Source organism: Mycobacterium venezuelense (genome assembly GCF_054919535.1).
Genome location: NZ_JBONDW010000027.1, coordinates 1 through 56,570 on the forward strand (window position 1 = coordinate 1; position 56,570 = coordinate 56,570).

A 56,570-nucleotide genomic window follows, 5' to 3' on the forward strand; every position below is an offset into this window, starting at 1 on the left:
CGGGCGTGCGGGGACATTTGCGTCTGCTCGTGCTGACTTAAACGTCGTAGTAGAGCGAGAACTCGTACGGGTGAGGCCGGATCTGGATCGGCATGATCTCGTTCTCCCGCTTGTAGGAGATCCAGGTCTCGATCAGGTCCTCGGTGAACACGCCACCCTCGGTGAGGTACTCGTGGTCCTCTTCGAGCTTGTCGATGACCGCGGCCAGCGAGGTGGGCGCCTGCGGGATGCTGGCGGCCTCGTCCGGCGGCAGCTCGTAGAGGTCCTTGTCGACCGGGGTCAGCGGCTCGATCTTCTTCTTGATGCCGTCGAGGCCGGCCATGAGCATGGCCGCGAACGCCAGGTACGGGTTGCCCGAGCTGTCGGGGCAACGGAACTCGAGGCGCTTGGCCTTCGGGTTGTTGCCGGTGATCGGGATACGGACGCAGGCCGAGCGGTTGCGCTGGCTGTACACCAGGTTGATCGGGGCCTCGTAGCCCGGCACCAGGCGCTTGTAGGAGTTCACCGTGGGGTTGGTGAACGCCAGCAGCGACGGCGCATGGTGCAGGATGCCGCCGATGTAGTGGCGCGCGGTGTCCGACAGCCCGGCGTAACCCGACTCGTCGTGGAACAGCGGCTGGCCGTCCTTCCACAGCGACTGGTGGGCGTGCATGCCCGAACCGTTGTCACCGAACAGCGGCTTGGGCATGAAGGTGACGGTCTTGCCGGCCTGCCACGCGGTGTTCTTGATGATGTACTTGAACAGCAGCACATCGTCGGCCGCGTGCAGCAGCGTGTTGAACTTGTAGTTGATCTCGGCCTGGCCGGCGGTGCCGACCTCGTGGTGGCCGCGCTCAAGGGTGAACCCGGCGTTGATCAGGTTGGTGGCCATCTGGTCGCGCAGGTCGACGTAGTGGTCGTAGGGCGCGACGGGGAAGTAGCCGCCCTTGGGGCGGACCTTGTAGCCGCGGTTGGCGCTGCCGTCGGCCTCGAAGGGCTCGCCGGTGTTCCACCAGCCCGACTCGGAGTCGACCTCGTAGAAGGTGCCGTTGATCTTCGAGTCGAAGCTGACCGAGTCGAAGATGTAGAACTCGGCCTCGGCGCCGAAGAAGGCGGTGTCGGCGATGCCGGTGCTGGCCAGGTAGTTCTCCGCCTTGCGAGCCACGTTGCGGGGGTCGCGGGAGTACGCCTCACGCGTGAACGGGTCGTGCACGAAGAAGTTCAGGTTGAGGGTCTTGGCGGCCCGGAACGGGTCGATACGGGCGGTGTCGGCGTCGGGAAGCAGCATCATGTCGGATTCGTGGATCGACTGGAAGCCGCGGACCGAAGAGCCGTCGAACGCGAGCCCGTCCTCGAAGACGCTCTCGTCGAACGCCGTCGCCGGGATCGAGAAGTGCTGGACGACGCCAGGCAGATCGCAGAAGCGAATGTCGACGTACTCGACGTTTTCGTCCTTGATCAGCTTAAAGATGTCGTCGGACGTCTTTTCTGCCACTGAGTGTTCTCCTTTACTGGTAACCCGCGGGTTGACGCTAAGGACACGATGTTGCGCAGTCATCAACCGTATGTTGCGCCGAAGTTACGCAATTGCCGGAGGAGGTTGCCGATCCGGGGAAAGGCGGCCGACGATCACGCCCGCGGGCCCGCCTATCCTGACACCATGGCCCGCGATAACGGTTCTCGGTTGGGGTCTTGGCTGTCCGGTCCCGGGCCTTTTGACTCCGGTGACGGGAACCGGTCAGGCGGACCCGACAAGTATCCAGGCGAACGGCTCGGTCTGCCAGAGGACGGCCCGGGTTCATTGGCGCGGACGGGCAGGCGCCTTGCCGCGCTGTGTGTGGACTGGCTCGTGGCCTACGGACTGGCCGGCCTGCTGATGGCCCTTGACCTGGTGTCACTCGCGCTGTTGTCGACTGCGGTGCTGGTCATCTGGATGGTGATCGGCACGGTCGCGGTGCGGCTGTTCTCGTTCACGCCGGGTCAGCTGGCGCTGGGCCTTGTGGTGGTGCCCGCCGACGGCCGCGACCGCATCGGAATCGTCCGGGCGTTCATCCGCGTCGTGCTCATCGCGCTGGTGATCCCGCCATTGGTGTCCGACAGCGACCTGCGCGGCCTGCACGACCGGGCCAGCTACACCGCGGTGGTGCGGCGGTAGCGCCCATCGGTCGAATGTTGGCTTGTGTGCGACAAATCGCCGGAATTTCGAACACAAGCCAACGGTCGGCGTCAGCGTCGGCGCACGGTGCGCTGCACACCACGCATCTTCGCCTGGGCCGGCATCGGGCCCTTGGGCATCGCAGCCGGGCCGACCTTGGTGCCGAGCGCGGCCAGCCGGGACTCCAGCGAGTCCATCTGCTTGGCGGTGATGTTGGCGGGCAGCTTCGTCAGGTGACGTTCCAGCTTGGACAGCGGAACCTCGCCTTCGCCGTTGCCGACGACGATGTCGTAGATCGGGGTGTCTCCGACCAGCCGGGCCGTGCGCTTCTTCTCCTGCGCGAGCAGCGGCTTGACGCGCGCCGGTGATCCCTCGGCGACGAAGATCACGCCCGGCCGGCCGATCACGCGGTGCACGGCGTCGAAGTGCCCGGTGGCCGCGACGCCCGGCGTGACCCGCCACTTGCCACGGAGATTGTCGAGCGCCCACGCGGCCGCACCGGTCTGGCCCTCTGCCTTGCGGTACACCGACTTCTGGGCACGGCGGCCGAAGATGATGAACGCGACGAGCGCACCGAGAACCACGCCGAGCGGGATCAGCGTGTACATCGTGAACCCGCCGATGAGCACGCCAGCCACCACAGCGATCGCGACGATCAGCACGAACGCGCCGATCATGTACGGCAGCAGGCGCTTGTCCTCTTTGCGCTGCATCTGGAACGCCTGCCACAGCTGACTGCGGCGCTGCTTGGAGGCGGCTTTACGGGCAGCCTTCGCCTCGGCCTTTGCCGCTTTCGTTTCCGCGGCAGTGCGGGATTTCGCCATTACTTCAGGATACGGGGGGCTGATCAGCGAATCGAACCCGCGCGGCCTGCGCGTAGAGCTTGCCCGCCCGGTAGGAGGAGCGGACAAGCGGACCGGCCAGCACACCCGCGAAACCGAGGCCCTCGGCGTAGGCCGACAGCGCGACGAACTCGTCGGGATGCACCCAGCGCTCGACCGGGTGATGCCGCGGCGAGGGGCGCAGGTACTGCGTGATGGTGACGATGTCGCAGCCCGCGTCGTGCAGATCGCGCAGCGCGGTGTGCACCTCGTCGATGGTCTCGCCCATGCCGAGGATCAGGTTCGACTTGGTGACGAGCCCGAAGTTGCGGGCGGCGGTCAGCACCGCGAGGCTGCGGTCATAGCGGAAGCCCGGGCGGATGCGCTTGAAGATGCGCGGCACGGTTTCGAGGTTGTGCGCCAACACTTCCGGGCGCGACTCGAAGACCTCTTCCAACTGCTCGGCGTTGCCGGTGAAGTCGGGGATCAGCAGTTCCACACCGGTGTTGGGGTTGAGCCGCTTGATCTGGCGCACGGTTTCGGCGTAGAGCCAGGCCCCGCCATCCGGCAGATCGTCGCGGGCCACCCCCGTCACAGTCGAGTAGCGCAGCCCCATGGCCTGCACGCTCTCGGCGACCCGGCGCGGCTCGTCGCGGTCCAACTCGGCGGGCTTACCGGTGTCGATCTGGCAGAAGTCGCAGCGGCGCGTGCACTGCTCGCCACCGATCAGGAACGTGGCCTCGCGGTCTTCCCAGCATTCGAAGATGTTGGGGCAGCCGGCCTCCTCGCACACCGTGTGGAGACCCTCGCGCCGCACCAGACCCTTGAGCTCGGTGTACTCGGGACCCATCTTGGCGCGGGTCTTGATCCACGGCGGTTTGCGTTCGATGGGAGTCTGCGCGTTGCGCACCTCGAGGCGTAGCAGTTTCCGACCTTCTGGGACCACAGTCACGAATTCATCCTACGTTCAGAGCTACTTCCAAGCGGCCGTCGAGCGCATCACACACCTTGTCGGCGACGCGGTCGACGACGTCGTCGACCGCGATGTGACGGCCCAGTTCGGCGGTCAGCGACGTCACGCCTGCGTCGGTGATGCCGCACGGCACGATCGTCGAGTACGCGCCGAGATCGCAATCGCAGTTGAGCGCGAAGCCGTGCAGCGTCGTCGCACGCGAAACCCGGATGCCGATCGCGGCGACCTTGCGGGCGGGACGCAGTTCGTCACCGGGCACCCATACGCCAGAGCGGCCCTCGACCCGACCGGTCTGCAGGCCGAGGTCGGCGCATACCGCGATCAACGATTCTTCAAGGCGCCGAACGAAATTCACGACATCGAGCGGCTCGACGAGGCCGATGATCGGATAGCCCACGAGCTGCCCCGGGCCGTGCCAGGTGATCTTGCCGCCGCGGTCGGTGTCGACGACCGGGGTGCCGTCGAGCGGCCGCTCGTGCGGTTCCGTGCGCTTGCCCGCGGTGTAGACGGCGGGGTGCTGCAACAGCAGCAGGGTGTCGGGCCCGCCCGCGATCCTGGCGTCGGCGATCTCGCGTTGCATCTGCCACGCGGCCTCGTAATCGACTGTGCCGAGACGCCGAACGTCGACGGCCGCCTGCGCCGAGCGAATGGATGTCACCACGTCGACGTTACTCCCCGGCCTCGCACGAACCCGGTCACAAATCCTTCGGTGCCGTCACGTAGGCAAGCGCCTCGCGCACGGTGTTGTGATGGAACGCGAAACCCGAGCGCTCGAGCACCGCCGGGATCGCGCGCTGGCCGGCCAACAGGCCTTCGTCGGCGAACTCACCCAGCACCGCGCGAAGCGCGAAGCCCGGCACGATCATCGGGGTGGGCCGGTTGAGCGCCCGGCCGAGTGCGGCGGTGAACTCGGCGTTGGTCACCGGCGCCGGTCCGGTCAGGTTCACCGGACCGGACACGGAGTCGGTCCACATCGTGAACAGGACCGCCCGTATCTCGTCCTCGAGGCTGATCCACGGCAGGTACTGGCGGCCGTTGCCGAGCCGCGCGCCCAGCCCGAACGAGAACAGCGGTTTGAGCCGGCTCAGCATGCCGCCCGCCTGCGACAGCACCAAGCCCGTGCGCAACAACACCACCCGGCTTCCGGCGGCCGAGGCCTGGCCGGTGGCCGCCTCCCAGTCCTGACACAACCGCGCCAGAAAGCCCTGGCCCGCCGGAGCCGTCTCGTCGGTGATGCGGTCGCGCGTGTCGCCGTAGAAGCCGACCGCGCTCGCGTTGACCAGAACCGGCACCCCGGCGTCGGCCACCGCACCGGCCAACACCTCGGTCGGTCCGATCCGGCTGTCGCGCAAGCTCTGCTTGAACGCGCCCGACCAGCGTTTCTCGCCGACGTTGACGCCGCAGAGGTTCACCACGACATCGACGCCGCGCAGCGTACCGGCGTCGAACTCGCCCGTGTCCGGGTTCCAGAACAGCTCGTCGCCGTTCGACGGCGCCCGGCGCACGATCCGCAGTACCCGGTGGTCGCTTGCGCGCAGCGCCGAGGCCAGCGCCGAGCCGATCAGACCCGAGGATCCCGCAATCGCGACGACGGCCAAGGCTTTACAGCCCCAGGTCCGCCTCGAACGCGCCGTCTTCCAACCGTCGCTTGATGGTCGTCACGAACCGTCCGGCGTCGGCCCCGTCGATCAGTCGGTGATCGTAGGTGAGCGGCAGGTAACAGACCGACCGCACGCCGATGGACTCGTTGCCGAACTCGTCGACGATCACCCGCGGCCGCTTGACGATCGCGCCCGTACCCAGCATCGCCGCCTGCGGCGGCACCAGGATCGGCGTGTCGAACAGTGCGCCCTGGCTGCCGATGTTCGTGATGGTGAATGTCCCGCCCGCCAGCTCATCGGGCTTGAGGTTGCCCGAGCGGGCGCGCGCCGCGATGTCGGAGATGGCGCGGGCCAGCCCGCCGAGCGACAGGTCGCCCGCGTTGTGGATGACGGGGGAGAGCAGACCCTGCTCGGTGTCGACCGCGAAGCCGAGGTGTTCGGCGTCGTAGTAGGTGATCTCCTTGGTGTCCTCGTTGTAGCTGGCGTTGACGTTGGGGTGGATCTTGAGCGCGTCGATCACGGCGCGCGCGATGAACGGCAGGTACGTCAGGTTGACACCCTCGCGCTCGGCGAAATCGGCTTTCGCGCGGGCCCGCAACGCCACGATCTTGGTCATGTCGACCTCGTGGGTCTGCGTCAACTGTGCGGTGGCCTGCAGGGATTCGCGCGTCTTCTTCGCGGTGATCTGCCGGATCCGGTTGGCCTTCTGGGTGGTGCCACGCAGATGGGCGAGCGCAGGCGCCGGCGCGGCCGATTTCGCGGGTGCGGCGGCGGCCGGCGCGGCGGGAGCAGCGGCGGGGGCCGGGGGAGCCTTCTTGGCCTCCGCGGCGGCGAGGACATCCTGCTTGCGGATCCGCCCGCCGACCCCGGTGCCCTTCACCGTGGCGAGGTCGATGCCGTTCTCCGAGGCCAGCTTTCGCACCAGCGGGGTGACGTACGGGGCGCCGTCGGTCGCCGCTGCGGGGGCGGCCGGTTCGGCGGCGGGAGCCGGCTTGGGCTCGGGTTTGGGTTCCGGCTTCGGCTCGGCCTTCGGTTCCGGTTTCGGCTCCGGCTTGGGTTCGGGCTTGGGTTCCGGCTTCGGTTCAGGCTTGGGTTCCGGTTTCGGTTCCGGCGTGGACTCGGCTGCCGGTGCGGCCCCGGCCTCACCGATCTTGGCCAGCTCACCGCCGACCTCGACGGTGTCGTCCTCCTGCGCGGTGATCGACAGCAGCGTGCCCGCGACGGGGGACGGGATCTCGGTGTCGACCTTGTCGGTGGAGACCTCGACGAGCGGCTCGTCGACACCCACGCTGTCGCCGACGTTCTTCAGCCAGCGGGTCACGGTGCCCTCGGTGACCGATTCGCCCAGTTCAGGCATCAGCACCGGCGTTGCCGAACCGCCCGACGAACCCGACGAAGGCGCGGGGGCCTCTTGCTGCGGCGCCGGCTCCGGTTGTGCGGACTCGGCAGGCGCCGCCGACGGCTCGGTGGCGGCAGGCTCGGGCTCGGGCTCCGGCTCGGGCGCCGGCGTTTCGGAGGGTGCGGAAGCTTCGCCCGCCTCGCCGATCACCGCGAGTTCGCCGCCGATCTCGACGGTGTCGTCTTCCTGCGCGACGATCTTCGTCAACACACCCGCGGCCGGCGACGGGATCTCGGTATCGACCTTGTCGGTGGATACCTCGAGCAAGGGCTCGTCGAGTTCGACCGTGTCGCCCTCCTGTTTAAGCCAGCGGGTGACGGTCCCCTCAGTGACACTCTCACCTAGTGCGGGCATCTGGACGGAGATGGTCATGTGTTTTGACTCCCTCGGACGGTCACTCGTGACGACTCGAACTCTGGCTTACCACAGCAAGGTGCACTGGGTACGGCACCTAGCTGGTTTGTCCGGACCATCCTTTCACTGCTCGACGATTCGCACTCACTCAGGGTTGCTCGTGTCCCCAGTGGCCTCTGGCACTATCGAATCAGGGGTCCACAGTGAGGAGAACGTTCCGTTGGGGCTGTTCGACAGGTTTCGCCGGCGCGGTTCGGCGCGCGGAGCCGGTAGCGATCCGGCGGCCGATCTGCGCTACCTACAGCAGTGGGTTGCCGATCACATAGGCGTAGAGGCCTATGTGGAACCCAAAACAACCGTCACCGATGTCACGGTCGTGCTCGTCGCCGCAGACGGCGAGTGGACCAGGCGCCGCGCCGGTGGCTACGCCGGGGCCCGCCGGCTGAGTGAGCGGCTGCAGATTCCGGTCTACGACGTCCAGAAGGTGGGCTATCCGCAGCGCATGCGCGACTACGACGCGCGCCGCCGAATCGAACGTGAACGCGCTGCCCGGCAGGAACTCGAGGAGCGCTAGAGTCACTGCATCCGGTACCTACGGTATTGGGTACTGTTCGTAACAGGCATCTCGCGTAGGGGGCAGCATGCAGCGCTTCGTCGACAGCCAGGACGGCACCCGCATTGCGGTCTACGAGCAGGGGGACCCCGATCGCCCCACGCTGGTGATGGCACATGGCTGGCCCGATTCGCACGTGCTGTGGGACGGCGTGGTCGCCGAGATCGGCGACCGGTACCGCATCGTGCGCTATGACAATCGCGGCGCCGGGGCCTCCGAGGTGCCCAAGCGCATCTCCGCCTACACGATGGAGCGGTTCGCCGACGACCTGTCGGCCGTCATCGACGAGGTGAGCGTGGGCGGGCAACCGGTGCACGTGCTCGCCCACGACTGGGGCTCGGTCGGCGCGTGGGAGTACCTCAGCCGGCCCGGCTCCGCTCAGCGCGTCGCGTCGTTCACATCGGTGTCGGGCCCGAGCACCGACCACTACGGGTTGTTCGTGCGCGACCGCCTGGCCCGGCCGTACCGGCCGATCCGCTTCGCGCGAGCGGTGAACCTGGCATCGCGGTTCGGCTATTGGATCCCGTTCTCGGTGCCGGTCATCGCGCCCGCGTTGATGCGGCGCGGCGCGGCGCGGCGGCTGCAGTCCATCGACACCCCTGGGCCCAAGTTCCAGTCCGAGAACCTCGACGCCGACGCCGCCAACTCGCTGAAGATCTACCCAGCCAACGCCATTCGGTCGTTCCGGCGGGTCCGTCGCGACTACTACCTGTCGGTGCCGGTGCAGCTGATCTGCAACGAACACGACCCCGTCGTACGCGGCCACGGATTCGACGACGAGTCGAAGTGGGTGGCGCGACTGTGGCGGCGCGACCTCAAGGCCGGGCACTGGGCGCCGTTCTCGCACTGGCAGGCGATCGCGCAGGCGGTGATCGAACTCGTCGATCACATCGAGGGTGCGGCCCCGGCGCGCGCACTGCGCCGCGCCGAGGTCGGCAGGCCGCGCGAGCCGTTCGGCGACACGCTCGTGTCAATCACCGGCGCGGCCAGCGGAATCGGCCGCGCGACCGCACTGGCGTTCGCGGCCGAGGGCGCCGAGGTCGTCGTCAGCGACATCGACGAGGCCGGCGCCAAGGCAACCGCGGCCGAGATCGCCGAACGTGGCGGTGTCGCGCATCCCTACGCGCTCGACGTCGCGGACGCCGACGCGGTCGAGCGGTTCGTCGACGAGGTGTGCGCGGCCCACGGAGTGCCCGACGTCGTTGTCAACAACGCAGGCATCGGCCATGGCGGCAACTTCCTCGACACCCCGGCCGACCAGTTCGACCGCGTCCTCGACGTCAACCTGGGCGGCGTGGTCAACTGCTGCCGGTCGTTCGCGCGTCGCCTCGTCGAACGCGGCACCGGCGGGCACGTCGTCAACGTCGCGTCGATGGCCGCATACTCGCCGGCCGGGTCGATGAACGCCTACGCCACCAGCAAGGCCGCGGTGTTCATGTTCTCCGACTGCCTGCGTGCCGAATTGTCCTCGGCGGGAATCGGATTGACCACGATCTGCCCGGGCGTGATCGATACCAACATCGTCGACACCACGCACTTCGACGTGCCCCCGCACAAGCTGGCGGAGGTCGAAGAACGTCGCGCCCAGATCAAGAAGAGCTTCCAGGCACGGCGCTACGGGCCGGAGAAGGTCGCCAAGGCCATCGTCTCGGCGGTCGCCAAGAATCAAGCAGTGCGCCCCGTCACGCCGGAAGCCTATGCGGCGTACGGCATCTCACGGTTGATGCCGTCGGTGATGAGGCGCGCTGCCCGGTCCCAGGTGCTGTAGGGCGGCCTGACCGTTCCGCTAGCCGTTGTCTGCGATGTCTTCGAGCACCGCGAACATCGTGCGGGTCGGCACCCCGGTGCCACCCTTGGGCGTGTAGCCCCACGGCCCGCCGGTGTTGTAGGCAGGCGCGGCGATGTCGATGTGCGCCCACTCGACGCCGTCGGCGACGAACTCGCGAAGATAGGTGCCCGCCACCAGCATTCCGGCGTAGCGCGAACCGCTCACGTTGGCCAGGTCGGCGACCGTGGACTTGAGGTCTTCCTTGAGTTCCTCGGGCAGCGGCATGGCCCAGCCGTTCTCGCCGACCGCCTGTGACAGTTCCGCGACGCGGTCCCGGAATTCGTCGCTGCCCATGACGCCTGGGGTTCGTGCGCCGAGCGCCACGGTCTGCGCGCCGGTCAACGTCGACGTCTCGATGAGGTAGTCCGGGTTGTCCTCGCAGGCCCGCACGATCGCGTCGGCCAGAATCAACCGTCCCTCCGCGTCGGTGTTGAGCACCTCGACCGTGATGCCGCCGTACTGCGTCAGCACGTCACCCGGTCGCTGCGCGGTCGCCGACGGCATATTCTCGGCCATCGGAACGGTCGCGATCACGTCGATCGGCAGCTTCTGCTTGGCGGCCAGCACCACGGTCGCGACGACCGCCGCCGCACCACCCATGTCCGAGGTCATGTGGTGCATGTTGGCGGCCGGCTTGATCGAGATGCCGCCGGTGTCGAACGTGATGCCCTTGCCGACGAGCGCGACGGTCTTCGATTTCCTGCCGCCGCCGCGGTGGATCAGGCGCACGAGGCGTGGCGGCCGTGACGAGCCCTTGCCGACACCCACGATGCCGCCGTAGCCGGCCTTCGCGAGTGCCTTGTCGTCGAGCACCTCCACCTGAAGGCCCGCTGCCTCACCCAAAGCCTTTGCCCGGTTGGCGAATTCGGCTGGGAACAGATGGCTCGGCGGGGTGTTCACGAAATCCCGCGCGGTCGTGACGGCGGTCGCGATATCAACAGCACGGTCGGCGCTCTTCTTCGTGGCGGCTTTGGTATCGCCTGCAAGCACGGTGATCTTGGTCAGCCCGGCATCCTTCGGCGCGGTCTTCTCGCTGCGGAAATCGCTGAACCGGTACGCGCCGAGGATCAGACCCTCGACGGTGGCCTCGAGATCGATGTCGGAGAGCGTGGTGATCACCGACTCGGTGCCGCTGAGCGACCGGGCGGCCGCGCCCGCCGCGCGCCGCACCAGGTCTGCGGGCCACTCGTCGCGCGGCTTGCCCAGGCCGACGGTGAGCACGCTGGCCACCGGCAACGACGGCACGACCACCCGGGTGATCTGGTCGGTGCCGCCTTTCGCGCCGAGCGCCTTCAGCGCGACCTCGATCTCACCGACCGCCTCGGCGTCGAGGAACGGATTGGCGACGACGGTCGCGGCCGTGCCCTCGTCCTGCCCGTTGACCACGGGAACGATCAGCACCGCGTCGCTCTTGCGTTTGGGCAGCGACGAGCTGACGGTGACGCTGGGGGCCTGATAACCGGGATTCGCTGGGCTCACGAGGATCCACCCTAGCTAGGGTGGGCTCGTGAGTGACGACCTGCTGCACGGACCGCTGGAAGACCGCCACCGCGAGCTGGGCGCCAGCTTCGCCGAGTTCGGCGGCTGGTTGATGCCGGTGTCGTATGCGGGCACGGTCGCCGAACACACCGCAACCCGCAACACCGTCGGGCTGTTCGACGTCAGCCACCTCGGCAAGGCACTGGTGCGGGGGCCCGGTGCCGCGGCCTACGTCAATTCCGCACTCACCAACGACCTCAACCGGATCGGCCCCGGCAAGGCGCAGTACACGTTGTGCTGCACGGAGTCCGGTGGGGTGATCGACGACCTCATCGCCTACTACGTGTCCGACGACGAGATCTTCCTCGTGCCCAACGCCGCCAACACCGCCGCGGTCGTGGCCGAACTGCAGAAGCACGCGCCTGCCGAGTTGACGATCACCGACGAGCACCGCTCCTATGCCGTGCTGGCAGTGCAGGGTCCCGAGTCGGCCGCGGTACTCGCGGGCCTCGGGCTGCCCACCGACATGGATTACATGGGATACGCGGACGCCGAGTTCGATGGAGTGTTCGTGCGGGTGTGCCGCACGGGCTACACCGGCGAGCACGGCTACGAACTGCTGCCCGCCTGGGACCGCGCCGGCGTGGTGTTCGACGCGCTGGTGGCTGCCGTGCGGGCGGCCGGCGGAGAGCCGGCCGGCCTCGGCGCGCGTGACACGCTGCGCACCGAGATGGGCTACCCACTGCACGGCCATGAGCTGTCGCTCGACATCTCGCCGCTGCAGGCCCGGTGCGGGTGGGCGATCGGCTGGCGCAAGGACGCGTTCTGGGGCCGCGAGGCGTTGCTGGCCGAGAAGGAGGCCGGGCCGTCGCGCGTGCTGCGCGGACTGAAGGCCGTTGGGCGGGGCGTGCTGAGGGCCGACCTGGCGGTTCTCGACGGTGACACCCGGATCGGCGTCACCACGTCGGGAACGTTTTCTCCCACACTGAAACTCGGGATCGCGCTGGCGCTCATCGACACCGCGCACGACATCGCCGACGGCGCGCACGTGACGGTGGACGTGCGCGGGCGGGCCGTCGAATGCGAGATTGTCAAGCCTCCGTTCGTGGAGGCGAAAACTCGCTAGTCGCTGGCGATACAATCGCTGCATGACTAGCGGCCTTCTCGAGTTCACGGTTTCAGCCAACGCGAATCCGGCGACCGATGCGGTACGCGAATCGATTCTGGCCAACCCCGGCTTCGGCAAGTACCACACCGACCACATGGTGTCGATCGACTACACCGAGGGCCAGGGCTGGCACGACGCCCGGGTGATCCCGTACGGCCCGATCGAGCTCGATCCGTCGGCCATCGTGCTGCACTACGCACAGGAGGTCTTCGAGGGCCTGAAGGCCTACCGCTGGGCCGACGGCTCGATCGTGTCGTTCCGGCCCGAGGCCAACGCCGCGCGGCTGCAGACCTCGGCCCGCCGGCTGGCCATCCCCGAACTGCCAGAAGAGCTGTTCATCGAGTCGCTGCGCCAGCTCATCGCGATCGACGGGCAGTGGGTGCCCGCGGCGGGCGGCGAGGAGTCCCTGTACCTGCGGCCGTTCATCATCGCCACCGAGCCGGGTCTCGGCGTGCGGCCCGCCAGCGAATACCGCTACCTGGCCATCGGCTCGCCTGCCGGTGCCTACTTCAAGGGTGGTATCAAGCCCGTGAGCGTGTGGCTGTCACACGAATACGTGCGCGCCTCGCCGGGCGGTACGGGTGCGGCCAAGTTCGGCGGCAACTACGCGGCGTCGCTTCTGGCGCAGGCACAGGCGGCCGACAACGGCTGCGACCAGGTGGTGTGGCTCGACGCCATCGAGCGCCGCTACGTCGAAGAGATGGGCGGCATGAACCTGTTCTTCGTGTTCGGCAGCGGCGGGTCGGCGCGGCTGGTCACCCCGGAACTGTCGGGCTCACTGCTCCCGGGCATCACACGGGATTCCTTGCTGCAGTTGGCAACTGATGCCGGTTTCGCCGTCGAGGAACGCAAGATCGATGTCGACGAATGGCAGAAGAAAGCCGCGGCGGGGGAGATCACCGAGGTGTTCGCGTGCGGCACGGCAGCGGTGATCACCCCGGTGTCACACGTCAAGCACGCTGACGGCGAGTTCACGATCGCCGACGGGCAACCGGGTGAGATCACGATGGCGTTGCGCGACACCCTCACCGGGATCCAGCGCGGCACCTTCGCCGACACCCACGGCTGGATGGCTCGGCTCAACTAGCCGATAGCGAGGCCGAGTGCGGCGACGGTCGTCGTCACCTCGACCGCAGCGCCGAGCACGTCACCGGTGATGCCGCCGAAGCGGCGCACGCAGTGCGCGACCAGCACGATCGAGCACACGACCGCGGCGATCACCACGAGCGGCCCCTGCCACGGCCGTGGACCGGCGAACACCGCCAACGCGGCAAGCGCCGCCACCCAACCCAGCACGACCAAGACCGGTTGGCTGCCCGCGACCGCGGCGCCCAGCGAGCTGCCCGCTGCCGCGGGTACCGATCGGCGGCATGCCGCGACGGCCGCGACCCGGCCCGCGGCCACCGCGGTGATGACCGCGACGGCGCTGAGCTGAGTGAAGGCCAGTGCCTGCGCGGCGATCGTCACCACGACGGCAGCGACGCCGAACGGGCCGGCCGACCCGTCGCGCATGACGGCAAGCGCCCGTTCCGGCGGCCCGTAGCAGCCCAGGCCGTCCACCGTGTCGCAGAACCCGTCGATGTGCAGACCGCGGGTGGCCAACAGCAAAGCCGCGACGGCCAGTACCCCGGGCAGCGGGTTGGCCGGGTCGAACGCCCATTGGCCGGCCCACACCACCGCGGCAGCCAGCACTCCGAGCGTGAGCCCGACGACCGGAAACGCCGTCATCGCGCCACGGCCCAGGCCCGCCGACGTTCGCACCGGCAGAACCGTGCCGAACACGAAAGACCCTGCGAGCGAACGGATCACGGCGTCTTGTCGATAACGCCGGCTTGCTCGAACGTGGCCATGGACGCCAGCGTCGCGATCGCGGCGCGCACGATGGGCAACGCCACGGCCGCTCCGGTGCCCTCGCCGAGCCGCATCCGCAGGTCGACGATCGGATCGAGCTCAAGGTTCGCCAGGGCGAGGCTGTGCGCGGGTTCGGTCGAGCGGTGACCTGCCTGCCACCACGCCCGCGCACCCGGCGCGAGGCGATCGGCCACGAGCGCCGCGGCCGTCACCACCAGCCCATCGAGCAGCACCGGCGTGCGCCGCACCGCGGCCTGGGCGCAGAACCCGGCCATCGCGGCCAGGTCCGCCCCGCCACACACGCGCAGCAGGCCGAGCGGATCATTGACCACACCCCGAGCCCGATACAGGGCGTCGCGCACCGCGCTGGTCTTGCGCATCCACCCCCGATCGTCGATCCCGGTGCCGCGTCCTACGACCGCGACCGGCTCCGCCCCGGTCAGCGCGGCGACCAGAGCAGTCGCGGCAGTGGTGTTGCCGATGCCCATATCGCCCGCGATCAACAGGTCGGCGCCCGCGTCGACCTCCTCATCGGCGATCTGGCGGCCCGCGGTGAGCGCGGCGATCGCATCCGTCGCGCTGAGCGCGTCCTCGACCGCGATGTTGCCCGCGCTGCGCCGGATCTTGTGGGCGCCGATGCCGGGCGACAACGGCTCGGCGCAGTCGACCGATATGTCGGCCACCCGCACCGTCGCGCCTGCCGCCTCGGCGAGCACGTTGATCGCCGCGCCGCCCGCGTCGAAGTTGGCCACCATCTGGCTCGTGACTTCCGCCGGATACGCCGAAACACCCGACGCCGTCACGCCGTGGTCGCCTGCGAAGACCACGACCCGCGGTCTGCTCAGCTGCCGCGGCGGGCACACGCCCTGGCAGGCCGCGGCCCAGATCGACAGCTCCTCGAGCCGACCCAGCGAACCCGTCGGCTTGGTCAGCCGGGTCTGGCGCTCGGCCGCCGCCGCGGCCACATCCGGATCCGGCGGGTTGACCGGGTCGAAAACTGGTTCGGTCACGACGGCTCCTTCACGGTTACCGGTTGGCCGGCCACGACCAGCACCACCCGGTCGCAGACTGCGGCCAGTTTCTGGTTGACGGTGCCCAGCTCGTCGGCGAACCGGCGGCCGGCCTCGGTGGCAGGCACCACGGTCAGCCCGACTTCGGGGCTGACAAGGACCAGGGGAGCAGTGAACTCGCTGACCGCGTGCACGAGCGCAGCGACATCGTCGTCGACCGAACCGCCCGTCCACGCATCGCGGCGGTCCATGGCCGCGGTGAGCCAGCCACCCACGTCATCGACGAGGGTCGCGGTGGCTTCGCGGGCTAGATCACCGGCCACATCCACCGATTCGACGGTGTACCAGTGCGCGGGGCGCCGAGCCTGGTGCGCGCTCACCCGCCCGGCCCACGCTGGGTCGGTGTCGGCGGCCGGGCCGGTCGCCAGGTAGCGCACGGGCGCCTGCTCACCCGCGGCGCTGCTCACCGCCGACTCCGCCCACCGTGATTTGCCCGATCGGATACCACCGAGCACGAGGATTCGCACTGACGTCAGGCCGGCCGTGCCGGCATCAAGAAACCTTGTCGCCGCGGTTGACCATGGGCCGCGGGGCGCGCATCCGGCGCAGCTGCGATGCCCGGCTGGACGCGTAAAAGCCGAGTTTCCAACCGCTTTCGATGTTGTCGGGGAACTTTGCGTCGACCATGCGGTTCACCTTGCGGCCCAGGATGAAGCCGTCGATCACCATGACGAGGACGAGGACGAGCATCGCGTAGGACAGGATCTGCTGGAACTGCACCGCGGGCAGCGCCAGCATGAAGAAGATCATCGTGAGCGCGGCAGGCATGAACAGGCCAAGCACGTTGCGGCGCGAATCGACGATGTCGCGGGCATAGCGCCGAACGGGTCCCTTGTCGCGGGGCAGAAGGTAGGCCTCCTCACCCGACATCATCTTCTCGCGGCGGTCGGCCATGTCGGCGCGGCGGGTGAGGCGCTCGGCCTTGCGCTCCTCCTTGGACAGCTTGGGCCCGCGCAGTTCCTTGCGGCGCTTGCGGGCCTCGGCGGCGGTCAGCGGAGCCGGTGCGACCGGTCCGCGTCGTTTGGCGGCCTCGTTGCGCTTGGGCGTCGGCCGACCCTTCGGGGCGGTCGTCGTGGTGGTGCCGTTGGTCGCCGGAGCGGTTTGATCGGCCACGCTCGTATGCTCAGCGTTGCCATCGGCGCCCTTGTCGGCACCGTCGTCGTCCTTGTCACGCCCAATGTTGCGGCCCAGCAGCTTCACGCCAGCCAGGTTACTGCCCGCGCGACGATGCCGGTCACATGCCCCAGCCTGGGGATAAGTCGGGAATAGCGGCAGAACGAGGTACCGTTGAGGTAGTGGACGCGCGGGTTACGCCCATGAGGTAGGCCCACGTCGTTCCCAACGAACTTCGGCATCAGCGATGCCCGGGATGCTTAGGGAGAGCAATGACTGTTCAGGACGCGACCTCCACCGAAACCCACGGGGTGACCCTGTCGGACGCTGCCGCGGCCAAGGCGAAGGCGCTGCTGGACCAGGAAGGCCGCGACGACCTGGCGCTGCGCATCGCCGTGCAGCCGGGTGGCTGTGCAGGCCTGCGCTACAACCTGTTCTTCGACGACCGCACCCTCGACGGTGATCTGACCGCCGAGTTCGGCGGCGTCACGCTGACGGTTGACCGCATGAGCGCGCCGTACGTCCAGGGCGCGACGATCGACTTCGTCGACACCATCGAGAAGCAGGGCTTCACGATCGACAACCCGAACGCCACCGGGTCCTGCGCCTGCGGCGATTCCTTCAACTGACGTGCGGGCGGTCAGTACTGCGGGTCAGTACTGACCGCCGGTTCGTAGCACGTACGAGCAGACGAGTACGTCTTCGCTCTGGCCGTGCTTCTCGACAAGCACCTGCGCGACGCCCTGCTGTTCCTGCTCGGGCGCGCGCTGGCCACGCGCCGAGCCGCTCGCCGGCGCGACCTGCATGGTGAACAGCACCTGGGCCTGGGTGGTCGACCACGGAACGATCTTGTCGATCCGGACCACCTCGGCCTTGCTGAACTGCTTGCGGAACGCGTCGCTGGCCAGGCCGGCCACCGCGAGATCGGTCTTGCGCTCCTTGACCGCGTCGAACAGCCCGCACAGCGTATGGCGCGCGACGGTTTCATCGTCGCCGTCGATCAGCGCGGTCAGGTACTCCTGGATGGCGGCTTGAGCCTGCTCGTCCGACACCACCCCGGACTGCGTGTTGCCGCCGCGGCCGAAAACGATGACCACGGTCAGCACCGCGCCCAGCGCGGCCACCGCGAGCACCACAGCCAGGATCCGCGGCCAGCGGCGACGCTTCGGATACTGCACCGGCGGCGGCAGCATGCCGGGATAGGCGGACGGTACCTGCTCCGGATATTGGTGGGGCGGAACGGATTCGGGGTACTGGTAGGTACCAGTCATTAAATAGGCTCCCCGGGTGATCTGGAGGTGGGTCACCCGTCTACGGTGACCGGGCATACGGTTATACGCAGGTTAGCGCAACCCGCGATGTGGACGCCGTGAGCGCTGTCGGACCCAGGCGGCGCGCGTAGTCTTACGTAGACGTGTTAACGATATGAAGGGTGCACTTCGTGACCATCGCAGTGACCGGATCCATCGCCACCGACCATCTGATGAAGTTCCCCGGCAAGTTCTCCGAGCAGCTGCTGGCCGACCATCTGCAGAAGGTGTCGCTGAGCTTTCTGGTCGACGACCTGGTCATCCACCGGGGCGGCGTCGCGGGCAACATGGCCTACGCGATCGGTGTACTGGGCGGTGATGTCACGCTGGTCGGCGCGGTGGGCAAGGACTTCGACGACTACCGCAACTGGCTGACCTCGCACGGCGTCGACTGCGACCATGTCCTGGTCTCGCCGTCCGCCTACACCGCCCGGTTCGTGTGCACCACGGACGAGGACATGGCCCAGATCGCGTCGTTCTACCCTGGCGCGATGTCGGAGGCGCGCACCATATCGCTCGCCGGTCTGGTGGCCCAGGCCGGCAAGCCGGAGCTCGTGATCGTGGGCGCGAACGACCCCGAGGCGATGTTCTTGCACACCGAGGAGTGCCGCAAGCTCGGGCTGGCCTTCGCCGCCGACCCGTCGCAGCAGCTGGCCCGGTTGTCCGGTGACGAGATCCGCAAGCTCATCGACGGTGCCAGCTACCTGTTCACCAACGACTACGAATGGGATCTGCTGCTGCAGAAATCCGGTTGGTCGGAGGCCGAGGTGATGAGCCAGATCGAACTGCGTGTCACCACGCTGGGGGAGAAGGGCGTCGACCTGGTCGGCCGGGACGGCACGTTCGTCCACGTCGACGTCGTGCCCGAAACTCACAAGGACGACCCCACCGGCATCGGCGACGCGTTCCGCGCCGGCTTCCTGACCGGCCGCAGTGCGGGTCTGAGCCTGGAGCGGTCGGCCCAGCTGGCTTCGCTCGTGGCCGTCCTCGTGCTGGAAGCGCCCGGCCCGCAGGAGTGGAGCTGGGACCGGGACGCGGCGGTGCGGCGGCTCTCCGACGCGTACGGCGCCGAGGCGGGCGCCGAGATCGCCGAAGCGCTCGCCTAGAGGCGGGCTACTAGAGCTGCACCGGGTAGTGCGGCTCTTTGATCTGCGGCGTCACGGTGTGCTCGACGAAGATCGCGTGCCAGAGCATGAAGATCAGCACGGTCCAGAGCCTGCGGCTGTGATCGCTCACGCCCGCGCGGTGTTCGTCGAGCATCGTGCGGACGGCGCGGAGGTCGACGTGCGCACCGGCCTGTGACGAGTCGACCATTCCGTACGCCCAGTCCATCAATTCGCCGGCCCGCAGCCAGTGCCGGATCGGTACCGGGAAGCCGAGCTTGGGCCGATTGAGCACGTGTGCGGGCACGATCGGTTCGAGCGCCCGGCGCAGGGCGTACTTCGTGGTCGAGCGCGTGATCTTCTGATCGGCCGGTAGCCGCGAGGCGACCGCGAACACCTCGGGATCGAGGAACGGCACCCGCAGCTCGAGCGAATTGGCCATGGTCATCTTGTCGGCCTTGACCAGGATGTCGCCGCGCAGCCACGTGAACAGGTCGATGTGTTGCATGCGGGCCACCGGATCGGCGCCCTGCGATTGGGCGTACACCGGTGCGGTGACGTCGGTGTGCGTCCAGTCTTGGCGGAAGTTCGGCAGAACGGCACGCAACTGGTCATCGGAGAAGCTGCGCGCATTGCCGTAGTAGCGCTCTTCGAGGGTCAGCGAACCGCGGTGCAGCAGGCTCTTGCCGCGCATGCCCTCCGGCAGCGGTTTGGAGGCCTTGCCAAGCGACTTGCGCACGGGGCGCGGCAGATAGTCGAACGGCCGCAACGACAGCGGTTCGCGGTAGATCGTGTAGCCGCCGAACAACTCGTCGGCGCCTTCCCCGGACAGCACCACCTTGACGTGCTTGCGGGCCTCGCGGGCGATGAAGAACAGCGGGACGAGGGCCGGGTCGGCGACGGGCTCGTCCAGGTACCAGACGATTTCGGGCAGCGCCTCGACGAACTCCGCCTGGCTGACCACCTTGGTGACGTGGCGAGCGCCGATCGCCTCCGCCGACGCAACGGCCACGTCGACCTCCGAGAACCCCTCACGCTCGAAGCCCGTGGTGAACGTGATCAGCCGCGGGTTGTGGCGCATCGCGAGCGCCGCGATCGCGGTCGAGTCGATGCCGCCGGACAGGAACGCGCCGACGGTGACATCGGCCCGCATGTGTTTGGCGACCGAATCCTCCAGCGCGGCGGTGATCTCGTCGTAGCGGGACTGTTCGGCGCCCGCCACGAACGGCACGGCGGTGAACTTCGGGACGAAATACCGCGTCACCTCGGGGGTGCCGCCCGGCTTGAGCCGGGCGTAGCTGCCCGATTCCAGCCTGCGGATGCCGCGGTGCAGCGTCTCGGGCTCGGGGACGTACTGCAGCACGGTGTAGTGCTGGACGGCGCGTTCGTCGATCCCGAGGTCCAGATCGAGTGCACCGGCCAGGTCCAGCAGGCATTTCTTCTCGCTGCCGACGGCCGTGCCGCCCGGCCCGGTCGCCATGTACAACGGCTTGATCCCGAATGGGTCACGGGCACAGAACAACTCCCGTTCCTGCGTGTCCCACAGCGCGAATGCGAACATGCCGCGCAGCCGGCGCAGCGCGTCGGCGCCCCAGTGGTGGTAGGCGGCGACGATGGCCTCGCCGTCGCCGTCGGTGTGAAATTCCGCACCATGGCGCTCGGCGAGTTCGGCACGGAGTTCCAAGTAGTTGTAGATCTCGCCGTTGAACACGAGCAGGTAGCGCTCGGGCGATTCGGCGGGGCCCCAGCGCAGCGGCTGGTGGCTGTGGGCGATGTCGATGATCGACAGCCGGTTGAAGCCGAGAACCACGGCGCTGTCCGATGCCTCGTCGGACCACGTGCCGGGCTCGTCGGGACCACGGTGACGCATCAGGTGCGAGGCCCTGGCCACCTCACCGGTCACCGCCTCGACCTGGGTGGCTCGCGACGGGTCAGTTACCAGGGCCAGCAGTCCGCACACCGCGCCAGTATGCCTAATCCCGGCCGCTTCACCGACCAGCACCCGGACACATCGACCGGTCGCTTCGGTCCCGTCCGGGCCCCATTCCCGAGTCGCTTCGCTCCCGTCGGCAGGCGTGGTCTACGCTGCGTAGTATTCGCTGAAATGACTGACCGCTCGCGGTCGTGAAATACCGATCTAGGAGGCGCAAGCGTGACACCTCGCGGGCTTAAGGCGGTGGCCAGGGCGGCGTTGTTGTCAATTGTCCTCGGTGGCTCAGCACTACTGCTGAGCGGCTGCAGCTGGTCGGACGCGCTTGCGCTCGGCTGGCCGACCGGCATCACCCCCGAGGGCAAACTCAACCGCGAGCTCTGGATCGGCTCGGTGATCGCCTCGTTCGTCGTGGGCGCCATCGTGTGGGGGCTGATCTTCTGGTCCAGCGCCTTCCACCGGAAGAAGAAGACCGACACCGAGCTGCCGCGCCAGTTCGGCTACAACATGCCGCTCGAGCTGGTGCTGACGGTCATCCCGTTCCTCATCATCTCGGTGCTGTTCTACTTCACCGTGGTGGTGCAGGAACGCATGCTGCACAAGGATCCCAACCCCGAGGTCGTCATCGACGTGACCGCCTTCCAGTGGAACTGGAAGTTCGGCTACCAGAAGATCGCCTACGCAGACGGCACCTTCAACTACGACGGTGCAGACCCCGAGCGCAAGGCCGCGATGGAGTCGAAACCCGAGGGTGAGGACGCCCACGGGCAGGAGCAGGTCGGCGCGGTCCGCGGTCTGAACCCCGAGGACCGGACGTACCTGAACTTCGACAAGATCGAGACGCTGGGCAGCTCCACCGAGATTCCGGTGCTGGTGCTGCCGGCAGGCAAGCGCATCGAGTTCGTGCTCAACTCCGCCGACGTGATCCACGGCTTCTGGGTCCCGGAGTTCCTGTTCAAGCGCGACGTGATGCCGGAGCCGAAGGCGAACAACTCCGACAACGTCTTCCAGGTCAGCAAGATCGAGGAGACCGGCGCGTTCGTCGGGCGCTGCACCGAGATGTGCGGCACCTACCACTCGATGATGAACTTCGAGGTCCGCGTGGTGGAGCCCAACGACTTCGAGGCCTACATCGACCAGCGCAGCGCGGGCAAGACGAATGCCGAAGCGCTGCAGGCGATCAACCAGCCGCCGCTGGCGACGACCACCAAGCCGTTCGATACCCGACGCGGTGAAATGGCACCGCAGGCGAGCAAGTAGGGAACACCTCATGCATATTGAAGCTCGGCTGTTCGAAATCCTCACCGGCTTCTTCGCGCTGTCAGCTGTCGTGTACGGCGTGCTGACCGCGATGTTCGCCAACGGCGGCGTGGAGTGGGCCGGAACCACCGCACTCGTGCTCACCACCGGCCTCACCCTGATCACCGGTACGTTCTTCCGCTTCGTGGCACGCCGGCTCGACACCCGTCCCGAGGACTACGAGGACGCCGAGATCAGTGACGGCGCGGGGGAACTGGGCTTCTACGCACCGCACAGCTGGTGGCCGATCCTGATCGCGTTGTCCTTCTCGACCGCCGCCGTCGGTGCCGCGCTGTGGCTGCCGTGGCTGCTCGTCGCCGGTATCTGCTTCGTGCTGTTCTCGGCGGGCGGCCTGGTCTTCGAGTACTACTGGGGCCCCGAGAAGCACTGATCCGACCGGGCCCATGCTCGCCCGCCGCCTGGTCAAGGTCACAATCGAGGCACCAGTTCACTCGACACCGGCACGGCCGGAGTCAGCGACGCCTGCCGGTTGGGTAATGTTGCCGGGGCACTGTCATCCGTGACGGCGTTGACCGTTCCCGTGTGACAGTGAAGCAGTCGAGAAGGATAGGCGTAGATGAGCGGGCCGAATCCCCCAGGACCGGATGGCTCCGGTTCGGATTTGCCGGATCAGCAACCGGGCAAGCACTCTGCACCCGAGGAACCCACGCAGGTGGCCGGGACCGACCCGAACACCGGCGAGACCGAGTTCTACTCGCAGGCGTACTCCGCGCCTGAGTCCGAACAGTTCACGAGCGGGCCCTACGTGCCGGCCGAACCGGGACTGTACGACTACGACAGCTACGACCCGGTCACCGAACTGGTCGACCAGCCACCGCCGCCGCGCTGGCCGTGGGTGGTCGGTGTCACCGCGATCATCGCCGCGATCGCGCTCGTCGCGTCGGTCGCCGTACTGGTGACCCGCGACGACGACACCACGAATCTCGCCACTCCGCAGCCGAGCACGACGACGTCGATGCCGCCGTTCCAGGACGAGATCACCACCACCACACCGCCTCCGCCGCCACCACCTCCACCGACTTCGGAAGAGCCGCCGCCACCCCCGCCGGAGACCGTGACGGTGACCGAGCCGCCGCCACCTCCGCCACCGCCGCCGAGCAGTGAGGCGCCACCGCCGCCTGCCACCACGACGGCGCCGCCGCCGACCACGACCACCACGCCGGCCGGGCCGCGCCAGGTCACCTACTCGGTCACGGGCACCAAAGCTCCTGGCGACATCATCACCATCACGTATGTGGACGGGAACGGTAATCGGCGCACGCTACGCAACGTCTACATTCCGTGGACGTTCACGATGACGCCGATCTCGAACTCGGACGTGGGCTCGGTCGAGGCTTCGAGCCTCTTCCTGGTGAGCAGGCTGAACTGCTCGATCACCGCGAGTGACGGAACGGTGTTGTCGTCGAACGCCAACAACTCGGCGCAGACCGCCTGCTGATGGCCGGCCCGAACACTGAACTGAACAGCACCGACCGGGTCCTGCTCGGCGCGTGCGCGGTCGCGTGGCTGGCCGCACTGGGGGCCGCCGTCGCCGCCGTCGTCGCACTGGTCGACCTGGGCCGTGGCCACCCGCAGGGTGAGGAGTCCGCCGACACACCGTGGCTGCTCTACACCGTCATCGGGATCTCGGTCATCGTGATCGTCGCCGCGGTGCCCTTGCTGCTTCGGGCCCGCGCTCAGGCGGACAACCGTCAGCCGGTGCGCGCCCCGGTGCGACGCCCCCAGCCGCCGAGCCGCTACGGCTACGACCGCGCGGCTGCCGCGGTCGAGCAGGTGTGGCTGCGTTTCGCGCTGTCGGCCGCGTGCGCCATCGGCGTCGCCGCGGCAGCAGTCGGCTTGGCGACGTATCTGATGGCCACCGGCAGCGACATCGCTGCGTGGTGCTTGTACGGGCTTGCCGGCGTCATCACCGTCGGCATGATCGCCCTGCCGATCGTGGCCGTGCGTCAGCTCGATCAGCTGTCAGCCTAGCGCTCAGGTGACGGTGCGTTGCCGACGGACGTTAGCGAGCGCAGTGACGCTGCATTTGCCGACGGGGCCATGACGATCGAATAGTGTTGCCGCACCGACAGCGACGCCGTTGCAGCTGAGTTGGTCGTCAGCATGCAGGCCAAGTTCCGGGCCGATCGGCAAACGGGTGAGCATCAGTGTGGTGTCGGCGTTGATGAATCCTGGCCCATGGGTGCCCCAATTGCATACGAGGCTGGTGTTCTCGGCGATCAGGGCGGCGTTCTGAAACGGGGTTAGCGGCTCGTCGTCGACCAAGGACGGAAAGTATTGCCATATTGACTTGCGCTTGGCATTGTTGTTGCGGACGAAATCGGTAGTCCAGTCGTCGTCTCCGCTCTTGATCAACGGCGGTCCGATTCCGTCGCTGTCGCCCGGAGGTGGCGGGGTAGGGGGGAGATCATGACTGTGCCACAAGTCTCCGGGCGGATCTGCGGTGGTGGGCAGGTAGATGGCAGTGGCATGTGCTCGGGGTTCGCCTGACTGCGTAACGGCGGCGTCCATCATGATGATCCGGCGCCCGCGGCGGACCGTGGACGAGTGCACGGTGAGCGGCTCGGTTCGTACGGGTGCAAAGAGGTCCACCGTCAGGCGTGCCGGAATGAAATCCTCAGCGTCAGCGTCCAATTCAATCGCGCGAGCCAGCACTCCACAGACCGCGTAGCCACCGAGCTGAGTATCCGACCAAACGCTGGCCGAGATCGCCTGCGGTATTAGTTCTCCTGACCTATCGGATACGAAGAACGACGTCACGGTTCCAGACTATTGAATGCTCGCTTCGCGTATGTAGCGCTACGGCGTTGTCGACCGTCGAAAATCGCCCTGGCGCTACATACGTGAGCCGCAATTCTGTGCGACCGGCAGCGCGAGCTCACGCCGGAAGGCCGTCATAAGACAATCGCCGCAACCTCCCTGAGGAGGTTGCGGCGATCGGGTGAATCTACCGGGGACGGTCAGTGGTGACCGTTGGGCTCCCCGTTCTCGTGGATACGGTCCTGGTGCTCCTTGAGTGCGGTGAGCGCCTTGCGTTCGGAGGCGTGTGCGGCCTCGGTGATCGCTTCGTGTTCCACTTCGGGATCGGCGAACAGGAAGCTGCCGGTGCCGGGTGCACCACCGGAGCCGAGCTTGTTCATCCGCTTCGGCAACGCGGCGCCCTGGTATTCGAGCGGGATCGGGTGGCCGTGGTCGTCGACCGGGCCGAGCGGCTGGTGCAATTCGACGTAGGCGCCGTGTGGCAGTCGCTTGATGATGCCGGTCTCGATGCCGTGTTCGAGCACCGCGCGGTCGCTGCGCTGCAGCGAGATGGCCCAGCGATAGGCGATGTAGTAGACGATCGCGGGCAGCACCACCATGCCGATACGGCCGATCCAGGTCGTCGCGTTCAGCGAGATGTGGAACTTGAGCGCGATGATGTCGTTCATGGCCGCCAGGGTGAGCACCATGTAGAACGCGATGGCCATCGAGCCGATCGCGGTACGCACGGGTGCGTCACGCGGACGCTGCAACAGGTTGTGGTGGGCGTTGTCGCCGGTGACCTTCTTCTCGATGAAGGGGTAGGCGATCAGCAGCGCGAACACCAGGCCCATGATGACCGCGACCCAGACCACCGCGGGGATGGTGTAGCGGCCGAAGGGGTAGAACTCCCAGGCCGGCCAGATACGTGCCAGACCTTCGGTCCACATCATGTAGAAGTCGGGCTGGCTACCCGCCGACACCTGAGAAGGCTTGTAGGGACCCAGGTTCCAGATCGGGTTGATGGTCAGCAGGCCGCCCATGAGGCCGAGCACGCCGGTGACCATCGCGAAGAACGCACCCGACTTGACCGCGAACACCGGCATGACGCGCACACCGACGACGTTGGTCTCGGTGCGGCCGGGGCCGGGGAACTGGGTGTGCTTCTGGAACCACACGAGCGCCAAGTGCGCACCGATGAGAGCCAGGATGATGCCCGGGATCAGCAGGATGTGCAGGGCGTACAGGCGCGGGATGAGGATCTCGCCGGGGAAGTCGCCGCCGAACAGCGCCCAGTGCAACCAGGTTCCGATGATCGGCATGCCCAGCGTGATGGACGACAGCGCAGCGCGCAGGCCGATGCCCGACAGCAGGTCGTCGGGCAGCGAGTAGCCGAAGTAGCCCTCGAACATCGCCAGGATCAGCAGCAGCGAGCCGATCACCCAGTTGGCCTCACGCGGGCGCCGGAACGCACCGGTGAAGAAGATGCGCGCCAGGTGGACCATGATCGCGGCGGCGAACATCAGTGCGGCCCAGTGGTGAATCTGGCGGACGAACAGACCGCCGCGCACCTCGAAGCTGATGTCCAGGGCCGATTCGTAGGCCCGCGACATCTGAACACCCCGAAGTGGCTGGTACACACCGTCGTAGGTGACGTGTGCCATCGACGGGTCGAAGAACAGGGTCAGCCACACGCCCGTGATGAGCAGCACGATGAAGCTGTACAGAGCGATCTCACCCAACAGGAACGACCAGTGGGTGGGGAACACCTTGTTCAGCTGCCGGCGTACCGCCGCGGACGGGTGGTAACGCGAATCGATCGCATCACCTTGTGCGGCTGCCATCTTGGCGAGGTCAGGGCTCATGATCTGCGCTCCCAGAATGCCGGTCCGACGGGCTCGATGAAGTCACCGTTGGCGACGAGATACCCGTCTTTATCGATGGTGATGGGCAGCTGCGCCAACGCGCGCGCAGCCGGACCGAATATGGGCTTTGCGAAATGCAAGGCGTCGAACTGAGACTGGTGGCACGGGCAGAGGATGCGGTAGGTCTGCTGCTCGTACAGCGACGAGGGGCAACCCAGGTGCGAGCACACCTTGGTGAACGCGAACAGCTCACCGAAGTTGAAGCTCTCCTGGCCCTTGCGCTTGACCACCTTGTGCATGTCGGCCGGCTTGATGCGGATGAGCATGACCGGGTTGCGCACGCCCATGGCGATATCGGTCAGGTGATGCTCGGACTCGACGGTCGTGCCGTCTCCGTCGGACTCGCGCCACGGGAACACGGTTTCCATGCCGCCGGCGTCGAGGTCCTCTGGCCGCATCTTGACGAACGGCGACGAGCCGGGCCGCCCGGTGGCGCGGGCGAGGTAGATCGTCTCGCCGTGGAACCGCGGGGTCCAGCCCGACGTCCACAGCACGGCCTTCTTGCCCTCCGCGGTGGGAACCACGGGCTTCCACGGGTTCTTGATCAAGCCGCCGATGAACGCCACCAGCGTGCCTGCGCCGAACGCGCCGAGGCCGATGCCCAGCGACAGGCCGACGAGCTTGCGGCGCTTGATGGTCGAGCCTTCCAGCGCATCGGTGAGGTTCGCCGCGACCGTCTTGCGGTGCACCTCGGGGGAGGCGCCGTCGTGGCGCTCCTGGACCGAGATCTCCTCGGGGATGAACTTCTTCTGGAACAGCACCGCGCCGATACCGATGGCGAGGATCGAGAGCCCGAACGTCAGGCCGTACAGCGGGGTGGCCAGTGAGTAGAGGAACTCGCCCTCGGAGCCGAAAGGCTGGTACTCCCACGGCCAGAAGATGAAGACGAGCAGCAGTGCCAGGCCCGAAAGTCCGCCCAGCACAAGCCAATAGGCGACGGTACGCTCCGCGCGCTTCTCGGCTTTGGTGCCGGGAACCGGCCAGCGCGGCTCCTTGAAGATCGTCTCGACGCCGTCCATCTTGCCGCCGAGGTCGACCAGCTGTTCGCGCGACATCGTCGCGAGTTCTGCGTCGGTGGGCTGGCCCGGAGCACCCATCTGACCGGGGGTGTCGGTTCCCTTGACGTCGCCCTTGTTGTCCGGGATGTCTTGGCTCATGCTCGTGATCCGATCCACATCGCCACGCCGATGGCGGCAACCATTCCGATAATCCACATCGCCATGCCCTCGGGCGCCGGCCCGAAGCCGCCGAGGCCGTAGCCGCCGTAGCTCGGGGTCTCGGCCGATTCGCGGACGTAGGCCACGATGTCCTTCTTCTCCTCGGGGGAGAGCTGCCGATCGGAGAACTTCGGCATGTTCTGCGGCCCGGTCAGCATCGCGGTGTAGATCTGTGCCGGATTGGCGTCACCGAGATCGGGTGCGTACTTGCCGGAGGACAGCGCGCCGCCCTTGCCGGTGAAGTTGTGGCACGACGCGCAGTTCAGCCGGAACAGGTCGCCGCCGCGCGCGACGTCGGAGCCGATGAGCGACTCCTGGGCCACGCCACCGTGCTCGTCGCGCAGGACCGTCGGGCCGCCGCCGTTGGCCTGGACGTAGGCGCCGAGCGCGTCGATCTGCGACTCGTCGAAGTGTTCGGGCTTCGAGGGCGCCTGCGCCTCACCGCGCATCGCGGGCATCCGGCCGGTCGACACCTGGAAGTACACCGCCGCCTCGCCGGTTCCGATGAGGCTGGGGCCACGATCGGGAACGCCCTGCAGGTTCGCGCCGTGGCACGACACGCAGGACGTCTCGAACAGCTGCTTGCCGGTGCGGAGCAGAGCCGACTGCGATTCGTCGGCCACCGCGACCTGCGGTGTCGGCGTCAGCGTGGCCGCAACACCACCCGCGACTGCCAGGCCGATCAACAGCAGTAGACCTGCTGACAATCGCCGACGTAGCCGACGGCGCGACTTGCTGGTCATCGAACTCCTTCTCTTCGGAGGAATCGGCGAGCCGATCATGGGACGCATCGGCGAGCCGATCATCGGACGAAGTAGATGGTTGCGAACAGCGCAATCCAGACGATGTCGACGAAGTGCCAGTAGTACGAGACGACAATCGCCGCGGTGGCCTGCGCCGGCGTGAACTTACTCATCTTCGTGCGGGCCAACAGGAAGATGAAGGCAACCAGGCCGCCGATGACGTGCAGGCCGTGGAATCCGGTCGCCAGGTAGAAGACCGACCCGTAGGCGCTGCCGGGAATCGTGGTGCCGTGGTCGACCAGATGCAGGTACTCGTACCCCTGGCCCAATACGAAGAACAGGCCCATCAGGAACGTGATGACGTACCACCTGCGAAGGCCGAAGACGTCGCCGCGCTCGGCGGCGAAGACGCCCATCTGGCAGGTGAACGACGACGCGATCAAGACCAGCGTCACCGGTACAGCAAGGGCCAAATTGAGTTCGGTTGGCTCGGGCGGCCAATCACCAGCAGCCTGGGCGCGCGCGGTGAAATACATCGCGAAGAGTCCAGCAAAGAACATCAGCTCACTGGAAAGCCACACGATGGTGCCGACACTGACCATATTCGGTCGGTTCAGCGAATGAACGCGCGACGTGATGGCGGTTCCCGAGGTACCTACAGCGCTCGTCACATCCGCAAGTATGACGCTTTGTAGTTGTCGAACTCCACCCGGGTCGAGCAATTGGCCGGATTCGTGTCGGGATGTGTCCGGGTGGTATGAGCGGTGGGCGATAGCATTCGGCGGTGACATCCGGATCATCGCAGCTGTCCTCGTCCCAGTCCGGCCCCGATTCCGCGCCGTCGTGGCCGCGGATCCTCGGGCGGCTCACCACGGGCCAGGGCCTGCCGAACGGTCACGCGGCATGGGCCATGGATCAGATGATGACCGGCGTTGCGACGCCCGCCCAGATCGCCGGATTCGCCGTGGCGATGAAGATGAAGCGCCCGACCTCGGCCGAAGTTCGCGAACTCGCCGACATCATGCTGTCGCACGCGCGTCGCGTGCCGACGAACGAGATCGGAACCGCGACCGTCGACATCGTCGGCACCGGCGGCGACGGAGCCAACACCGTCAATCTGTCCACGATGGCTTCGATCGTCGTCGCGGCGTGTGGCGTCCCGGTGGTCAAGCACGGCAACCGGGCGGCGTCGTCGCTCTCGGGTGGCGCCGACACCCTCGAAGCGCTCGGGGTCCGTATCGACCTCGGCCCCGACGAGGTGGCCCGTAGCGTCGCCGAGGTCGGTATCGGGTTCGCGTTCGCGCCGCAGTTCCACCCGTCATACCGGCACGCCTCTGTCGTGCGCCGCGAGATCGGGGTCCCGACGGTCTTCAATCTGCTTGGGCCGCTCACCAATCCGGCCACGCCGCGCGCCGGGCTGATCGGCTGCGCGTGGGCGGATCTGGCCGAGGTCATGGCCGGGGTGTTCGCCACCCGCGGTTCGAGCGCACTCGTGGTGCACGGCGACGACGGCCTCGACGAGCTGACCACCACGACGACGAGCACGATCTGGCGGGTCCAGGCGGGCACGATGGAGCGGCTGACGTTCGATCCCGCCGCGTTCGGTTTCCCGCGCGCCGAGATCAGCGAGCTGGTCGGCGGTGACGCGGCGGCCAACGCCGCGGAGGCTCGCGCGGTGCTCGGCGGAGCCAAGGGCCCCGTGCGTGACGCCGTTGTGCTCAACGCGGCCGGGGCAATGGTGGCCCACGCCGGGCTAGCCAGCGACGCCAAGTGGGTCCCGGCGTGGGAGTCCGGGCTGGCGCGTGCCGCCGAGGCCATCGACTCCGGTGCGGCCGAGAAACTGCTCTCGCGCTGGGTGCGGTTCGGTCAACAGCTCTGAGCGCTCCAGCTGGCGGGCAGCCAGCCGGGCGGAACGGGCCGTCGCGGCCCACTCTGCGTAGCGGCCCGCCGCACCGATCGGGCTGGCGTAGCCGAGGCCCGAATCGTCCTCGCGTGCGCTTGCGTCGGTGCGCACGATCCGTACCCCTGGCGTCGCCAGCCAGCGGGCGATGAGCGCGGTTTCCTCCACCAAGGCGCCGCCGAGCGGTCCGGCCGTCGGCAGCACGACTTGCGCGGATGCGCAGATCGCGTCGACGACCGGCATGGGCGGCACGCCCCGCGGTGCCGTACCCGCGCCTGCGAGCTGACCATGCCGGACCACGGCGAAGTGCCACCCGCCGTTGCCGTCTGCGCGCGCCGCGACGAGTTCGGGCAATGCGGCGAGCGCGGCCAGTCGCTGACCGCGCCACAGCGCCTCGATGGCCACCGCGGCGTGATCCCGTAACCGCGCCGCGGTCTCGTACCGGTCCGCGGCGGCCAGCTGCTCGATGTGGGCCAGGATGGCGGCCAGCACGGTGCCGTCGGTGCCGTCGATGAGCGCCGCGGCCCGCCGACATGTCGCCGCATAATCGGCCGCGCCTGCGCCCTGCGGGGCCGGGCATGGCGAGAGTTCACGTTCGGGGCAGTGGTGGGCCGCCGCCGCGCCGAGCCTGGCTGTGCAGGTTCGCATTCCGGTGAAGCGGGCCAGCAGCGCGGCGGTGTCGATCGCGTCGGACCGGGCCGAGAACGGCCCGAGCGCCGTGCGGTGCTTGGGGTTTCGCACCGTCGACAGGCGGGGGAACGCTTCGTCGGTCAGCGCCACCCACCACCACCGCTGCGGCGATTTGGAGCGACGGTTGTACGGCGGTGCGTGGGCGGCGAGCAACCGCAGCTCCCGCACCCCGGCCTCGAGGTCGTGCGCGCACTCGACGTGGTCGACCGCGCAAGCCAGGGAGGCCATCTCCTTCATCCGGGCGCGGGGGTCGGCGCCGGTGAAGTACTGCCGCACCCGGCGCCGCAGATCGACCGCGGTGCCGACGTAGAGCACCTCGCGCGACGGCCCGCGAAACAGATACACCCCTGGGCGGTTCGGCAATCGATCGGCCAGCGCCTTGTTACGTCGCTGGGCCGGTGTGGTGTCGGGCAGATACGACTTCAGGTCGGCGTAGGTGTGCACACCCTGATTGCCGACGCGCTCGATGAGCCCGTGCAGAACGTCGACGGTCGCGCGCGCGTCGTCGAGGGCCCGGTGGGTCGGCGTGGTGGTGGAACGGAACAACTGTGCCAGCGCCGAGAGCCGGACACTGGGCGCCTCGTCGCGTGTGAGAACGCGACGGGCCAGGCGCACCGTGCACAGCACCGGGGGGCGCGGCCAGTTGAGTTGGGCCCGTTCGGCTGCCGCGCGCAGGAACCCGATGTCGAACCCGGCGTTGTGGGCCACGAGCACCGCGCCCCGCGAGAATTCGAGGAACGCCGGTAGCACCGATTCGATCCTCGGCGCATCGCGCACCATGGCCGTGGTGATGCCGGTCAGTTCGACGATCTGGGGCGGTATGGCCCGGCCGGGGTCGACGAGGGTGGCGAGCTCGCCCAGCACCTCGCCGCCGCGGACCTTGACGGCGCCGATCTCGGTGATCGCGTCGTGCGGGCCGCCGGGCTGCGCCGGGGTCGCGCGCCCGCCGGTGGTTTCCAGGTCGACGACGACGAACGTGGTGTCGGCGAGGGATACGGCGTCGAGCTCGAAAGCCAGTTGCCCGCCGTCGCCCATGCCGATGACGGTAGGGACAGCCACCGACAGCGCTCGGGCGACACGCTTGTCGGTAGCCGGCGATACCGTGCGCGCAACACCGAACGAGAGGACGGTCAAGATGAGCGGAATGCGGCAGGGCGGCCAGCCCGGCGGCGATCCCGGTGACACCGGCAGTGTGATCATCGACTGCGACGACTGCGCGGTGCGCGGGCCGGGCTGTCAGGACTGCGTTGTCAGTGTGTTGCTCGGCGTGCCCGAAAAGTTGCTGGACGACGAACGCAAGGCCCTGGAAGTGCTCGCTGACGTGGGTTTGGCGCCGCGGCTGCGGCTCGTTCCGATTCACCGGAACGGTGCGTCTGGGGTCGCCTGACGACACGCATCCGTTGTCGCACAGGAAAATATGCCTGAGGGGCTGTTAAATTTGCATCTCCTGTTGGACAACCCCGATGCCGTTTCGTAACCTATCTGAGACCTAAGAGCAGTTCGAGGCGGCTCGCTAACGCCAGTTGTGAGGACGAAAACTTGAGGCACGACCGCGCGCACCGGCCCACAAGTCGTGTCAAGCGACCCGTTGCAGGTGCAATAGCGGCCTTGACTTTAATGTCGGGACTTTTCGCCGGAAGTGTGCAGGCCGATCCCGCCGAAGACGCACTGGCAAAGCTCAACGAACTGTCGCGCCAGGCTGAGCAGACCACCGAGGCGATGCACTCGGCGCAGTTGGATCTCAACGAGAAGCTGGCAGCTCAGCAGGCGGCGGAGAAGAAGCACGCCGATGACCTGGCCGCCGCCGATCAGGCAAAGGCTCAGCTGGCAACGTTCCAGGCGTCGGTGAACAAAGTTGCTGCCGCGCAGTACATGGGCGGTCGGACCTCCGGTGTGGACGCGATCCTGACCGCCGACTCTCCGCAGCAGCTGATCGAGCAACTCGCCGTGCAGCGTGTGATGGCGACCCAGATGTCGGCGCAGATGCAGAACTTCCGCTCGGTCGGCGAGAAGGCTGCCGCGGCCGAGCAGGCGTCGGCAAAATCGGCCGCCGACGCCAAGACCGCCGCCGAGCAAGCCGCCGCAGTGCGCGCCGATCTGCAATCCAAGCAAAGTCAACTGCAGGTGCAGATCGCCGTCGTCAAGTCCCAGTACCAGGCCCTCACGCCGGTTCAGCGCGAGGCGCTCGCCGCTGTCCCGCCTGCCCCCGCCGCGCCGCCCGCACCGGCTCCGGGTGCGTTGCCACCAGCGAACGATCCCGGCGTGTTGGCAGCACCGCCGAACGGCATTCCGCCGGGCGACATCGCCCCGCCCGAGGCCGCGATTCCTGGCGGTGCACCCAGCGGCCATTCCTCCACGGTCATCCAGGCTGCGCTGAGCCGGATCGGTTCACCGTACTCGTGGGGTGGCTCGGGTCCAAGCGCCTTCGACTGCTCCGGTCTGGTGATGTGGTCGTTCCAGCAGGCAGGCATCTCGCTGCCGCACTCCAGCCAGGCGCTGGCCCGCGGCGGTCAGCCCGTCTCGCAGGATCAGATGCAGCCGGGCGATCTGGTCACCTATTACTCGGATGCCTCGCATGTGGGCATCTACATCGGCGACGGAATGATGGTGCACGCGTCGACCTACGGCACCCCGGTACGGGTCGCCCCGGTCAACAATGCGCCGATCTACAACGTCCGCCGGTACTGACGTCCGATTCCGGCGCCCGGCACTCGCGGTAGTGCTGCTGTCCGAACTCGGCCTTGCCGCAGCCGTCCTGATGGCACATGCGCCACCCGAGTCCGCGCCCGCAGGCACACCGCCCGGTGTCCCTGCCGTTTCGACGGCCCCCGCCGCCGGCACCAGGATGGAACTGCCCGACGGTCGCACTGCTGAGCTTCTTGCGCTGGGGGGCAGGCATGCCGGCGTCCTGCTCGACCGCATCCGTGCCGAATTGCCCGGTGCCGTCGAGGCGGTGACGGCGTTCTGGGGCCCGGACTGGCGCAGGGATGTCGTCATCGCGGTCGCCGCATCGGATGAGCAGTTCCGGGTTCTGGCCGGAGGCGTCGGCGACATCGCCGCGACCACGACGGCCCAACGCATCATGTTCGCGCCCGGTGCGGCCGCGATGAGCCCGGCGGCCTTGCGGACTGTCCTGCGCCATGAGCTGTTTCATTACGCGGCGCGGTCGCAGACCGCCGCCGACGCGCCCCGGTGGCTCACCGAGGGCGTGGCCGACTACGTCGGCCGCCCACCGACCGCCATCCCGGAACAGGCAAGCGTGCTCGGGCAACTGCCCACCGATGCCGACCTCGACTCGCCGGGCGCCGCGCGGTCGTTGGCCTACGACCGGGCCTGGTGGTTCAGTCGCTACGTCGCCGAGACCTACGGCGTGCCTGCGCTGCGCGACCTGTATGTGCGGGCGTGCGGGATCGGTCATCCCGACGTGGCGACCGCGGTGCGCGATGCCCTGGGCGCCGACCTCGACGAGGTGGTCGCCGGTTGGCGACGGTGGCTGAGCGGCTAGCCTGATCGCCGATGGTTACAAGGATGACGCTGTGACGCGGGTTCTGTTGGTCACCAACGACTTTCCACCGCGTCGCGGCGGCATTCAGTCGTACCTGGAGGCGTTCGTCGGCGAGTTGACGCGAAACGGTTCGCACCAGCTCACGGTGTACGCGCCGAAGTGGAAAGGGTGCGCCGACTACGACGCGGAAGCCGAGCGGAACGGCTACCGGATCGTGCGCCATCCCACGACCCTGATGGTGCCCGAGCCGACTGTCGCGATCCGCATGGCCCGGCTCATCCGCGAGCACGACATCGAAACCGTCTGGTTCGGTGCGGCCGCACCCCTGGCTCTACTCGGCCCGCTGGCGCGTCGCGCCGGGGCCCGCCGCGTGGTGGCGAGCACGCACGGGCACGAGGTGGGGTGGTCGATGCTGCCCGTGGCGCGTACCGCGCTTCGCCGAATCGGTGAGGATGCCGACGTCGTCACGTTCGTCAGCCGCTATACACGCGGCCGGTTCGCCTCGGCGTTCGGTCCCAACGCGGCGCTCGAACATCTCGCCCCCGGCGTCGACACCGACCGGTTCCAGCCCGATCCCGCGGCGCGTGCGCAACTGCGCGAGCGTTACGACCTCGGAGACCGTCCCGTGGTGGTATGCCTGTCCCGGCTGGTGCCGCGCAAGGGCCAGGACATGCTGATCCGCGCGCTACCGGCGATCCGGCGCCGAATCCCCGACACCGCGCTGGCCATTGTCGGCGGCGGACCGTATCTCGAGACATTGCAGCGGTTGGCCCGGGACCACGGTGTGGCCGACCACGTCATCTTCACCGGGGGGGTACCAGCGGCGGAACTCCCCGCCCATCACGCGATGGCCGACGTGTTCGCCATGCCGTGCCGGACCCGCGGGGCGGGACTGGATGTCGAAGGTCTGGGCATCGTGTACCTGGAGGCCTCGGCCTGCGGGGTACCGGTCGTCGCGGGCACGTCGGGCGGTGCACCCGAAACCGTGCTCGACGGGCAGACGGGCACGGTCGTCGACGGCACCGATGTCAGCGCGATCGCGACGGCCGTCGGCGATCTGCTCGCCGACCCGGGCCGCGCCGCCGCGATGGGCGTGGCAGGCAGGCACTGGGCGGTCGACAACTGGCAGTGGCGGGCCAAAGGCGCCCGCCTCGCCGAACTGTTGAGCGGCTAGCTAGCCGTACAGCGCGGCGATGTCGCTGGCGAACTTCTCGGCCACGACCTTGCGCTTGACCTTGAGCGTCGGCGTCAACTCGCCGGTGTCCTCGGTGAAGTCGACCGGCAGGATCCGGAACTTGCGGATGGCCTCGGCATGCGACACCGCATGATTGGCCTCCTTGACCGCGAGGTCGATCTCGGCGGTCAGGTCGGGATCCTCGGCAAGCTCGGCGACCGTCGCGCTCGCGCTCTTACCGTTACGGTCCTTCCAGCCGGGGAAGGCTTCCGGATCGATCGTGATGAGAGCGGCGATGAACGGCTGCTTGTCGCCGACGGCCATCGCCTGGCTGATCAACGGATGCGCGCGCAGTCGGTCCTCGAGCAGCGCGGGTGCGACGTTCTTGCCCCCCGCGGTCACGATGATCTCCTTCTTACGGCCGACGATGGTGAGGAAGCCGTCGTCGTCGATCGCGCCGAGGTCACCGGTATGGAACCAGCCGTCGGAGATGACCGCGTTGGTCTCGGCCTCGTTCTTCCAGTAGCCGTTGAACACCACGCCGCCCTTGACCAGCAGCTCTCCGTCATCGGCGATGCGCATGCTGTTGCCGGGCACGAGCTTTCCGACCGAACCGACCTTGAGCTCGCCGACGCGGTTGACGGTGATCGCGGCGCTGGTCTCGGTCAACCCGTAGCCCTCGTAGATGGACAGCCCGACACCGCGGTAGAAGTGGCCGAGGCGTTCGCCGAGCGGTGCGCCACCGGAGATGGCGGCGTGGCACTCGCCGCCGAGCGCGGCCCGCAACTTGCCGTACACCAGGCGGTCGAACACCGCGTGCTTGAGCTTGAGCACCAGGCCCGGGCCTCCGGTGTCCTGTGCCCGGCTCCACTCAATAGCGGTGTCGGCCGCGATCTCGAAGATCTTGCCCTTGCCGTCGTTGCGGGCGTTCTGCTCGGCGGTGTTGTAGACCTTCTCGAACACGCGCGGAACCGAGACGACGAGCGTCGGCTTGAACACCGCGAACATCGGCACCAGATTCTTGATGTCGCTCGTGAAGCCGAGCGTGACCTTGTTGGTGAACGCCGCGATCGTGATGGCGCGGGCCAGGACGTGGGCCAGCGGCAGGAACACCAGCATCCGCTCGCCCTTGGCCAGGTGGGTGGGGAAGCACTCCTTGGCGCCGCGGATCTCGTAGAGCAGGTTGGAATGGGTCAGTTGGCAGCCCTTGGGCTGACCCGTGGTGCCCGAGGTGTAGATGAGGGTGGCCGGATCGGCGGATCGGATACCGGCCAGCCGCTTGTCGAGCTCGGCGGGGTCGACGGACTTGCCGGTCTCGGCCAGCGATTGCAGCGCCGGGGTCGTCGAGCCGTCGATCGTAAGGACCGTGCGCAGACCGGACAGGTCACCTTTGAGCTGCTCGACCGTGTCGGCGTGCGCGTCGGACTCGGCGAACACGACCGCCGCACCGGAGTTCTCCAGTACGAACCGCACTTGCTCGGCCGATGACGTCTCGTAGATGGGCACTGTCACCGCGCCGACCGACAGGATCGCGAAATCGATGATCGGCCATTCGTAGCGGGTGGCCGACAGGATCGCGACCCGATCACCGGGCTGCACGCCGTCGGCGATCAAACCCAAAGCTGCCGAACGAATCTGACTCGCGGCCTCGGCGCACGTCACGTCGGTCCAGGCACCGTCGACCAGGCGGCGGAAGATCACATGGTTGGGGTCGTCAGCCTCGTGGGTGAATACCGAACTGACGATGTTGTCGTGCTCGCCGACGGTGAAGGATGGCGGCACACTGTATTCAGCACTGTACTCACGCACGATCTTGCCCTCCAGGCTTGTGTAGCGGCTGTGCCGGTCAGCCTAGTCGGCCGGGCTAGGCCGATGACCGCGCATGTGTGAAGCTATTCGGCGATGAACAGCATTCAGATCGCCGACGAGACCTTCGTCGCCGCTGATCCGGTGGCGGTGGGCCAGGCGGTGGCAGACCCCGCGAGCTGGCGCCGGTGGTGGCCGGATCTCGGGCTGGCCGTCGTCGAGGACCGGGCCGAGAAAGGCCAGCGCTGGACAGTCACCGGTGCGCTCACCGGGACGATGGAGATCTGGCTCGAAGAAATGCTCGACGGCGTGATCCTGCATTACTTCCTGCATGCCGAGCCGTCCGGGGCGACGGCCTGGCAACTCGCGCGCATGGACCTGGCCAAGATGAATCACCGCCGCCGGGTGGCCGGGAAGGTGATGGCGTTCGAGATCAAGCAGCGGCTGGAGGCCTCCCGCCCGATCGGAATTTCCCGGCTGGCCTGACGACAGGTTCCGGGGGGTCCGGGGCGGCGCGGGAGAGTAGATTTCTTCGCGAGGGCCCTAGACAGGTCGTGTACCTCCGCGCAACGGGGGAGAAGGGCGTGCAGGTGGCGGACAAGACGGCGCAGACCATCTACATCGATGCCGATCCGTCGACGGTGATGGACGTCATCGCCGACATCGGTTCCTATCCGGATTGGGTCGCCGAATACAAGGAGACCGAGGTACTCGAGACCGACGACGAGGGCTATCCGAAAACGGCCCGGCTCGTGCTCGACGCCGCGGTGCTCAAGGACACCATGGTGCTGGCCTACGACTGGCCGTCCGACCGGGCCTCGGTGACGTGGTCACTCGTGTCGAGTTCGCTGCTGCGGTCCTTGCAGGGGGCATACCGGTTGAATCCCAAGGGATCCGGCACGGACGTGACCTACGAGCTGTCGGTGGATCTGATCATCCCGATGATCGGCCTGCTCAAGCGCAAGGCCGAACGGCGGCTCACCGACACCGCACTGAAAGACCTCAAGAAACGAGTAGAGGCTGAGTGATTCGCCGTCGCCTGCCCGGGGTGCAGAGCCAGCCCGGATCAGCCTCTTCGTCGGAAAGGGCGGGGTAGGCAAGTCCACGCTGGCCACCGCGACCGCCGTACGCGCTGCGCGGGCGGGCCTGCGGGTGCTCATCGTGTCCACCGATCAGGCGCATTCGACGGGCGACGTGCTGGGGATCAGCCTCGCGCCGACCGGGCAGCGGTCACCGACCCGGGTGCTGACCGACATGGAGACCGGGCTCGACGACGCGGGGGGATCGCTAGACGCCCTTGCTCTCGACACGCTCGCGCTCCTTGAGTCACGCTGGGTCGAGATCGCGGCCACGCTGTCGGCGCGCTTTCCGGAATCGGATCTGGGAGATATTGCCCCAGAGGAACTTTCGCCCCTGCCGGGGATTCAGGAGGTGCTCGGCCTGCACGAGGTGGGCGAGCTGGCCGGTTCAGGGCAGTGGGATCACGTCGTGGTGGACTGTGCGTCCACGGCCGACGCGCTGCGCATGCTGACCCTGCCCGACACATTCGGCCTGTATCTCGAGCGGGCGTGGCCGCGGCACCGCAGGCTGTCGGGTACGGCCGATGCCGCGACAGCGGCGATCGTGGCGCTGCTCGAGCGTACCGACGCAGGTATCCGCGAGCTCTCGGCGTTGCTGACCGACGGGTCGCGCGTCACCGCGCACCTGGTGCTGACGGCCGAACGGGTGGTGGCGGCCGAGGCGGCGAGAACATTGGGATCGTTGGCCCTGATGGGCGTCGAGGTGTCCGAACTGATCGTCAATCAGATTCTGGTGCAGGATGATTCGTTCGAGTACCACAACCTTCCCGCGCACCCCGCGTTCGACTGGTACACCGAGCGGATATCCGAGCAGCAGGCGGTGCTCGACGAACTCGACGCCACGATCGGCGATGTGGGGCTGGTGCTGGTGCCGCATCTGGCCGGTGAGCCGATCGGCCCCAAGGCCCTTGCCGAATTGCTCGACTGCGCGCGCAGGCGCGATGGATCTCCGCCACCCGGGCCGCTGCGGCCGGTGGTGGATCGCGAATCGGGATCCGGCCTCGATGCGGTGTACCGACTGCGGCTAGAGTTGCCCCAGGTCGACTCCGCCGGACTGACGTTGGGCCGGGTCGATGACGACTTGATCATCGGCGTCGGCGGTATGCGGCGCCGGGTACGGTTGGCGTCCGTTCTGCGGCGGTGCATCGTGACGGACGCGCAGTTACGGGGCAGCGAGTTGACGGTGCGTTTCCGTCCTAATCCGGAGGTGTGGCCGGCATGATTGGGTCCCATCCCGACCTCGGGCCCGAGCTGCGGCAGCTCGCCCAGTCGATCTTGGACAAGTTGGATCCCGCAGTGCGGATCGCGGCGGCGCGCGCGGCGGCCACCGCAGGAGGTCCGGGTAAATGCCAGCAGGTGTGGTGCCCGGTGTGCGCGCTGGCCGCCGTGATCAACGGTGAGCACCATCCGCTACTCGGCGTCGTCGCCGAGCACAGCGTGGCGCTGCTCGCGGTGATCCGCGCGGTACTCGACGACACCGACGGCACCGAAGGCGCCGGGGGCGGCCAAGGTCCCGACGGGGGACCGGATTCCCCGCCACCGCCCGACGACTCACCGCCGCCGCCCGGACCGGGCCGCTACCAGCACATCCCCGTCACCGTGCAGGAGTGAGGACCCCGGCTCGCGCGGGCGTCCTGTGGTAGCCACTACAACGCCTGGGTAAAGTTGGGCCAGAGCATCGTCCGGTGCGCCCAAGGTGGAGGGTCCATGTGGTACTGGCTTTTCAAGTTCATCTTCATGGGACCTTTGCTGTCCTTGCTCGGTCGGCCGAAAGTAACTGGGCTGGAGCATGTTCCGGCCTCGGGTGCGGTGATCCTGGCCAGTAATCACCTGGCCGTCGCGGACAGCTTCTATCTGCCCCTCGTGGTGAGCCGCCGGATCACGTTCCTGGCCAAGGCCGAGTACTTCACCGGGACGGGGATCAAGGGCTGGTTCACCCGCTGGTTCTACACCGTTGCGGGCCAGGTGCCGATCGACCGCACCGACGCCGACTCCGCGCAGAGCGCGTTGACCACCGCCGAGCGGATTCTCAGCGAGGGCAAGTTGCTGGGCATGTACCCGGAAGGCACGCGCTCACCGGACGGACGGCTGTACAAGGGCAAGACGGGCCTCGCGCGGCTGGCGCTGCAGACCGGCGTGCCCGTCATTCCGGTCGCGATGATCGGAACGGACGTGGTGAACCCGCCCGGCAGCAAGATGTGGCGGTTCGGGCGCGTCGAGGTCAGGTTCGGCAAGCCGATGGACTTCTGCCGGTTCGACGGACTGGCGGGCAACCGGTTCATCGAACGGGCCGTCATCGACGAGGTGATGTACGAGCTGATGCGACTCTCCGAGCAGGAGTACGTCGACCTCTACGCGGCCGACGTCAAGGAGGACGCCGAGAAGGCCGATAAAGCCGAAGCCAAGCCCGCCTCGCGCATGCCGCAGACGGCCGCGGGCTAGTTCCGGACCAGCGGCTCGGCCGCGACCGCGGCGCGGACCCGGGCATGCGACGTCGACGCGACGCCGATCACAACGATCATCGCGAGTGCCCACCACACGTATGAGCCGCCGGCGAGCTGGCGCCACAGGGACGCCGTGGTCTCGCGGTGCTCGGGCATCAACGTGATGGGCGTCCACACCAGCAGTGCGACGCCTGCCGCGGTCGCCGCGGCCAGCAGTGCGTTGCGATTGCGGTAGGCCAGGATGCCTGCGACCAGCAGCGTGGGCAGCGTCCACACCCAGTGGTGCGACCACGACACCGGCGACACGACCAGCCCGAACATCGCCACGCAGATCAACGCGAGCACCGATGACTCGTCTGCCGCGCTGCGCAGCGCCCGCCTCGCGGCCCAGACCGTCAGCGCCAGCACCGCGAAACACGCCACGACCCACAGCACGAAGCGCGGGCCCTCGCCGAGGCCGAGGCGGGCCAGCGCCCCGGCGATGTTCTGATTGGTGTTGAGCGTCGCGGTGCCGATCCGGTCGGTGTTGCGCACGGTCTCGGTCCAGTACTCCAGCGAGTCCCGCCACGCCAGCACGAACCCGGCCAGTGTCGCGACGATCGCCGACGCCGCCGTGCGCAGCAGGGTGTGCACGTCGCGGCGCAGCAGGAAGTACAGCAGGAACACCGCAGGGGTCAGTTTCAGCGCGATCGCCAGACCGAGCAGCAGGCCGCGCGGCCACGGCGTGCGCCGGGGGACACAGTCGGCGATCACCAGCGTCATCAGCACGACGTTGATCTGGCCGAACTCGAAGTTGGACCGAATCGGCTCCAGGTAGATCACCGCGGGTGCGACGACCGCCGCGGCCAGCCAGCACCGGCGCATCCAGGCGGGCTCGCGGGTGATCGTGGTGTGCGGCCAGACATCCAGCCGCGTCAGCACGATGACCGTCGAGATGATCAGCAGCATCAGCGTGGTGACGGTGATCGCCGAACTCGCCACGGGCAGCGACAGCCAGGCGAACGGTGCGAACGCGATGGCGGCCAGCGGGGGATAGGTGAACGGCAGGTCCAAACCGCCTTCAGTGTGGAAGATGGCGCCGTCGGCGTAGAGCGGACGGCCGTCCAGCCACGCCTGCCCGCCCATCCGGTACACGTCGATGTCGATGCGGTAGGGCACCCGGCCGAGCAGGCGCCAGCCGACCCAGACGAGCGCCGCGAGAGTCAGCAGCTGAAATATCCGCCACGCGATGGAGGGTGCCCAACCAGCCCAACCAGCCCCACCGGGCGACTGCCGCTTACTCATGTTGTCAACAGACTATCGGTGGGCGGCGCCGCCAGCCGCATCCCCGGCCCCGACGCGCGCAGGTCGGCGTAAGTTTTCAGGGTGCACGTGACCGTCAGCCTCGATTTCATCACCCGCGATCGCCTGCCGTTGATGTGCTGCCTGCTGGGCTTCATCCTCACCTTCTTCGTCACCCGCACGGTGGTGCGCTACATCCGCAAACATGCCGACAGCGACCAGCCGCCCAAGTGGTGGCAGCCGCGCAACATCGGTCACGGCTCACTGCACATTCACCATGTGGTGATCGGTGTCGTGCTGGTGATGGTTTCCGGGGTAACCATGGTGACGCTCGCGGTAAACGGCGGGGTGGCGGAGTTCACGGTCGCGGCAACCTTCTTCGGCGTCGGTGCCGCACTGGTGCTCGACGAATTCGCGTTGATCCTGCATCTGTCCGACGTGTACTGGGCCGAGGATGGCCGCACCTCGGTGGATGCGGTGTTCGCCGCGGTGGCCGTCGCAGGGCTGTTGATTCTGGGATTCAACCCGCTGTCATTCTTTGATATCGGTATCTGGCGCGAGGACCACACGCTGGCCGCTCGTGTGACCGTGATCGTGATCGCGGTGCTGACGCTGCTTCTCGCGGTGGTGGTGCTGCTCAAAGGCAAGGTGTGGACCGGATTGGTGGGCATGTTCATAACCCCGTTGCTCTTCGTCGGGGCGGTGCGGCTCTCGCGGCCGCACGCGCCGTGGGCACGCTGGCGCTATACGAGCCGTCCGCGCAAGATGCACCGCGCCCTTGAGCGGGAGCGCTGGCTGCGGCGACCCGTCGTGCAGGCGAAGTTGTGGCTGCAGGACGCGATCACCGGTATGCCGAAGTTTCCCGATGACGCCACCGTCGACGAGCAGCTCGACAAGGAGATCCATGCCGCGCCTGCTCCGGCCGTGGGGCGGAGCGCCTGATGCGGTACTTCTACGACACCGAGTTCATCGACGACGGGCGCACGATCGAGCTGATCTCGATCGGCGTCGCGGCCGAGGACGGCCGCGAGTACTACGCGATCTCGACGGAGTTCAATCCGGACCGAGCGGGCCGGTGGGTGCGCAAACACGTGCTACCCAAGCTGCCGTCGCCGTCGTCGAAGTTGTGGCGCTCGCGCCGCCAGATCCGGACCGATCTCGAGGACTTCTTCGACATCGACGGCGACGAGCCGATCGAGCTGTGGGCCTGGGTCGGGGCCTATGACCACGTGGTGCTGTGTCAGCTGTGGGGTCCGATGACCGATCTGCCGCCGGCGATACCGCGGTTCACGCGTGAGCTGCGCCAGTTCTGGGAGGAGCGCGGTTCACCGCGGATGCCTCCGCGACCCCGTGACGCGCATGATGCGCTGGTCGACGCCAAGCACAATCTGCACCGGTTCCAATTGATGACCGGCTCGGCTCTCACCTCGGACTTGGGCACCGCACAGGCCTGAGAACAGGCGTTGACCGGCGGCTACCATGAACGGGTGAACTGGACCGTCGACATTCCCATCGATCAGCTGCCGCCGCTGCCGCCGCTGACCGACGAGCTGCGGCAACGGCTGGACTCCGCGCTGGCCAAGCCGGCCGCCCAGCAGCCCAGCTGGGACGCGGACACCGCAAAGGCCATGCGCACGGTCCTGGAGAGCGTGCCGCCGGTGACGGTGCCCTCGGAGATCGAGAAGCTCAAGGGCATGCTCGCCGATGTCGCGCTGGGCAAGGCGTTCCTGCTGCAGGGCGGCGACTGCGCCGAGACTTTCGTCGACAACACCGAGCCGCACATCCGGGCCAACATCCGGACGCTGCTGCAGATGGCGGTGGTCCTGACCTACGGCGCGAGCATGCCGGTGGTGAAGGTCGCCCGTATTGCCGGGCAGTACGCCAAGCCGCGCTCGGCCGACGTCGACGCGCTCGGGCTGAAGTCCTACCGCGGCGACATGATCAACGGGTTCGCGCCCGACGCCGCCGTCCGCGCCCACGATCCGTCGCGGCTCGTGCGCGCCTACGCCAACGCCAGCGCGGCCATGAATCTGGTGCGTGCCCTCACGTCATCGGGGTTGGCGTCCCTGCACCTCGTGCACGACTGGAACCGCGAGTTCGTCCGGACCTCGCCCGCCGGGGCCCGCTACGAGGCGCTGGCCGGTGAGATCGACCGCGGCTTGAGCTTCATGTCGGCCTGCGGGGTGGCCGATCGCAACCTGCAGACCGCCGAGATCTTCGCGAGCCATGAGGCGCTCGTCCTCGACTACGAGCGCGCCATGCTGCGGCTGTCCGACGGGGTTGACGGCGAGCCCAAGCTCTACGACCAGTCCGCGCACTATCTGTGGATCGGTGAGCGCACCCGCCAGCTCGACGGCGCACACGTGGCGTTCGCCGAGGTCATCGCCAACCCGATCGGCGTGAAGCTCGGCCCGACGACGACACCGGAACTGGCCGTCGAGTACGTCGAACGCCTCGACCCGCACAACGAGCCGGGCCGGCTCACCCTGGTGACCCGGATGGGCAACAACAAGGTGCGCGATCTGCTGCCGCCGATCATCGAGAAGGTCCAGGCCACCGGACATCAGGTCATCTGGCAGTGCGATCCCATGCACGGCAACACCCACGAGTCGTCAACGGGCTACAAGACCCGCCACTTCGACCGCATCGTCGACGAGGTGCAAGGCTTCTTCGAGGTGCACCATGCCCTCGGCAGCCACCCCGGCGGCATTCACGTCGAGATCACCGGTGAGAACGTCACCGAGTGTCTCGGTGGGGCACAAGACATCTCGGATTCCGACCTGGGGGGCCGCTACGAGACGGCATGCGATCCGCGGCTGAACACCCAGCAGAGCCTCGAGCTGGCGTTCCTGGTCGCCGAGATGCTGCGCGGCTGACAGCGCCCTAGATCAGGGTGCCGATGTTGCTGCCGAGCGTCCACGCGGCGGCAGCGGCCAAGCCGGTCAGCGTCAGGATCGCGACCACCCAGAACAGCAGCGCGCGCTTGGCGCGTTGCTGCGCCCAGTAGAACTCGCTCATCTCTATACCGGCGAATTGTCTTGCCACACCCGAGTATTCGTCGGTGTCATCGGGGTCGGCCGGAATCGGCGCCCAGTCGTGCTGGTCGCGGGTGATCTCGCGGGTCGCCTGCCGGGGCGCCGCAGGGGGCGGCGGCCCGGTGACGTCGGTGGTCGCGGCCTGGCGACTGTGGAAGCGTGTCGCGGCCAGGTGCTGCGCCGAGTTGCGCGGTGCCGGAACGCGGAAGGCGGGCAGGCCGAGGTCGGCGACGATGGTGTCCAGCTCAGCGCTCATATCGTCGGCATCGGCGTAACGTCCGGCCGGCTCCCGGTTGGTGGCGCGACGCACCAGGTCATCGAATTGCTTTGGAACTCCGGCGATTACGCCGCTCGGCGGCGGCACGTCGTTGTCCATCCGCTGGTAGGCTACCGCAAGGGCGGAATCGCCGGTGAAGGGTGTGGTCCCGGTCAGCAGTTCATAGGTCAGGATGCCCACCGCGTAGACATCGCTGCGGGGATCGGCGTCGCCGGTGGCGACCTGTTCGGGCGAGAGGTAGGCCGCGGTTCCCAAGATCACACTGGTCGAGGTGATCTTGGCTTCGGCGACTGCGCGAACCAGACCGAAGTCGGCGATCTTGACCTCACCGTCGTCGGAGATCAGCACGTTCTCGGGTTTGATGTCGCGATGGACCAGCCCCGCCCGGTGTGCCACCGCCAGCCCGCCGAGAACCGGCTCCAGAACCGCGGCGACGGCGTGCGGGGGCATGGGTCCGCGTTCGGTCAGCAGTTCGCGCAGTGTGCCGCCCTCGATCAGCTCCATGACCAGGAAGGAAGGTTGGCCGCCCGGACCTCCGCCGCCCTGGTCGTACACGGAGACCAGGCCGGGGGCCTTGAGCCGGGCCACGGCACGCGCCTCACGCTGAAATCTCGTCAGGAAGTGCTCGTCACCGGAGTAGCGCGAGTCCATCACCTTAAGGGCGACGGGACGATCCAGCCGGGTATCGAGCCCGCGGTAGACCGTCGACATCCCGCCGGTGGCGATTGGGGTGTCCACGCGGTAGCGCCCATCCAGGACGGTGCCGACGAGTGGATCCGATTGCTGCTCCACCGAACACATGTTACGAGTCGGGCGTGGCCCCCTAGAATCAGTGCGGTGAGCAGTGTTCCGGCCGCCGATGACGTTTTGGATCCCGATGAGGCCGTCTATGACCTGGCCGAGGTCGCCGGGTTGCTCGGCATCCCGGTCACCAAGGTGCACCAACAGCTGCGCGAGAGCCATCTGGTCGCCGTGCGGCGCGGCGGTGCTGTGGTGGTGCCGAAGATCTTCTTCGATGACACCGGGCATGTCGTCAAGGCCCTGCCCGGGCTCCTGGTCGTCTTGCACGACGGCGGCTACGGCAACACCGAGATCGTGCGCTGGCTCTTCACACCGGACTCGTCGCTGACGATCACGAGGGACGGCAGCACCGACCGCCAGGACAACGCCCGGCCCGTCGACGCGCTGCACTCCCACCAGGCTCGCGAGGTCGTGCGCCGGGCCCAGGCTATGGCGTACTAGTTTCCGGCTCCGGATCTGGCGCCGGCTCGGGCGCCTTGTAGAGCGAATACCACGCGACCGCAGCACATGCCGTGGTCAGGAGCACGTGCGCCCACGAGTACATGCCGTGGGCGCCGTCGGGCTTCCACATCACCATGATCCAGGTCGAGGCGCCCGCGATCGCGGCGATCGCAGGCCGGGTCTGGATCAGGGCGGCCGCCACCGCGAGCGGCCAGGTGTAGTACCACGGCAGCGCGGCCGGCACGAACAACACCACCACCAGCATGGCCAGTGCGATGCCGGTCAGCACGTCGCGGTCGGTATGGCGGAATCGCCACCACAGCAACGGAAGTGAGATGGCGATGACCGCCAACCCGACGATCCGGGTCACGCCGAGTACCGCGTAGAAGTTGACCGGCAGCACCAGGCCGCCGAAGACGTTGACCAGGTTGGCGACTGCGGTCGGCACGGTCAGCCAGTTGATGATCTTCACGTTGCCCGCCGCAAGCGCCGACAGCCAGCCCAACCCGACACCGGCCAGCAACGACATCACCGCGAACACCGCGGCGAAGATCGCGATCGAGGCCGCGGTCGCCAGCGCGAATGCGCGGATGGGCGGGACGTCGCGGCGATCGCGCAGCTGATGCATCCACGCCCACACCATGAACGGAAGGGCAAGGCCTGCGGTCGCTTTCACGGCGACCGCGACAGCGATCAGACCGATACCCCACACCGGGTGCCGCTCGAAGGTCAACGCGATACCGGCCATCATGAGCCCGACCATCAGCATTTCGTTGTGGACACCGCCCATCAGGTGAATGATCACCAGGGGGTTGAGCACGCAGATCCACAGTGCCGCCGCCCCGCTCGCGCCGATGTGGCGTGCCACTCGTTGCGTCGCCCAGATCAGCAGGACCAGACCGGGCAGCATGCACAGGCGCAGCAGCATGGTTCCGGCCACGACGTCGTTGCCGACCAGGATGGTGACGAACTTCGCGACGAGGATGAACGCCGGACCGTATGGCGCGGTCGTCGTCGTCCAGATCGGACTCACGTTGTCGAGCAAGGAGTTCGGGTTCTCGACCGGTCCGACCACATAAGGGTCGAAGCCGTCGCGGAGCAGTGCACCCTGCGCCAGATAGGAATACGTGTCGCGGCTGAACAGCGGAACACTCAGCAGTAGCGGCGCCAGCCAGAAGCCGGTGGTGGCCACCATCGTGTATTCGGTGGCGGTGCGGTCGATCACGCGGCGCCCCAACCACAACCACGCGATCAGCATCAGTGCGACGCCCGTCCACAGCAGGACCGACGACAACACCAGGCCGTGACCGAACCGCAGCCAGGACAGGTGCAGCGATTCCAGCAGCGGGTCGTGCAAACGGGTGCTTCCCGCGCCGAGTCCGCCGATCGTCAGCAGGGCCGCGCCCAGGCAGCCGAGTCGCGCCGGGCGCGCCTCGGGAGAGACTGCGAACGCGGCAAGACGCGAGACATGCTGTGCCGGCCCGCTGTTCGGGGTCTGAATTCCGGTGGGCGTCATGGGTGGGGAGTCATACTCCTATACCGAACGGCTGGCGGCCCATCGGGCGAGCTCGGACAGACCGGCTTTGGCCCTGGCGTGGACGGGGGCGGCCGCGAGCACATCGAGCGCGCGGCTCGTTAGCAGCTCGATGTGATCCTCGACGGCGGCCAGTGCGCCGACGGATTCGATGGCCCGGCACAGCTCCCCGACCTGAGCGTCGGACAGTTCCGTGCCGACCGACGTGCGCAGCAACTTGGCTGCCGCCGGATCGGATTTGTCGGCCAGCTCAAGCGCCTCGGCCAGCAGTACCGTGCGTTTGCCCGAGCGCAGGTCGTCGCCCGACGGCTTTCCGGTCACGGCCGGGTCGCCGAACACTCCGAGCACATCGTCGCGCAGCTGGAAGGCCACGCCGAGATCGTTGCCGATCCCGTGGAAGATCTCCTGCACGTCCGGGCGGTCGGCCGCTGCCGCTGCGCCCAGCTGGAGTGGCCGGGCCACGGTGTAGGACGCGGTCTTGTACGTGTTGACGTTCATCGCCGAGGCCACCGACTCCGCGCCGCTCGATTCGGAGACGATGTCGAGGTACTGCCCGCCGAGCACCTCGGTACGGATATGCCGCCATACCTGCTGGACCCGTCCGTGTGCGTCGACGGGAAGATCGGCGCCTGCGACCACGTCGTCAGCCCATGCCAGCGCGAGGTCGCCGGCCAGGATCGCCGCCGACAGACCGAACTGCTTGGCCGAGCCACGCCACGTGCGGCCGTGGTGCTGCTCGGTGAACAGGCGATGCACGGTCGGCAGGCCACGCCGCGTCGCCGAGTCGTCGATGACGTCGTCGTGGATCAGGGCGCACGCCTGCAGCAACTCCAGCGCGGCGAACAGCCGCAGCACGCCCGCATCGGCAGATGCGTCGGGCGGTTCGATGACGGCCCGCCAACCCCAGTAGGCGAAGACCGGGCGCAGCCGTTTGCCGCCGCGCAGCACGAACTCCTCGAGAGCGGCGGTCAGCTCCGCATAGTCCGATCCGATATACGCGCAGTCTTCTCGGCGCTCGTGCAGATACTCGCGCAACTGGTCGGTGACGGCGCTGGCCAACTCGACGGCTGACGGTGCCGCTGCTTCCACGCTCAGCGCCCGCCCCTTTCTGTGTGTGCTCCGATGGCCCCCGAGTGCATTCAGCGTAAAGCGTGCCGCGGGTTTTGTAGCAAGCGAGATGCCCGACCGCGCCGCGGCGAGCGTTCGGAGTCAGTCGCCGGCGTTGACGGGATCGCCGGGTTTGGGGGAGCGGTCGCGGCTGACCCACGCCAGTGCCCCGATGACGCCTGCGACCAACATCGCGCCGACGATGAGCCAGATGGCCGCGGTGGTGAAGGACCTCGCGCTGGGGTCGGTGTAGCGGGCCTGGGCGTTCATGGTGCTGACGACACCCGGCCGCAGCTTCCATTCCACGATCGAGGAGCTGACCTGGTCGCCGTTGGTCGAGGTCACCTCACCGGGGAAGGACACCGTCAGCAGTACGTCGGCTTCGGGGTCGTTCATCGAGGTGAGATCGACGCGCCCTTCCAGGATCACGAGATCGCCCGCGCGCCGCAGCGAGATGTCGACGCCAGCGGCGTCGCGGTTCATGCCGGCCAGTTGCGGCAGTTCGGCGAACGTCAGGTCGGAGAACACGGCCTGCGAGCCGACGTAGTCGTCGCGGCTGTATTCCGAGACCGCGACCTTGGTGGCGAACGGCAGGTTGTTGAGAAGCTGCGGGCCTTTGTCGTCGGCGTCGCGCGGTTTTGCGGCGGCGATGATCTGACCGGACACACGATCGTCGGGCGACACCGTGATGGATGCCCGGACGCGTACGCACCCGACCGCCATCGGCAGAAGCAGCAGCAACATCACCAGCGCCAGTAGCCTGCGGCGGCTGCGGTGGCTGGGTCGTCGGACGCGCACGCGAGCAATCGTGCCAGATGGGGCCGCCGATGTTCGACCCCAGTTACAGGGGCAGGCTGCGCCCGAGGATCGCGAAGGCCCGCGGATCGCCCGCGAAGTGGTAGCCGCGGATCACATCGGTGAAGCCGAGGCGGCGGTACAACCGCCAGGCCCGATTGGCTTCCCCGTTGATCTCGGGGGTCGACAGCAGGACGTGAGATTCGCCACGGCCGGCCAGGAGCCGTCGGGCCAGAGCCTCGCCGAGTCCGTGGCCCTGTGCGCTTGGATCGATGTGCAACTCGGTGAGCTCGAAGTAGCTGGTCATGAGCTCCGTGATGCGCGACGGGCTGGCTCCGACGCGGCGCAGGCCGGCGACCACTTGCTGCTGCCACCACTGGTCGGGTGCTCCGCAGTAGCCGTATGCCACGCCCAGTAACGGCGCGCTCGACATATCCGCGCTGGTGGGAGCGCTGTTCACGGTCGCGATGTCGATGGCGGCCACGGCTTTCCAGCCGCTTCGGCGGGTGTGTTCGAGCCACAGTGAGGCGCGCTGCTCCTCTGTGCCGCGGGGGTATCGCATGGCGTCGACGTAGACGCGCAGCGCGTCGGGGAGCCGGCGCTGCATGTCGTCCGGCGACAGATCGATGAGATACGCCGCCAATTCTGTTGCCTTCCCCATGCGCCCGTGTCCTGTCGAAGCCCTTGCGAACTCATTATTGGAGCCATTATCCGGCGGTGAGGCGCTCCATCCCACTCGCATCGAACGCCTACAATCGACTGCGAACAAGGTGGTACGGCTCGGATCGACCTCGTATCATTACTGTTAGGTGCCCGTAAGTGCGGGTGTACACACGACTTTGACGAGGCGACGGCGGCGTCGGCAAGGAGGGACGAATGCCACTCTCCGATCATGAGCAGCGCATGCTCGACCAGATCGAGAGCGCGCTCTATGCCGAGGACCCCAAGTTCGCGTCGAGCGTCCGGGGTGGGACTCTACGCGCGCCGTCGGCGCGCCGCAGACTGCAGGGCGCGCTGTTGTTCATCGCAGGCTTGGCGATGCTCGTGGTGGGCGTCGCCGTGAAGGCCACGATGATCGGCGGGTTCCCGATCCTGTCTGTCATCGGTTTCGTCGTGATGTTCGGCGGTGTGGTGTTCGCCATCACCGGTCCGCGCGTCGCCGGGCGTGACCGGTCCGCCGCACCGGGTTCGGCGCCGCGTCAGCGTCGCCAGCGGGGCGGCGGTTCGTTCACCAATCGGATGGAAGACCGCTTCCGTCGCCGCTTCGACGAGTAGACCGCCGCGCGGTCTCAAGGGGTAGCCCACGAGGGCTACCCCTTTTTTGTGCGTTGAGCCGGTTTCGCGACACGCCGGATCGGGTGCCCAGCGCACTGCAGACGTGCCGGTGCGCGTAACAGTTCGGCCTCGCCCCACATCACACCCCCCACAACGCCCCACCGCTCACCCTGGCGCGTTGACCTGGGATTTTTCGGCGCGGCTTGCCCGAATGTGGGTCGCCAATGCGTGTCTCAGGGCGTTCAGGGGGGCGGCGGTGGGGCGAAATCGCGAAGTCATGGCATCAAATGGAGCAAAGTGGGGGATCGTGGGGTAAAGTGGCGGCCAGCGGGGAAACCGGAGCCCCGCTCGGCGAAGGCGAAGCGACTCGGGATCCGAACCGGGTGGCGGGAGGTGGCCAGATGTTTCTGGGTACCTACACGCCCAAGCTCGATGACAAGGGGCGGCTCACGCTGCCCGCCAAGTTCCGCGACGCGCTGGCAGGAGGGTTGATGGTCACCAAGAGCCAAGATCACAGCCTGGCCGTCTACCCGCGCGACGAGTTCGAGAAGTTGGCCAGGCGTGCATCGCAGGCGTCCCGGAGCAATCCGGAGGCCCGTGCGTTCCTGCGCAGCCTGGCCGCGGCAACCGACGAGCAGCACCCCGACGCGCAGGGCCGGATCACCCTGTCGGCGGACCATCGGCGCTACGCGAACCTGTCCAAGGACTGCGTGGTGATCGGGTCGGTCGACTACCTGGAGATCTGGGACGCCCAAGCCTGGCAGGAGTACCAGCAGACCCACGAAGAGAACTTCTCCGCGGCCACTGATGAAACTCTGCGCGACATCATCTGATGAGGCTGATACGGCCCGCAACCCGGCGGGAGCCCCGGACGTAGCCCGTGCAACGCGGCCTCTGCCCGAATCGGCCCTGGCGTACTTCCCCAACGCCAGGTCCGTTGATTCGGACAGAGACCACGGTGCAGGGGCTGTCCCGAGCGGAGGTGTTGGAGTGGTTCACGACTCCCCAGATCCCCAGGAACACGGACACATCCCGGTTCTCCTGGATCGCTGTGTCGACCTGTTGGCACCGGCATTGACCCGCGGGCACGCCGACGGCACCGATGCGGTTCTCGTCGACGCCACCTTGGGAGCCGGCGGTCATTCCGAACGTTTTCTCACCGACTTACCCGGGCTCCGCCTGATCGGCCTGGACCGCGACCCCAATGCGTTGGCCATCGCAGGAGCGCGGCTCGCCCCGTTCGGCGACCGCGTGACGCTTGTGCGCACGCGTTACGACGGAATCGCCTCGGCCCTCGCGGAATCCGGTGTGCGCCGCGTCGACGGCGTGTTGTTCGACCTCGGGGTTTCGTCGATGCAGCTCGACCAGGCGCAGCGGGGATTCTCCTACGCCACCGATGCGCCGCTGGATATGCGGATGGATCCCGACGCCCCGCTGACGGCCGCGGAGATCCTCAACACCTACGACGCCAAGGAGATCGCCAGGGTGCTGCGCGATTTCGGCGAGGAGCGGTTCGCCGGGCGGATCGCCGACAAGATCGTCAGGCGCAGAGCCTCGCAGCCGTTCACGACGACGGGCGAGCTCGTCGAGCTGCTCTATGAAGCGATTCCGGCGCCGGCCCGGCGGACCGGGGGGCATCCGGCCAAGCGCACGTTCCAGGCGCTGCGCATCGCGGTCAACGGTGAGCTGGATTCCCTGCGCGTCGCGGTTCCCGCGGCACTGGCGGCTCTGCAGCCCGGCGGACGAATCGTCGTGATGGCCTACCAGTCGCTTGAGGACCGCATCGTCAAGCAGGCATTCGGCACGGTGACCGCGTCACGGACACCCCCTGGCCTGCCCATCGAACTTCCCGGTCACGAACCAGAATTCGTGGCGCTGACCCGCGGGGCCGAGCGGGCCGATGAACAGGAGATCGAACGCAATCCACGTAGCGCCCCTGTGCGCCTGCGAGCACTCGAAAAGGTTGGGGGAAGGGGCAACTCATGAAGGTGAAGCGACCAGTGCCGGTACGTGAGGCCGACCGCAGGCGCGTACGCCAGCCGGGCGCCCAGCGGCGCAGTTCCGAGGCGCCGCCGCGCACCCGCAGGCCCAGCCGCGAACAGCGGCCGCTGCGGCAGGCGCCACAGACCGGGCCGATTCCGCGGCAGCGGAGCGGGCCCGTCCGGCCGAAGAGCGCGAGTCAGGCGAAGGCCCGCGCGAAGGCGCGTAAAGCCAAGGCCCCTAAAGTTGTTCGTCCGCCGCTGCGGGAACGGCTGCTCGTCCGGCTCGCCGCTGTCGAACTGAACCCGCGGGAACTGATCGCCCGTGTTCCGTTCGTCGTGTTGGTGATCGCGGCGCTCGGCGTCGGTCTGGGGATCACCTTGTGGCTGTCGACCGGATCGGCCGAACGTTCCTACCAGTTGGGTCACGCCCGGCAGACCAATGAGGGCCTGCTGCAGCAGAAGGAAGCCCTTGAGCGCGATGTGCTCGAGGCGCAGGCCGCTCCGGCACTTGCCGAGGCCGCCCGCAACCTCGGCATGATCCCGTCGCGCGACACCGCCCACCTCGTGCAGGATCCCACGGGCAACTGGACGGTGGTCGGTACACCGAAGCCGGCCGAAGGCGTGCCGCCGCCACCCCTGAACACGCCGCTGCCCGACGAGGCGCCGCCACCGCGGCCTGCGCCGCCCGCGCCGCGCGTGGTCGACCCACGGGAACTGGCGGTACGTGTGCCGCAGGCGGGCCACCCCACGGTGCCGCCCGCGGAGATGCCGCACGGGGTGCCGGGAGCACAGCCGCCCGCGCCAGGCCCGGTGCCCCTTGCCGCACCGTTGGACATCCCTCCCGCGCAGGCTCTTCCCGCGCCGCCCGCTGTTGAGGTGCCGCAGCCCGTCGCGGCCCCGCAGGCACTTCCCGCGCCCCCGGTGCCGGAAGCCCCGCCTGCGCCCGCCGCCCCGCAGGTGCCCACCCCGGGCGTGCCCATTGCTCCCGGCCCGGCTCCTGGCGTCGAGCAGTTGGCCCCGGCTACCGCGCCCGCAGCATGAGTCGCCGGCCCGAACACACACCGGCGCGGGGGCGCAAGAAGGACCCCGCCGGCCAGGGACGGTCGGCACGCGTCCGGCGCACGCGGGTCGCGGCACCCGAAACGGGTTTGGAGAGCTCGTCTTTCGTCTTTCGGCACCGGACCGGAAACGTGGTCATGTTCGCGGTGCTGCTGATCGCGGCTGCTCAGCTGTTCAACCTGCAGGTGCCGAGGGCGGCCGGGTTGCGCGCCGAGGCGGCCAGCCAGCTCAAGGTCACCGACATCGATCCCGCGATGCGCGGCAGCATCGTCGACCGCAACGACGACAAGCTCGCGTTCACGATCGAGGCGCGTGCCCTGACCTTCCAGCCGGTGCGGGTCCGCAAACAACTGGCCGAGGCGAAGGCCAAATCCCCGGAGGCGCCCGACCCGGACCGCAGGCTCACCGACATCGCCAAAGACGTTGCCGCGCGGTTGAACAACAAGCCCGACGCCAAGACCGTCGAGAAGAAGCTCAGAAGCAACGAAACGTTCGTGTATCTGGCTCGGGCGGTCGATCCGGCGATCGCCGACGCGATCACCGAGAAGTTCCCCGAAGTCGGCACGGAGCGTCAGGATCTGCGGCAGTACCCGGGCGGTTCGCTGGCGGCCAACATCGTCGGCGGCATCGACTGGGACGGGCACGGACTGCTCGGCCTTGAGGACTCGATGGACGCGGTGCTCGCCGGTTCCGACGGTTCGGTCACCTACGACCGGGGCTCCGACGGGGTCGTGATCCCGGGCAGCTACCGCAATCGCCACGACGCGGTCAACGGCTCCACCGTGCAGCTCACCCTCGACGACGACATCCAGTACTACGTGCAGCAGCAGGTACAGCTCGCCAAGGACGCCTCCGGCGCCAAGAACGTCTCCGCCGTCGTACTGGACGCGAAAACCAGTGAGGTGCTCGCGATGTCGAACGACAACACGTTCGACCCAAGCCAGGACATCGGCCGCCAGGAGAACCGGCAGATGGGCAACCTACCGGTGTCGTCGCCGTTCGAGCCGGGTTCGGTGAACAAGATCGTCACGGCCGCATCGGCCATCGAATACGGGCTGTCGAACCCCGACGAGGTGCTGCAGGTGCCCGGTTCGATCGACATGGGCGGCGTCACCGTTCGTGACGCCTGGAGTCACGGCGTCATGCCGTACACCACGACCGGTGTGTTCGGTAAGTCCTCCAACGTGGGCACGCTGATGCTCGCCCAGCGGATCGGGCCGGAGCGGTTCTACGACATGCTCCGCCGGTTCGGACTGGGACAGCGCACCGGTGTCGGTCTGCCGGGCGAGAGCTCGGGCCTGCTTCCGCCGATCGACCAGTGGTCGGGCAGCTCGTTCTCCAATCTGCCGATCGGGCAAGGCCTTTCGATGACATTGCTGCAGATGGCCGCGATGTACCAGACGATCGCCAACGACGGGGTACGCATCCCGCCGCGGATCATCAAGGCGACCATCGCGCCCGACGGCACCCGCACCGAGGAGCCGCGCCCCGAGGGCGTTCAGGTGGTCAAACCCGAGACCGCGCGCACCGTCCGCGACATGTTCCGCGGAATCGTGCAGCACGACCCGATGGGCGCCCAGCAGGGCACCGGCCCGCAGGCCGCGGTGGAGGGCTACCAGATCGCAGGCAAAACCGGTACCGCACAGCAGATCAACCCCGCGTGCGGTTGCTACTACGACGACGTCTACTGGATC

General features: G+C 67.9%; 55 protein-coding genes and 1 pseudogene (1 of these 56 running past the window's edge). 30 read left to right on the plus strand and 26 right to left on the minus strand.

Going from position 1 to position 56,570, the window contains the following annotated elements; translation table 11 throughout:
* Positions 1–37: 37 nt before the first annotated feature.
* On the minus strand, positions 38–1,474 hold the full coding sequence (gene glnA / locus ACRCUN_RS30660; RefSeq protein ID WP_462145379.1) for a type I glutamate--ammonia ligase: 1,437 nt from the start codon (positions 1,472–1,474) through the stop codon (positions 38–40).
* 165 nt (positions 1,475–1,639) lie between these two features.
* Between glnA and ACRCUN_RS30665 the strand changes: the two genes are divergently transcribed.
* Positions 1,640–2,134 (plus strand): RDD family protein, encoded by a 495-nt coding sequence (locus ACRCUN_RS30665; RefSeq protein ID WP_462145380.1) that lies wholly within the window; start codon positions 1,640–1,642, stop codon positions 2,132–2,134.
* A gap of 71 nt (positions 2,135–2,205) precedes the next feature.
* On the opposite strand, the gene ACRCUN_RS30670 is transcribed toward ACRCUN_RS30665, so the two are convergent.
* Genes ACRCUN_RS30670 through sucB form a run of 5 tightly spaced genes read right to left on the minus strand, consistent with a single transcriptional unit; the run spans position 2,206 to position 7,300 of the window.
* Positions 2,206–2,958, minus strand: coding sequence for a DUF4191 domain-containing protein (locus ACRCUN_RS30670; protein WP_067855336.1), 753 nt, complete (start codon positions 2,956–2,958; stop codon positions 2,206–2,208).
* Positions 2,959–2,962: 4 nt separating this feature from the next.
* Positions 2,963–3,907 (minus strand): lipoyl synthase, encoded by a 945-nt coding sequence (gene lipA / locus ACRCUN_RS30675; protein ID WP_462145381.1) that lies wholly within the window; start codon positions 3,905–3,907, stop codon positions 2,963–2,965.
* A gap of 4 nt (positions 3,908–3,911) precedes the next feature.
* Entirely contained in the window at positions 3,912–4,589 is a 678-nt protein-coding gene (gene lipB, locus ACRCUN_RS30680) for a lipoyl(octanoyl) transferase LipB (RefSeq protein WP_462145382.1), read from the minus strand.
* A 34-nt stretch (positions 4,590–4,623) separates the two neighbouring features.
* Positions 4,624–5,526 carry a TIGR01777 family oxidoreductase gene (locus tag ACRCUN_RS30685; RefSeq protein ID WP_462145383.1) on the minus strand — a complete coding sequence of 301 codons (903 nt, stop codon included), beginning with the start codon at positions 5,524–5,526 and terminating at the stop codon, positions 4,624–4,626.
* Positions 5,527–5,530: 4 nt separating this feature from the next.
* A complete protein-coding gene (gene sucB / locus ACRCUN_RS30690) occupies positions 5,531–7,300 on the minus strand; it encodes a 2-oxoglutarate dehydrogenase, E2 component, dihydrolipoamide succinyltransferase (protein ID WP_462145384.1) in 1,770 nt (589 codons plus the stop codon).
* Between the two features lie 202 nt (positions 7,301–7,502).
* Here sucB and ACRCUN_RS30695 point away from each other — a divergent pair, with 202 nt between their 5' ends.
* Both ACRCUN_RS30695 and ACRCUN_RS30700 read left to right on the plus strand, forming a co-directional pair.
* Entirely contained in the window at positions 7,503–7,856 is a 354-nt protein-coding gene (locus ACRCUN_RS30695; RefSeq protein ID WP_462145433.1) for an oxidoreductase, read from the plus strand.
* A 67-nt stretch (positions 7,857–7,923) separates the two neighbouring features.
* Positions 7,924–9,663 (plus strand): SDR family oxidoreductase, encoded by a 1,740-nt coding sequence (locus tag ACRCUN_RS30700; protein ID WP_462145385.1) that lies wholly within the window; start codon positions 7,924–7,926, stop codon positions 9,661–9,663.
* An 18-nt stretch (positions 9,664–9,681) separates the two neighbouring features.
* On the opposite strand, the gene ACRCUN_RS30705 is transcribed toward ACRCUN_RS30700, so the two are convergent.
* A complete protein-coding gene (locus ACRCUN_RS30705; RefSeq protein WP_462145386.1) occupies positions 9,682–11,202 on the minus strand; it encodes a leucyl aminopeptidase in 1,521 nt (506 codons plus the stop codon).
* A 28-nt stretch (positions 11,203–11,230) separates the two neighbouring features.
* On the opposite strand from ACRCUN_RS30705, the gene gcvT reads away from it, so the two are divergent.
* Entirely contained in the window at positions 11,231–12,328 is a 1,098-nt protein-coding gene (gene gcvT, locus ACRCUN_RS30710) for a glycine cleavage system aminomethyltransferase GcvT (protein ID WP_462145387.1), read from the plus strand.
* Between the two features lie 22 nt (positions 12,329–12,350).
* A complete protein-coding gene (locus tag ACRCUN_RS30715; RefSeq protein ID WP_462145388.1) occupies positions 12,351–13,457 on the plus strand; it encodes a branched-chain amino acid aminotransferase in 1,107 nt (368 codons plus the stop codon).
* Here the strand turns inward: ACRCUN_RS30715 and ACRCUN_RS30720 are convergent.
* The 4 genes from ACRCUN_RS30720 to ACRCUN_RS30735 are packed head-to-tail and all read right to left on the minus strand — an operon-like array spanning position 13,454 to position 16,491.
* Positions 13,454–14,179, minus strand: coding sequence for an adenosylcobinamide-GDP ribazoletransferase (locus tag ACRCUN_RS30720; RefSeq protein ID WP_462145389.1), 726 nt, complete (start codon positions 14,177–14,179; stop codon positions 13,454–13,456). The two genes, ACRCUN_RS30715 and ACRCUN_RS30720, sit on opposite strands and share 4 nt — an antisense overlap.
* Positions 14,176–15,231, minus strand: coding sequence for a nicotinate-nucleotide--dimethylbenzimidazole phosphoribosyltransferase (gene cobT, locus ACRCUN_RS30725; RefSeq protein WP_462145390.1), 1,056 nt, complete (start codon positions 15,229–15,231; stop codon positions 14,176–14,178). Before cobT ends, ACRCUN_RS30720 begins: the two co-directional genes overlap by 4 nt.
* Positions 15,228–15,758, minus strand: coding sequence for a bifunctional adenosylcobinamide kinase/adenosylcobinamide-phosphate guanylyltransferase (locus ACRCUN_RS30730; protein WP_462145391.1), 531 nt, complete (start codon positions 15,756–15,758; stop codon positions 15,228–15,230). Before ACRCUN_RS30730 ends, cobT begins: the two co-directional genes overlap by 4 nt.
* A gap of 25 nt (positions 15,759–15,783) precedes the next feature.
* Positions 15,784–16,491 (minus strand): DUF3043 domain-containing protein, encoded by a 708-nt coding sequence (locus ACRCUN_RS30735; RefSeq protein ID WP_462145392.1) that lies wholly within the window; start codon positions 16,489–16,491, stop codon positions 15,784–15,786.
* Positions 16,492–16,676: 185 nt separating this feature from the next.
* Here ACRCUN_RS30735 and ACRCUN_RS30740 point away from each other — a divergent pair, with 185 nt between their 5' ends.
* Positions 16,677–17,033, plus strand: coding sequence for a HesB/IscA family protein (locus ACRCUN_RS30740; RefSeq protein ID WP_067855376.1), 357 nt, complete (start codon positions 16,677–16,679; stop codon positions 17,031–17,033).
* A gap of 24 nt (positions 17,034–17,057) precedes the next feature.
* Here ACRCUN_RS30740 and ACRCUN_RS30745 read toward each other — a convergent pair whose 3' ends face one another.
* Positions 17,058–17,675, minus strand: a complete 618-nt coding sequence (locus tag ACRCUN_RS30745; RefSeq protein ID WP_462145393.1) for an Rv0361 family membrane protein — start codon at positions 17,673–17,675, stop codon at positions 17,058–17,060.
* A 170-nt stretch (positions 17,676–17,845) separates the two neighbouring features.
* On the opposite strand from ACRCUN_RS30745, the gene ACRCUN_RS30750 reads away from it, so the two are divergent.
* Positions 17,846–18,820: a carbohydrate kinase family protein gene (locus ACRCUN_RS30750; RefSeq protein WP_462145394.1), complete on the plus strand. Its 975-nt coding sequence runs from the start codon at positions 17,846–17,848 to the stop codon at positions 18,818–18,820.
* Positions 18,821–18,830: 10 nt separating this feature from the next.
* Here ACRCUN_RS30750 and asnB read toward each other — a convergent pair whose 3' ends face one another.
* Positions 18,831–20,777, minus strand: coding sequence for an asparagine synthase (glutamine-hydrolyzing) (gene asnB / locus ACRCUN_RS30755; RefSeq protein ID WP_462145434.1), 1,947 nt, complete (start codon positions 20,775–20,777; stop codon positions 18,831–18,833).
* A gap of 192 nt (positions 20,778–20,969) precedes the next feature.
* Here asnB and ctaC point away from each other — a divergent pair, with 192 nt between their 5' ends.
* From ctaC to ACRCUN_RS30775, 4 genes are all read left to right on the plus strand, one after another.
* Positions 20,970–22,007: an aa3-type cytochrome oxidase subunit II gene (gene ctaC / locus ACRCUN_RS30760; protein ID WP_462145395.1), complete on the plus strand. Its 1,038-nt coding sequence runs from the start codon at positions 20,970–20,972 to the stop codon at positions 22,005–22,007.
* Positions 22,008–22,017: 10 nt separating this feature from the next.
* A complete protein-coding gene (locus ACRCUN_RS30765) occupies positions 22,018–22,437 on the plus strand; it encodes a cytochrome c oxidase subunit 4 (RefSeq protein ID WP_085149224.1) in 420 nt (139 codons plus the stop codon).
* Between the two features lie 186 nt (positions 22,438–22,623).
* Positions 22,624–23,505: an MmpS family transport accessory protein gene (locus ACRCUN_RS30770; RefSeq protein ID WP_462145396.1), complete on the plus strand. Its 882-nt coding sequence runs from the start codon at positions 22,624–22,626 to the stop codon at positions 23,503–23,505.
* A complete protein-coding gene (locus ACRCUN_RS30775) occupies positions 23,505–24,038 on the plus strand; it encodes a DUF2561 family protein (RefSeq protein ID WP_462145397.1) in 534 nt (177 codons plus the stop codon). Before ACRCUN_RS30770 ends, ACRCUN_RS30775 begins: the two co-directional genes overlap by 1 nt.
* 3 nt (positions 24,039–24,041) lie before the next feature.
* Here ACRCUN_RS30775 and ACRCUN_RS30780 read toward each other — a convergent pair whose 3' ends face one another.
* From ACRCUN_RS30780 to ctaE, 5 genes are all read right to left on the minus strand, one after another.
* Entirely contained in the window at positions 24,042–24,722 is a 681-nt protein-coding gene (locus tag ACRCUN_RS30780; RefSeq protein ID WP_462145398.1) for an acyl-CoA thioesterase domain-containing protein, read from the minus strand.
* A gap of 305 nt (positions 24,723–25,027) precedes the next feature.
* Positions 25,028–26,671 carry a cytochrome bc1 complex cytochrome b subunit gene (gene qcrB / locus ACRCUN_RS30785; protein ID WP_462145399.1) on the minus strand — a complete coding sequence of 548 codons (1,644 nt, stop codon included), beginning with the start codon at positions 26,669–26,671 and terminating at the stop codon, positions 25,028–25,030.
* The gene (qcrA, locus tag ACRCUN_RS30790; protein ID WP_462145435.1) at positions 26,668–27,828 is read right to left on the minus strand and encodes a cytochrome bc1 complex Rieske iron-sulfur subunit; all 1,161 of its coding nucleotides are present in this window, start codon (positions 27,826–27,828) and stop codon (positions 26,668–26,670) included. Before qcrA ends, qcrB begins: the two co-directional genes overlap by 4 nt.
* 56 nt (positions 27,829–27,884) lie before the next feature.
* On the minus strand, positions 27,885–28,691 hold the full coding sequence (gene qcrC, locus ACRCUN_RS30795) for a cytochrome bc1 complex diheme cytochrome c subunit (RefSeq protein WP_067855577.1): 807 nt from the start codon (positions 28,689–28,691) through the stop codon (positions 27,885–27,887).
* 59 nt (positions 28,692–28,750) lie between these two features.
* A complete protein-coding gene (gene ctaE / locus ACRCUN_RS30800; RefSeq protein WP_462145400.1) occupies positions 28,751–29,362 on the minus strand; it encodes an aa3-type cytochrome oxidase subunit III in 612 nt (203 codons plus the stop codon).
* A gap of 113 nt (positions 29,363–29,475) precedes the next feature.
* On the opposite strand from ctaE, the gene trpD reads away from it, so the two are divergent.
* On the plus strand, positions 29,476–30,570 hold the full coding sequence (trpD, locus tag ACRCUN_RS30805; protein ID WP_462145401.1) for an anthranilate phosphoribosyltransferase: 1,095 nt from the start codon (positions 29,476–29,478) through the stop codon (positions 30,568–30,570).
* On the opposite strand, the pseudogene ACRCUN_RS30810 reads toward trpD, so the two are convergent.
* Positions 30,508–32,481, minus strand: a pseudogene (locus ACRCUN_RS30810) (DEDD exonuclease domain-containing protein); the annotation flags it as partial. The gene trpD and the pseudogene ACRCUN_RS30810 overlap by 63 nt on opposite strands.
* Between ACRCUN_RS30810 and ACRCUN_RS30815 the strand changes: the two are divergent.
* From ACRCUN_RS30815 to pimB, 4 genes are all read left to right on the plus strand, one after another.
* On the plus strand, positions 32,426–32,668 hold the full coding sequence (locus ACRCUN_RS30815; protein WP_462145402.1) for a hypothetical protein: 243 nt from the start codon (positions 32,426–32,428) through the stop codon (positions 32,666–32,668). The pseudogene ACRCUN_RS30810 and the gene ACRCUN_RS30815 overlap by 56 nt on opposite strands.
* Before the next feature lie 152 nt (positions 32,669–32,820).
* Positions 32,821–33,969 (plus strand): peptidoglycan hydrolase RipC, encoded by a 1,149-nt coding sequence (gene ripC / locus ACRCUN_RS30820; RefSeq protein WP_462145403.1) that lies wholly within the window; start codon positions 32,821–32,823, stop codon positions 33,967–33,969.
* The gene (locus tag ACRCUN_RS30825) at positions 33,938–34,786 is read left to right on the plus strand and encodes a gluzincin family metallopeptidase (RefSeq protein WP_462145404.1); all 849 of its coding nucleotides are present in this window, start codon (positions 33,938–33,940) and stop codon (positions 34,784–34,786) included. Before ripC ends, ACRCUN_RS30825 begins: the two co-directional genes overlap by 32 nt.
* Before the next feature lie 31 nt (positions 34,787–34,817).
* On the plus strand, positions 34,818–35,960 hold the full coding sequence (gene pimB / locus ACRCUN_RS30830) for a GDP-mannose-dependent alpha-(1-6)-phosphatidylinositol monomannoside mannosyltransferase (RefSeq protein ID WP_462145405.1): 1,143 nt from the start codon (positions 34,818–34,820) through the stop codon (positions 35,958–35,960).
* Here the strand turns inward: pimB and ACRCUN_RS30835 are convergent, their stop codons facing one another.
* On the minus strand, positions 35,961–37,769 hold the full coding sequence (locus tag ACRCUN_RS30835; protein ID WP_462145406.1) for an AMP-dependent synthetase/ligase: 1,809 nt from the start codon (positions 37,767–37,769) through the stop codon (positions 35,961–35,963). It abuts the gene before it with no gap.
* Positions 37,770–37,862: 93 nt separating this feature from the next.
* Between ACRCUN_RS30835 and ACRCUN_RS30840 the strand changes: the two genes are divergently transcribed.
* From ACRCUN_RS30840 to ACRCUN_RS30860, 5 genes are all read left to right on the plus strand, one after another.
* Entirely contained in the window at positions 37,863–38,252 is a 390-nt protein-coding gene (locus ACRCUN_RS30840) for a polyketide cyclase / dehydrase and lipid transport (protein ID WP_462145407.1), read from the plus strand.
* A gap of 104 nt (positions 38,253–38,356) precedes the next feature.
* Positions 38,357–38,794, plus strand: a complete 438-nt coding sequence (locus tag ACRCUN_RS30845) for an SRPBCC family protein (RefSeq protein WP_462145436.1) — start codon at positions 38,357–38,359, stop codon at positions 38,792–38,794.
* Positions 38,787–40,067: an ArsA family ATPase gene (locus ACRCUN_RS30850; protein ID WP_462145437.1), complete on the plus strand. Its 1,281-nt coding sequence runs from the start codon at positions 38,787–38,789 to the stop codon at positions 40,065–40,067. The genes ACRCUN_RS30845 and ACRCUN_RS30850 overlap by 8 nt, the downstream gene beginning before the upstream one ends.
* Positions 40,064–40,456, plus strand: coding sequence for a hypothetical protein (locus ACRCUN_RS30855; protein ID WP_462145408.1), 393 nt, complete (start codon positions 40,064–40,066; stop codon positions 40,454–40,456). Before ACRCUN_RS30850 ends, ACRCUN_RS30855 begins: the two co-directional genes overlap by 4 nt.
* Positions 40,457–40,552: 96 nt before the next feature.
* Complete coding sequence (locus ACRCUN_RS30860) at positions 40,553–41,287, plus strand: lysophospholipid acyltransferase family protein (RefSeq protein WP_462145409.1); 735 nt, start codon at positions 40,553–40,555, stop codon at positions 41,285–41,287.
* Here the strand turns inward: ACRCUN_RS30860 and ACRCUN_RS30865 are convergent.
* Positions 41,284–42,573, minus strand: a complete 1,290-nt coding sequence (locus ACRCUN_RS30865; protein ID WP_462145410.1) for a glycosyltransferase family 87 protein — start codon at positions 42,571–42,573, stop codon at positions 41,284–41,286. The two genes, ACRCUN_RS30860 and ACRCUN_RS30865, sit on opposite strands and share 4 nt — an antisense overlap.
* A gap of 81 nt (positions 42,574–42,654) precedes the next feature.
* Here ACRCUN_RS30865 and ACRCUN_RS30870 point away from each other — a divergent pair, with 81 nt between their 5' ends.
* The 3 genes from ACRCUN_RS30870 to ACRCUN_RS30880 are packed head-to-tail and all read left to right on the plus strand — an operon-like array spanning position 42,655 to position 45,446.
* Positions 42,655–43,512, plus strand: coding sequence for a hypothetical protein (locus tag ACRCUN_RS30870; protein WP_462145411.1), 858 nt, complete (start codon positions 42,655–42,657; stop codon positions 43,510–43,512).
* The gene (locus ACRCUN_RS30875) at positions 43,512–44,024 is read left to right on the plus strand and encodes a polyadenylate-specific 3'-exoribonuclease AS (RefSeq protein ID WP_462145412.1); all 513 of its coding nucleotides are present in this window, start codon (positions 43,512–43,514) and stop codon (positions 44,022–44,024) included. Before ACRCUN_RS30870 ends, ACRCUN_RS30875 begins: the two co-directional genes overlap by 1 nt.
* Before the next feature lie 33 nt (positions 44,025–44,057).
* Positions 44,058–45,446: a class II 3-deoxy-7-phosphoheptulonate synthase gene (locus tag ACRCUN_RS30880; RefSeq protein WP_462145413.1), complete on the plus strand. Its 1,389-nt coding sequence runs from the start codon at positions 44,058–44,060 to the stop codon at positions 45,444–45,446.
* A gap of 7 nt (positions 45,447–45,453) precedes the next feature.
* On the opposite strand, the gene ACRCUN_RS30885 is transcribed toward ACRCUN_RS30880, so the two are convergent.
* On the minus strand, positions 45,454–46,683 hold the full coding sequence (locus ACRCUN_RS30885; protein WP_462145414.1) for a protein kinase domain-containing protein: 1,230 nt from the start codon (positions 46,681–46,683) through the stop codon (positions 45,454–45,456).
* Between the two features lie 36 nt (positions 46,684–46,719).
* Between ACRCUN_RS30885 and ACRCUN_RS30890 the strand changes: the two genes are divergently transcribed.
* Positions 46,720–47,124 (plus strand): Rv2175c family DNA-binding protein, encoded by a 405-nt coding sequence (locus ACRCUN_RS30890; RefSeq protein ID WP_462145415.1) that lies wholly within the window; start codon positions 46,720–46,722, stop codon positions 47,122–47,124.
* On the opposite strand, the gene ACRCUN_RS30895 is transcribed toward ACRCUN_RS30890, so the two are convergent.
* From ACRCUN_RS30895 to ACRCUN_RS30910, 4 genes are all read right to left on the minus strand, one after another.
* The gene (locus tag ACRCUN_RS30895; protein ID WP_462145416.1) at positions 47,111–48,640 is read right to left on the minus strand and encodes an alpha-(1->6)-mannopyranosyltransferase A; all 1,530 of its coding nucleotides are present in this window, start codon (positions 48,638–48,640) and stop codon (positions 47,111–47,113) included. The two genes, ACRCUN_RS30890 and ACRCUN_RS30895, sit on opposite strands and share 14 nt — an antisense overlap.
* Positions 48,641–48,658: 18 nt before the next feature.
* A complete protein-coding gene (gene idsA2, locus ACRCUN_RS30900; protein ID WP_462145417.1) occupies positions 48,659–49,747 on the minus strand; it encodes a bifunctional (2E,6E)-farnesyl/geranyl diphosphate synthase in 1,089 nt (362 codons plus the stop codon).
* A gap of 120 nt (positions 49,748–49,867) precedes the next feature.
* Complete coding sequence (locus tag ACRCUN_RS30905; RefSeq protein ID WP_462145438.1) at positions 49,868–50,509, minus strand: LppM family (lipo)protein; 642 nt, start codon at positions 50,507–50,509, stop codon at positions 49,868–49,870.
* Positions 50,510–50,606: 97 nt separating this feature from the next.
* On the minus strand, positions 50,607–51,203 hold the full coding sequence (locus tag ACRCUN_RS30910) for a GNAT family N-acetyltransferase (RefSeq protein ID WP_462145439.1): 597 nt from the start codon (positions 51,201–51,203) through the stop codon (positions 50,607–50,609).
* Between the two features lie 233 nt (positions 51,204–51,436).
* Between ACRCUN_RS30910 and ACRCUN_RS30915 the strand changes: the two genes are divergently transcribed.
* The 5 genes from ACRCUN_RS30915 to ACRCUN_RS30935 all read left to right on the plus strand — a co-directional run.
* The gene (locus ACRCUN_RS30915) at positions 51,437–51,835 is read left to right on the plus strand and encodes an SCO2097 family morphological protein (RefSeq protein WP_462145418.1); all 399 of its coding nucleotides are present in this window, start codon (positions 51,437–51,439) and stop codon (positions 51,833–51,835) included.
* Between the two features lie 401 nt (positions 51,836–52,236).
* Positions 52,237–52,668, plus strand: a complete 432-nt coding sequence (gene mraZ / locus ACRCUN_RS30920) for a division/cell wall cluster transcriptional repressor MraZ (protein ID WP_067855592.1) — start codon at positions 52,237–52,239, stop codon at positions 52,666–52,668.
* Entirely contained in the window at positions 52,643–53,821 is a 1,179-nt protein-coding gene (rsmH, locus tag ACRCUN_RS30925; RefSeq protein WP_462145419.1) for a 16S rRNA (cytosine(1402)-N(4))-methyltransferase RsmH, read from the plus strand. The genes mraZ and rsmH overlap by 26 nt, the downstream gene beginning before the upstream one ends.
* On the plus strand, positions 53,818–54,858 hold the full coding sequence (ftsL, locus tag ACRCUN_RS30930; RefSeq protein WP_462145420.1) for a cell division protein FtsL: 1,041 nt from the start codon (positions 53,818–53,820) through the stop codon (positions 54,856–54,858). Before rsmH ends, ftsL begins: the two co-directional genes overlap by 4 nt.
* Positions 54,855–56,570 carry the 5' portion of a peptidoglycan D,D-transpeptidase FtsI family protein gene (locus tag ACRCUN_RS30935; protein ID WP_462145421.1) on the plus strand. Its footprint extends 201 nt past the window's final position, so 1,716 of the gene's 1,917 nt are visible here — the first part of the coding sequence; its start codon is at positions 54,855–54,857; the stop codon falls past the right edge of the window. The genes ftsL and ACRCUN_RS30935 overlap by 4 nt, the downstream gene beginning before the upstream one ends.

What these genes read in the sequence shown, in the direction of transcription:
- ACRCUN_RS30665 (WP_462145380.1), top strand. Translation starts at nt 1,640, where the DNA reads ATGGCCCGCGATAACGGTTCTCGGTTGGGGTCTTGGCTGTCCGGTCCC.
- ACRCUN_RS30670 (WP_067855336.1), bottom strand. Translation starts at nt 2,958, where the DNA reads ATGGCGAAATCCCGCACTGCCGCGGAAACGAAAGCGGCAAAGGCCGAG.
- sucB (WP_462145384.1), bottom strand. Translation starts at nt 7,300, where the DNA reads ATGACCATCTCCGTCCAGATGCCCGCACTAGGTGAGAGTGTCACTGAG.
- ACRCUN_RS30700 (WP_462145385.1), top strand. Translation starts at nt 7,924, where the DNA reads ATGCAGCGCTTCGTCGACAGCCAGGACGGCACCCGCATTGCGGTCTAC.
- ACRCUN_RS30715 (WP_462145388.1), top strand. Translation starts at nt 12,351, where the DNA reads ATGACTAGCGGCCTTCTCGAGTTCACGGTTTCAGCCAACGCGAATCCG.
- ACRCUN_RS30740 (WP_067855376.1), top strand. Translation starts at nt 16,677, where the DNA reads ATGACTGTTCAGGACGCGACCTCCACCGAAACCCACGGGGTGACCCTG.
- ACRCUN_RS30745 (WP_462145393.1), bottom strand. Translation starts at nt 17,675, where the DNA reads ATGACTGGTACCTACCAGTACCCCGAATCCGTTCCGCCCCACCAATAT.
- ACRCUN_RS30765 (WP_085149224.1), top strand. Translation starts at nt 22,018, where the DNA reads ATGCATATTGAAGCTCGGCTGTTCGAAATCCTCACCGGCTTCTTCGCG.
- ACRCUN_RS30770 (WP_462145396.1), top strand. Translation starts at nt 22,624, where the DNA reads ATGAGCGGGCCGAATCCCCCAGGACCGGATGGCTCCGGTTCGGATTTG.
- ACRCUN_RS30775 (WP_462145397.1), top strand. Translation starts at nt 23,505, where the DNA reads ATGGCCGGCCCGAACACTGAACTGAACAGCACCGACCGGGTCCTGCTC.
- qcrB (WP_462145399.1), bottom strand. Translation starts at nt 26,671, where the DNA reads ATGAGCCCTGACCTCGCCAAGATGGCAGCCGCACAAGGTGATGCGATC.
- qcrA (WP_462145435.1), bottom strand. Translation starts at nt 27,828, where the DNA reads ATGGGTGCTCCGGGCCAGCCCACCGACGCAGAACTCGCGACGATGTCG.
- qcrC (WP_067855577.1), bottom strand. Translation starts at nt 28,691, where the DNA reads ATGACCAGCAAGTCGCGCCGTCGGCTACGTCGGCGATTGTCAGCAGGT.
- ACRCUN_RS30815 (WP_462145402.1), top strand. Translation starts at nt 32,426, where the DNA reads ATGCGGCAGGGCGGCCAGCCCGGCGGCGATCCCGGTGACACCGGCAGT.
- ACRCUN_RS30825 (WP_462145404.1), top strand. Translation starts at nt 33,938, where the DNA reads ATGCGCCGATCTACAACGTCCGCCGGTACTGACGTCCGATTCCGGCGC.
- ACRCUN_RS30840 (WP_462145407.1), top strand. Translation starts at nt 37,863, where the DNA reads ATGAACAGCATTCAGATCGCCGACGAGACCTTCGTCGCCGCTGATCCG.
- ACRCUN_RS30855 (WP_462145408.1), top strand. Translation starts at nt 40,064, where the DNA reads ATGATTGGGTCCCATCCCGACCTCGGGCCCGAGCTGCGGCAGCTCGCC.
- ACRCUN_RS30860 (WP_462145409.1), top strand. Translation starts at nt 40,553, where the DNA reads ATGTGGTACTGGCTTTTCAAGTTCATCTTCATGGGACCTTTGCTGTCC.
- ACRCUN_RS30865 (WP_462145410.1), bottom strand. Translation starts at nt 42,573, where the DNA reads ATGAGTAAGCGGCAGTCGCCCGGTGGGGCTGGTTGGGCTGGTTGGGCA.
- ACRCUN_RS30875 (WP_462145412.1), top strand. Translation starts at nt 43,512, where the DNA reads ATGCGGTACTTCTACGACACCGAGTTCATCGACGACGGGCGCACGATC.
- ACRCUN_RS30885 (WP_462145414.1), bottom strand. Translation starts at nt 46,683, where the DNA reads ATGTGTTCGGTGGAGCAGCAATCGGATCCACTCGTCGGCACCGTCCTG.
- ACRCUN_RS30895 (WP_462145416.1), bottom strand. Translation starts at nt 48,640, where the DNA reads ATGACGCCCACCGGAATTCAGACCCCGAACAGCGGGCCGGCACAGCAT.
- ACRCUN_RS30905 (WP_462145438.1), bottom strand. Translation starts at nt 50,509, where the DNA reads ATGTTGCTGCTGCTTCTGCCGATGGCGGTCGGGTGCGTACGCGTCCGG.
- ACRCUN_RS30915 (WP_462145418.1), top strand. Translation starts at nt 51,437, where the DNA reads ATGCCACTCTCCGATCATGAGCAGCGCATGCTCGACCAGATCGAGAGC.
- mraZ (WP_067855592.1), top strand. Translation starts at nt 52,237, where the DNA reads ATGTTTCTGGGTACCTACACGCCCAAGCTCGATGACAAGGGGCGGCTC.
- rsmH (WP_462145419.1), top strand. Translation starts at nt 52,643, where the DNA reads ATGAAACTCTGCGCGACATCATCTGATGAGGCTGATACGGCCCGCAAC.
- ftsL (WP_462145420.1), top strand. Translation starts at nt 53,818, where the DNA reads ATGAAGGTGAAGCGACCAGTGCCGGTACGTGAGGCCGACCGCAGGCGC.